This is a genomic window from Desulfovibrio intestinalis (genome assembly GCF_014202345.1).
GTDB classification, from domain to species: Bacteria; Desulfobacterota; Desulfovibrionia; order Desulfovibrionales; family Desulfovibrionaceae; genus Desulfovibrio; species Desulfovibrio intestinalis.
Genome location: NZ_JACHGO010000001.1, coordinates 1 through 57,671, shown reverse-complemented (window position 1 = coordinate 57,671; position 57,671 = coordinate 1). Strand labels below are relative to the sequence as shown.

Sequence of the window (57,671 nt, the reverse complement as noted above, 5' to 3'; positions counted from 1 at the left end):
CGTCGCTTGCTGAAGCTTTTTGGTACGATGGCAAATGGGCCCACGAGCATTCGGACCTTTCTGCCGATCCTGCCATTACCTTTGGCCGTCTGCCCAATGGCTTTCGATATGCCGTGATTCCCAACGCCAACCCCAAGGGCCGGGTGTCGCTATATCTTGATGTGCAGGCCGGTTCCCTCATGGAAAAAGAAGACGAGCTGGGGTACGCCCACTATGTGGAGCATATGGCCTTCAATGGTACGCGCAACTTTCCTCCTGGCTCTCTTATTCCCTTTTTTCAGAAGCACGGCATGAGCTTTGGGGGAGACACCAATGCCCATACCGCATGGACGGAAACCGTCTATAAGTTGAATCTGGCCGGAACGGATAAGGAAACCCTGACCATGGGCCTGACCATTCTGCGAGATTTCGCTGACGGCATGCAATTCGACCCCAAGGAAGTAGAAGAAGAGCTGGGCGTCATACTTGCGGAAAAAAACCATCGTGACAATGAAGCCATGCAGAGCCGCCGCCAGCGCTCAGCCGAGCTGTATGCGGGTACGGCTTTTGTCAACGAACCCATTGGCACTGAAGCATGCCTTAATGCCGTCACATCAGAACGGTTGTCCGCCTTTTACCGCAAATGGTATCATCCTGAACGCATGATTCTGGTGGCCGTTGGCTCTGTTACCGCCCCGGAAGTGGAACGCCTGGTGGCAGAAGCTTTTGGCGACATGAAAAATACAGGCCCGGCCCCAGCACCCCAGGCGTGGGGCAATCCCAGACTGGAGGGAATCAGGGCCATCAGCGAACAACGGGCCATCAGCGGAGAAGACGTTTCCGTCATTCTGCATTTTCCCCGCGTACATCAGCGCGATTCTCAAAAAAACCAGCTCGAACAGCTTGTCGACTCTGTAGTGGAATATTGCATGCAACGCCGCCTGCAAGAGCGCGACCAGCGTGACGCCCTGTGGAACAATGGCCGTTTTATGAACCGCTGGCGGCAAGGGCTCATCCCGTCCGCAGTTATGGGCGTGAACACGCACGCTTCCGGCTGGCGCGATTCACTTGAGGCCCTGGCCGAGGAAACCCGCCTTGCAGCCACGCACGGTTTTACAGATCAGGAAATTGCCCAGGCTCTGGACGCTCTTAAAAAGACGTTCGCACGCCGTGTCGGGCAGCGTTCCGGCATGAGCAATACCGACGTGGCCGACGAATTCGTGCGCACGGCCAACGCGGATTTTGTACAAACATCGCCTGCCGCCGACCTGAATCTTTTTGAACAGTTACGCAAAGACGTTAAGGCCAAAACCGTCAATGCCGTTGCTCGCAAGGTACTGGGCGGCAATAACCTCACGCTTGTTGTCGGGGCCGCTGTTCCCCCAGATCAGCAGGAAATTCTTCAGACCTGGAAGAGTGGCGCAGCGCGGGAGCTTGCCCCCGTTGCCCGCCGTGAAAGCCCGGCATTTCCTTACCTGCCTGTGCCCAGAGAAACGCCAGCCAAGGCTCTACCCGCAATGGAAAGCCGTGTGCTTTCACTGCCGGGCGAGCAAGAAGTGCGTTTGTATCAGGCGCAGCTGCGTGATGGAACGGAAGTTTATGTGCTGCCCCTGCCTTTTGAGTCTGGCAAAGCTGCAGTGCAGGTTCTGTACGGAGCAGGCTACGCGGCTCAACCTGATGCCGAAATTGCCCTGGCGCAGACAGCTGCGGCAGTGCTGGCTGAAGGGGGAATCGGCAAAATTTCACGCCTGGATGCGCAAAAGATCGTGGAAACCATCGGCGGCACGGTGAAGGAGAGCTTTGGCGCGCAAGGCGCGTCCATAAACGTTGATGGCGATTCGCGCCGCCTGGAATTGCTTGTTCAGGCGGCCTGGACACAGTTTGCCGATCCCCAGATGGACGCGGCAGCATTGCAGAAGGCGCGGCGCAAGCTTGAGGCGCAGGTGCGCAAAAAGCGTGAAACCGTAGCCGAAGTAGCCAAAACTGATGGCCAGACATTTTTTTACGGCGGCGCGCGGCGCTATCGTTCGCTTGAGCCTGAGGAAGCTGCGGGGTTCAACCTTGCAGATGTGCGCGACTTTGTGGCCAATGCCCGTAAGGAAGGTCCCCTCCGCGTTGTCATCAGCGGCGATGTGAACCCGCCACAGGCTCTTGCCCTGGCAGCACGCTATTTTGGCGGACTGAATTCCGTGCAGCCGCCCCGAACCAACGCTCCGGCTGCCCTGGCCTTCCCTGCTAACGACAAGGCGCTGGTCAAGGTGCCGGACACTGTGGATCAGGTGGTACTGCGCAAGGCATGGCGCCTGGACTTTCCTGCCGATGGCGACCGAGCCGTGCTGGCCGCCCGCCAACTGGCCGCTGCTACCCTGCGCGACAAGCTGCGCCGCGACCTGCGGGAGCGCATGGGAGCCAGCTACAGCCCCTCGGCTTTCTACCGCAACATGCCTGCTGAAAACGGTTATGCGCTGCTGCAAGTAGAGGTGGGCACCGACAACGCGCAGTCAGGAGACGTGGCCGCGTACCTTGAAAAACTCACCCCCTGGGATATTGGCGCAACCGAGCTGGACCGCTTGAGGGCCCCGCTTCTCACAAGTTTGAAAAGCGGCCGGGCAAGTTCCCAGTACTGGCAGCGTTTGCTGACCGCCGAACTGAATATGGGGCTGCCCTTTCTTCAGTGGGCCAACACCAACGGTGAAGAACTGGCCAAGGTAACGCCGGAGGAAGCCACCGCCGCTCTGCAGGAGCTGCTTCAGGCTCCTGCCGCTTCATGGACCGTGATATCCACCCAGCCGGGTGGCGGGGAAGCCGCGGCTCCCGGGGAGAGCCTTTGATGGAAGAAATGGTTTGCTGCCGTGCCCTGCGACACAGCTACCACGGCACAGAAGTGCTGCACGGCATTGATTTCAGTGTACGGCGCGGCGAGGTTGTGGGCCTGCTGGGTAAAAATGGTGCGGGAAAAAGCACCAGCATCAACATATTGATGGGCTTCATGCAGCCGGATTCCGGCCTGTGTTCCGTCATGGGGCATCCGAGCCACTCCATTCCCCCGCAGGCACGCGCGCGGATTGGCCTGCTGCATGAAGGCTTTACACAATACAACTTCATGACCATTGCCGAAATAGAAAGGTTTTACGCCGCTTTCTACCCGCAATGGGACAGCACGGTTTACTATGACCTGGTAAACCGTATGGGCGTGCCCGCCAACAGGCGCATCACACGTCTTTCCTGCGGGCAGCGCTCACAGGTTACTTTGGGGCTCATCTTTGCCCAGCAGGCAGAGCTTATGATCCTCGACGACTATTCTCTGGGACTGGACGTGGGTTACCGGCGGCTGTTCCTGGAATTTTTGCAAGATCATGTGCGCCGCCGCGGAACAACCGTACTGCTGACATCGCATGTTGTGCAGGAGCTGGAAAACCTGCTGGATTCTCTTGTTGTCATCCACAAAGGCGCAGTGCTGGCCAACGAACGCTATGACGATTTCATGCATTCGTTTTTCTGCTACCGTGTGCCTCTTTCACAGGCTGGCGAAGCCCTGCGGGACAATGAGGGCCCCCTGCTGCGCGTGGAACGGGGCGTGGATCATCTCATGTTATACAGCCGCGCCATGCCCGAAGAAATGCGCTTTTTTCTTGAAAGCCGCGGCGTGAACAACCTGGATGGCCCGCCCGCCCCAGTGCCTATGTCCTTTGAAGACGCCTTTGTAGGCCTGACCGGCAGATATTGAACGAGGAAGCGGAAGCATTATGATAAAGGCACTGTTTTTTAAGGAGTGGCTCAAGCTCCGCTATTTTCTGTGGGTTCCCTTCATGTTTGCGGGAGCTGCCCTGGCCGATTATTGCCTCACGCTCAAGGGCGTGCTGGCGATGCACGGGGCCATAGATACGTGGAACGGCATTATCGCCAAGGACACTATATATTTCACCTCGCTTCAGTGGGCATTTGTTTTGGGCGGTGTATGGCTTGCTTCGGTGCAGCTGATACCGGAGAGCACAAACAAGCGCCTGCGCCTGCTGTTTCATTTGCCCGTGTCGTCCTGTCTTTCGCTGGGCGTGCAGATCGTCACCGGGCTGGGAGCCATGCTGGCCCTGTTTTGTGTCGCCTCGCTGGCTTTCATTCTGGCGGGCAGGTATTTTGGTTTTCCTCCTGAGATGCTCATGCCGATGTTCCGCACCATCCTGCCCTGGGGTTTGGCTGGCGCGGTGAGCTGGTGCGCCACGGCGGCGGCCATTGCCGATCCGTCTTTCAAGCGCAAGATCGTCATTGCCCTGATTGGGTTTGGCTATATTACCATGCTCATCAATGGCCGGGGCTTTGCCTCAATGGATTCCAGCCTCTGGCTCTACATACTGGCATGCCTGCCCTGGCCCCTGGCTCTCGGAGCCGCGGCCCTGCGCGTTAAGGAGGGCGAATGATGCGTATCTACTGGTTACGTCTTGCGCCTGTGTTTATGGGAATATTTGTGCTGGCCTGGTTTGTGCCGCAAACCTATCTGCGTTCGACGCGCGCCGAGTATTATCAGGTCAGCGGCATGTACAGCCCGGTATTTAAAGAGTTTGTTCTCTGGGAAACCGGATCGTCTCTTTTCATCTTCAAGCGTGAAGACGGAACACGCCTGAGCCTGCGCGAGGGCCGCATGGCCACACCTTTTTCCTTTCCCAAGGATATTGAAAAATGGGGCGGCTTTCCCCTGGAAATAGATGGTCAGACCATCACCTATACGGACGCGCAGGAAAACGCCTGGGCCCGGGTGAACCCTCGCGCCGTGATGTTGCCCATGTCGCGTGTACAGGTTCTGATGGAGTCTGCTCCTGAAACCTCCTCCTACAAGCTGCCGCCGGACATCATGCTGGTGGACGACAACGCCCTGCGCTTTGTTGATTGCGCCACAGGCAAAGAAAACCCGGCAAAGGGCAAGGTTTTCACTGCCGCCCTGAATGATGCAGGCGTGCACTTTCCTCTACAGGCCGCGGCAAGCAATCCCGACCCCTATAAAGGGCATGATGAAGGCATGTTTTTTGTGGATGCCAGCGGAGCGCTGTTTCAGTTGCGTATGGTCAAGGGGCAGCCTCTCTGCCGCAATACGGGCCATAAAATTTCCGGCAAGCCCTTGTTTATTGACGTCAAAGAAAAAAGAAACAGCGATTTTCTCGGTGTTATAGCCACAGACAACGGGCTGTTCCTTAACCTGCGAAACACTGAACCCTTGCGCCTGCCAGTCAGCTATGAACCGGGCACACAATCGGTATCCCTGTGGATAACCCCGCTGGATGCCACCATAACCGTCAAGGGACTGGGGCCGGAAAACCAGCGGCAGGCGTTTATGGTGGCCACTGACAACAAGTTTCGCGTCTTGCGCAACCTTGATCTCAACACGCCTCCTGCCGTTCTTGACAGGCAGCAGAACCTGCAACGCGGGCTTTCCCTGCTGACGCCTTTTTCCATCGTACAGTTTGAGCCGCATATTCCAGGCACGGTTTTGCATGTCCGGCCTGCGCAGTATCCACTGTTGGCTCTGGCAGGTTGCGTGTTGAGCAGCATTGTACTTCTGGTTGTGAGGCGGCGGGCACGTGCAACACACGGTGTTGGTTCGTTGCTGCGCTGGACCTGGCCAGAATTGGTCCTCACGCTGACGCTTGGCCTGCCTGCCCTGCTGATGCTTCTTCTTATGGGGCCGCTGACGCGGCCATCACCTCCATGCTGTTCAGTTGAATAAAAAATCAAGGCGACGCGGGCCACGCGTACGGATGGATCACCGCGCAGCTCTGCCGCGCAGGCGATTGGGGGCATCCGTTTAATTAATGTCAAAGGAAGAAAGGGGTTTGTCTGGATGAAAAAGAAATTGCATTTTCTTTCTATAAAAAGGGGGCTTTTCTTTTGCCTTTCCCTGAGTTTGTCACTGACGGCAATGCCCTATGGCGGCATGGCGCTGGCGGCAGAAATGGACGCAGCCACCAAAGCTGCCATTGAAGAGGCCCTGGGCGCCGGAAACGCAGATACTGAAGTAGCCACTGAAAAGGAAAAAGCAGAGCACAAAAAAACGTCGGGCACTGACTCGGCCAACAAGGTGCATTTGGTTGAAGGCGTTGAGGTGCGTGGAATAACGGAACAGCCCGGTGAAATCGTCATCAACCAGAACACCATTGAAATGACGCCTACGGGCACCAATACAGTCACTGACCTGCTGCGTGGTCAATCAAGCGTGCAATTTGATGCAACTTCCCGCAGCGGCATGCTTGGCGGCGAAATCACGCCTCCAAAAATTTCCATACGCGGTGCCAAGCACAACGAAAACAATTTCATGATCAATGGCATGAGCAACAACAGCCGCATCAATCCCGGTGGGTATGACAATGTCGACAACGGCGGCATCCCCAGCGGCGACTCGCAAGCCCTTATTATTGATCCGGATATCCTTAAAGAAGTTAAAGTATACACAGAAAACGTGCCTGCCAAGTATGGCAGCTTTCTTGGCGGCGTTATTGACGCCAAGCTTCGTGATGCCGCCACTGACGCGTGGCACGGCATGGCTTCTTTTCGCTATACCAGCAGCGACTGGACCAATTTTCACTATACCGACGCGGATAAAAAGCTGACAGAAGGCCCAGCCCGCGCTGGCGGCAACTATCAGCCAGAGTTTTACAAGTACAACAGTTCATTCCGCCTTGAAGGGCCTCTGTGGGAAGACGGGCTGGGGCTTATGCTGACCTACACCAACATGACCTCCATCATTCCCCTGACGCTTATTCCCAATGACGCTTCTGTTACAGAACGCCGGGTAAACCAGAACTTTATGGCCAAGATAAACACACCCAAAAGCAGCCCGTTGTTTCTCAGTCTGGCTGCCATCTATGCGCCATACAAATCCACCAGATACAGCGAAAAATACTTTGACGGTGGAAAGTTCAGCGTGGATGGCGGCGGCATCAATCTGATAATCAACAGCTACTACGACACGCCCATCGGTCGCTGGGGCAATGATATTTCCTACAGCAAATCAGATCTTTCCCGCCTCAACGATAAAGACAAGCTCTATAACTGGGGAAGCTTCGGGTCCATGATCGACAAGACCTTTAATGGCAAGATGGCCACTGAAGGCGGCATGGGCAACTACAAGCAACGCCAGACGGAATTGAGCTGGAAAAGCGATCTGGACTTGAAAGCCTATGGGCCTGAACTGTTCTCCAACCAGGTTTCGCTGGGCTTTGAACTGAAAAGAAGCATGTTTGAGGCAAGCAGGGGCGGTTATACGTCATTCCTTACTGGCACAAAGAATACAAATGCTGTTGGTTCGCGTGAAGACGGCATCATTGCTGGAGAGCAGTTTGCCAAAACCAAGATGGAATATGATGCCCGTGACCGCTATGTAAACATATTTTCCCCATCATTTTATTTGCAGGATTCCATTGAAATAGAACGGCTCACCCTTCGTCCAGGCGTTCGAGTTTCTAGCGATTCACTGACCAACAATACTGATATTGCCCCCCGCTTTTTTGCCAACCTGGATATCCTTGACGACGACCGCTTCAATATCTTCGGCGGGTACAACCGCTATTATGGAACGCAGGTTGTACAGAAAGCCTTGATGGCCCCAACAAGCAACACCTCATACAGCCGAACTTCTTACAACACACCCTGGATTGCCTTAAAAACGACCACTCCCAACTATTCAAATCTTGGCGATCTCAAAACCCCCCATACAGACGAATACTCTGTGGGTGCCTCCGCTGAAGTATGGAACACTCTGTTTAAAGCGGTCATTGTCAAACGCGATTACCGGGATCAGATAAAAGTCGTGCCCATAGGGACTACAGGCAGCTCCGAATACTCCAACCGGGGAAAGACCGATTATAAGGGCATTACCCTTTCCGCAGAACGCACCTTTGATTTCGGCGATTGGGGCAGACATGTGGGCGAATTTTCCGCCACTTGGTCTAAAACCAAGGGCAATTTCACAGATTGGACCAACAAGACCTATGACGAGGTCGACAACATCATAAAATACGATCCTGACTACGTTCTTTATAACGGCACCGTCACCAGCGCCTCAAGCTTGCCGGCCAATAACTTCAATTCCCCTTGTGTAATAACCTACACGCAGAATTCGTATTTCTGGGAAGACCGCATCCGCTTTATGGGAGTATTGCGATGGGAACAGGGCGGCAAGCGCATCTTTAGCGATGTGGGCAATAAGAATACACAGCTTGGCCCTTCCGGCATGTATCTCAATGCTTACAAAGAAGGGTATCAGGAAGATATGCTCAATGTTGACGCCAAGTTGAGCTTCGACGCCATAAAGTACAATAACCACACCCTTACCCTTGAACTGGAAGCCCTGAACCTGATGGACAGAAAAAATCTTTCCAACATCGGCACTACAGAAACAACGCAGGGCTCCTACTCATTGGGCCGCCAGTTCTACGCTGGCATAAAGTACACATTCTAGTTTTTTTGTGGGGGAACAAGCGGCATGCTCAGGCAAATAACATCATGCGATTCTGGTTCGCGCCTATCTCTTGGGGGCCATCCGCTAAAGATAAGGCTGACTGCAATGCTCGCCTGGCTATTGGTAAGCCTGCTTGCTGCCGCTCTTCCCCCACACGTCCAGGCTGCCCCAAAGCCCGTGCTGGGTCTTTGGGATGAGGCTCCAGAAAATGGAACTGACGGCCCCTTCGCTCATGTGAATCAAGACGCGCCCAAGGGCGGCAAGCTCCGCCTTAGCGCCATTGGCAGCTTTGACAGTTTTAATCCTTTCAGCCCACGAGGGGTAAGCGCTTCCCAGATAGCCAATACCTATGAAACTCTGGGAACAGAGCAGCGCGGTACACAGGAATTCATCATGCGCGGGCTGCTGGCAGAAAGCTTTGACCTTGCGCCCGACCGCACGTCCCTGCGTGTAAAGTTGCGCCCACAGGCCCGCTTTGCCGACGGCATGCCCGTGACTGCCAAAGACGTGCTGTTCACCTTTAACGCGCTCATCAAGGATGCTTCCCCCATATACCGCGCATATTACGATCAGGTAGAAAGCGTTGAAGCACTTGGTGAACACGAGGTGCTGTTCCGCTTTGCCTCCGGCACCAGCAGGGAACTGCCCCTTATCGTCTGTCAGATGGCCGTGCTGCCCTCCCACTGGTGGCAAGGCCGCAATCTGGGTGATCCGCAAACTGAGGCCATGCCCGGCAGCGGCCCCTACCGCCTTGCCAGCAGCACGATGGGATCACGCCTTGTCTATGAGCGCCGCAAGGACTGGTGGGGAGCAGATCTGGACGTCAACTGTGGCCGCTATAACTTTGACTCCATTCAGGTGGACTATTACCGCGATGCCGCCATCGCACGCGAGGCATTCTTTGCCGGAGAAGTGGATTATTACAGCGAAAACAACATCAAGGACTGGACCAACGCCTACAATGTGCCCGCAGTGCGCGACGGGCGGATCACGCGGCTGACTCAGGAATATATACGCCCTATGGGTATGGGCGGCATTTTCATGAACGTGCGCCGTCCCGCTTTGGCTGACCTGCGCGTTCGCCGTGCCCTGAGCCTGTTGTTTGACTTCGACTGGATGAACAGCGCCTTTTTTTACAATTCGCATACGCGCTTCAACAGCTTCTTTACCAACTCCCCCTTTGCCGCCGAATCACTGCCCTCGGCAGAAGAACTGAAGCTGATGGAACGCTGGCGCGACAAGCTTGACCCCGCAGTCTTCGGGCCGCTGCCCGAACAACCCGCAGGCGGTAAGGCTACCGTGCGCGACAGGCTGCGCACGGCGCTGGATCTTTTTGAGCAGGCCGGATGGCGTGTGCAGGACGGGACAATGGTAAACGAACAGGGGCAGCCTATGGTCCTGACCATTCTGACCAATTCCCCTTCATTACAGCGCGTTTATATTCCTTTTCGCAACAGTCTTAAAAGGCTGGGTATTACACTGAACGTGCGCCTTGTGGACCAAACCCAGTATGTGAGCCGTATGCGCGCTTTCGACTTTGACCTGATCCACAGCACGGTGCGCCAATCCTCCAACCCCGGCAATGAGCAACGTAACTACTGGTCTTCAACTGCGGCTAAAACCCGGGGTTCACGCAATTATGCGGGCATTCAGGATCCTGTTCTGGACGAACTGGTGGAAGAACTGGTGGCGGCTCCCGCAAAGCAGGATCTCTATGCGCGCGCAGCCCTGCTGGACAGGCTGCTGCAACATGGCTGTTACGTCATCCCAGCATGGTACAGCCGTGACATGCGGATATCGTGGTGGAAAGACCGCATCACACCTCCTCCCGGCATGGCCTCGGTAGGAGTGGATATTATGTCCTGGCATACAACGCCTCCGGCTTTGCCCTCAGGGCCTGACGACGCACCTGCGGCCAGGGGGGAACGCTGATGCTGCGCTATACCCTGCGACGCCTTTTGCTTGTGTTGCCCACCCTGCTGGGCATCTTGACCATCAATTTTTTTATGGTGCAAACCGCGCCCGGCGGCCCAGTGGAACAGTTCATCGCCACGCTGGAGGGCAGCGGCAGCGCATTTATGGAACGCGTTGGCACCGCCGGGCCTGATGTGGCGGCATCAGCCATGCAGTTCGAGGGGGAGGGACTGTACTCCGGCGCGCGCGGGCTCAATCCCAAAACCCTTGAGGCCGTGCGCAAGCTCTATGGTTTCGACAAACCCATTCTTACCCGCTATGTGGACATGTTGCGCGATTTTCTCTGCTTTGATTTCGGCAAAAGCCTGTTCAAGGCCGACCGGGTTTCTGACCTGCTCATCAACTCATTGCCAGTATCCATCAGTATCGGCGTGTGGAGCACCCTGCTGATCTATATGGTGTCCATTCCGCTGGGCATTGCGCGCGCCGTGCGCAGGGGTAGCACCTTTGACTTTGCCACCGGGGCTGTGCTGGTGACGGCCAGTGCCATTCCGGGATTTCTTTTCGCGGTGCTGCTTATCGTGCTGTTCGCTGGCGGATCCTACTGGCAGATATTCCCTCTGCGGGGACTGCACTCGCTGGGGTACGAAAGCATGCCCTTCTGGCAGCAGGCGCTCGACTACATGCACCATATGGTGCTGCCTGTAATATCTATGACCATTGGCGGGTTCGCCGCGCTGACCATGCTTACCCGCAACTCCTTTCTGGACGAACTGAGCAAGCAGTATGTGGAAACGGCCCGCTCCAAGGGGTTGAGCGAACGCTCCGTGCTGTACGGGCATGTGTTCCGCAATGCCATGCTCATTGTCATTGCCGGATTGCCGGGAACCTTTGTGCGCATGTTCTTTGCCGGGTCCCTGCTCATCGAAACCATATTTTCTCTCAACGGTCTGGGGTTGCTCGGTTTTGAAGCCGCCATGCAGAGGGATTATCCCGTCATGTTCGCCACGCTGTACATCTTCACCCTTATTGGCCTGGTCACATCCATCATCGGAGACCTGACCATGACAAAGGTTGATCCCCGCATTGATTTTGCCGGAAGGAGCAAGGCATGAATCCCGTTACGCGCCGCCGATGGCAGACCTTCAAGGGCAACCGCCGCGCCTTCTGCTTTTTCTGCTTTTTCAGCCTGTGCTTTTCACTCAGCCTGTGCGCGGAATTTCTGGCCAACGACAAGCCGCTGGTGGTGAGTTATCAGCACAAGCTGTATTTTCCCATTTTTCAGAATCTGGACGAACGCACTCTCGGGGGCGATCTGCCCATCCCTGCCGACTATAGCGACCCTGTTATTGCCACGGCCATAGCAAAACACGGTTGGGCTGTCTGGCCGCCCATCCGCTATTCCTTCGGCACCATCTCGCAACGTGAAGGAGTTACCTTTCCCGCACCGCCCAGCGCCGAAAACTGGCTGGGCACTGATGACCAGGGGCGCGACATACTGGCGCGGCTTTTGTACGGATTTCGACTTTCTGTGTTGTTTGGCCTGTGCCTTTCTTTTTTCGGCTGTGTCGTGGGCATGCTCGCCGGGGTTGTGCAGGGCTACTATGGCGGGCTGGCCGACCTGCTGTTTCAGCGCTTTATGGAGATATGGTCCGGCATTCCGGTGCTCTATCTCATCATCATCATTTCCAGCGTCATAACTATGGGATTTTGGGCGCTGCTGGCCCTGATGCTGGCCTTCAGCTGGATGCGCGTTGTGGGCGTAGTGCGTGCGGAAAGCCTGCGCGCCCGGAATATGGAATACGTGCGGGCCGCCCGCGCACTGGGCGTGCCTGACAGGGGCATCATGCTGCGTCATGTGCTGCCCAACGCCGTGGTTGCGCTCATTTCCATACTGCCTTTCTTGGTGAACTCTTCCATTGTAACCCTGACCTCACTGGATTTTCTGGGGTTCGGTCTGCCGCCGGAGTATCCCTCGCTTGGTGAACTGGTGGTGCAGGGCAAAAACAATCTCTTCGCGCCCTGGATAGGCTTTTCAGCCTTTTTCACTCTGGCGGGTATGCTGACCAGTCTGGTCTTCATCGGCGAAGGACTGCGCGACGCCTTTGATCCAAGAGTTTTCCTCAGCAACAGCGGCCAGTGGGAGGAACGGACATGAAACTTCTGGATGTTCAGAATCTGCATGTGGCCTTTGCCTGCGCGGACAAGCGTGCGGAGGCTTCCGGCACCCCCGAAAACCAATGCGTGGTGCGCGATGTTTCGTTCAGCGTCGACAAAGGGCAGTGCGTGGCCCTGGTGGGAGAAAGCGGCGCGGGCAAAACGCTTACTTCGCGTTCCATAGTGCGCCTGCTGCCACGCGGGGCATTTATACAGAGCGGCCAGATACTCTTTAACGGCACTGACATCGCCACCCTGCCGGAAAAGGCCATTGTCGCCTTGCGTGGTCAGAAAATAGGCATGGTTTTTCAGGATCCGCTGGCCGCCCTGAATCCCCTGCACCGGGTGGGCGACCAGGTTGCCGAATGCCTGCGTGTTCACAAGGGATTGACGGAAGCGCAGCTGCAATCCCGTGTGATGGATCTGTTTGATCTGGTGCGCCTGGACCGCCCCAAGGAACGTTATAAAGCTTACCCCCACGAATTGTCCGGGGGGCAGCGCCAGCGCATCATGCTGGCGCTGGCTGCCGCCAACGATCCCGATCTTCTCATTGCCGACGAACCCACTACTGCGCTGGACGCCACGGTACAGCAGGCCATTTTGCGGCTGCTTGAAGACCTGCGCAAAGAACTCGGCATGAGCCTGCTGCTTATCAGCCACGACCTCGGCATGGTGCGGCGCTTTGCCGATACCGTGCATGTTATGCGGCACGGCAGGATTATTGAATCCTCGTCCCCCCTGTTCACCAATCCGCAGCATGAGTACACGCGCTCCCTGCTCCGTGCCGGAAACAACGACTGGGCGCGCCCTGTGTTGTCTGATCAGGCAGAACCTGTAATGACGGTCAAAGACCTGCGCGTAAGCTTTCCGCGGGCCAAGACACGTCTTTTTCAGCGTGCGCCGGAACCCTTCACGGCCCTTGATGGCATAGATTTCACCCTGTGGCCGGGCGAATGCCTGGGGGTGGTGGGCGAAAGCGGATCGGGCAAATCCACTCTGGCTCTGGCTGTGTTGCGGCTTATAGCCAGCAGTGGCCATATCAACTTTATGGGGCATGACATCCAGAGCCTGAACCATGCGGAAATGGCTCCCCTGCGCAGCAACATCCAAATCGTGCTGCAAAATCCTTTTCTCTCGCTCAATCCTCGTATGTGCGTTCAAGACCTTGTGGAAGAAGGCTTGCGGGTGCATGCCCTTCCGGCAGAACAACGCGAAGGGCGCGTGCGCGAAGCTCTGGTGGATGTGGGCCTTTCGCCCGCCTATGCTGGACGTTTTCCGCACGAACTTTCTGGCGGTGAGCGGCAGCGGGTAGCCATTGCACGTGCTCTGGCCCTGCGCCCCGAAGTGCTGCTGCTTGATGAACCCACTTCATCTCTGGACAGAGCGCTGCAATTTCAGATCATTGAACTGCTGCGAGACCTTCAGACCCGCTACGGCATGGCTTTCATATACATCAGCCACGACCTGGCTCTGGTGAAAGGGTTCTGCCAACGCGTATTAGTGCTGGATAAGGGAAAATGCGTGGAACAGGGGGCGGTACGCGAAGTCTTTGCCACGCCGCGCTCCAAGCAGTTGTGCGACCTGCTTGATGCGGCCATGCCGGGAGAGTTTGAACGGCAGCATGCGGCAAAAGAACAAGATGAAAACACCGCCGGAAAACATGCGGCCTCCCCACGGCGCAGGCGGGTAACCGCGCATGCCCGGCATATTTTATCAAAACGCCCCAAAGCCCATAAAAAGAACCTGTTGTTTTCCGTGGGCATGCACGCCTGTTTGCTGGGAGCTCTTTGGGGCATCCCAATGCAGGCATCAGGTGGCGGAGAATCATCCATGCAGGTTTCGCTGGTGGGTATGGACATGGGTACTGCTATGGCAGGCAAATGCAGGATGTCCAACACCAACGGCACTGACCCCGACGCCACTGCAACCAAAGAAAACAAAGCGCCCCTGCAGGAACAGAAGAAGCCAGAAAAAGAAGAAACCCAGATAAAGGAAAAGGTCGAAAAACCTGACTTGGTGCTTAAAGAAAAAAACAAGCCCAAAAAACAGAAAGAAGAACAAACACAGAAAGAAAGACAGAAAAAAAACAAACCCGCCGAGGATCAACCCTCACGGGCAGCGCCGCAATCTCAAGGCAGTGAATCGCAGCAAAGCAATGAGGCGGAATCGGCGGGAACGGCGGCCCAAGCTCAGGGCAGCGGCAGAAACGACGGAGGGCAAGGCGGCGGCAGCGGCGGCGGCCTGGGTATGGAGCGGGGCCGAGGCCAGGGAAAGGGATCGGTGTATGGCATCAACGATTGGGACGTACCCCCGGCTGTCATACAACGCGTGAAACCCAATTATCCCGACAGCGCCAAACAGGCCCGCAAAGAGGCTGTAGTCACGGTGCGGGCTGTTATTGACCCGTCGGGACGCGTACTGCGCGCCATTGTTCTTTCCAAAGGTGAAAGCCAGCTCTTTGCAGAGGAAACCCTGGCCGCTGTTAAACGCTGGCGTTTCGCCCCCGGCAAGGCAGGCGGCAAACCCGTCATGTGCGTTGTGGAGATTCCCGTTGTGTTCAAGCTGGACCGCTAACCTGATGGTAGAATGCTGCTTGTTTGCAGTCGTCTAACCTGACGGCGCTCGACAATGCAACGCAACAACAATGCGCTAATTTTTCTGGGATGTTGCGGCGGCGTTGATATGTAAAGTGTTTCAGCTTTCCACAGCCAGATTTTACCAGTTTTTGTCAATCAGGAAGGGGCTTTATAAGTGAAATGCCCCTTCCGGGGCATTTCATCACAGTCCTGCGCCTGAATCGCGCTGTTGCTCTTTATCTTTAAAATGTGCTGCTTCTTCTGGTGTCGCAAGGCGTATATATTTTAGCTCTGGCTTAATCTTATCAAACACTGGTTTTGTTACCTCTATGAGTTGAGGGCGCCCTGCCCAAAAACCCATACCAATACCACCTTCAACATAATAAATTTGCCCTGATTGAACGTCGAGAGTTACGGACGACCTGGCCTCTGTTTCTGCCGAATATGTATGCTTTCCAGGCAATGCCTTGTAAATAAAATAAGAACCAGCTTTGAGAAGCCCTATATTTTTTGTATCTTCAGTAACGAAGTAGGTTATGCCGCCGCCAGTGAAGGCCCATTCACGAAAGAAAACGATGGTGGCTGTATGCTCTTCAACCGATATTTGCGGGGGAGCTTTTTCCTCAATGTAGTCACCACGCACAGGCATTTTTGCACAACCAAATGACAAAATAAAAAGAAGCACCAAAGTGGTAGAGAGTAGAATTCGTCGCACTCTATTCCCCTTCATTTATAGCTTCATGCCGCTTTACAGCCTCAATCAGCTTCTCACCCAATGGGTGGATGTCATCTACAAAATGCAGGTCAAAGCGCTCACCTTCGCTATTGCTCTTAGTCATGATAATGATGTGAGCATTACGGCCTATATTTTCCATTCCTGGCTCAAAGTGACCAAAGTTGAACAGACGGCAGATCGGCTTTCGATTGTTGTCATCAAGCAGTATGCCGCAATATGTTTTTTGGTCGCGCATCACAACACGGGCCGGGTCAACCACACCACGAAGCAACGTGCGCACGATTATAAGCGCCCATTCTTCTGTATTGTGAGTGACAATAACTTCTTCATTTTCGCATTCGCATGAAATTTCTTCTGGTTGCGGCACAGATTGTGCGGGAACTTCTGCAGCAATACGAACGGACTCAAGACGTTTCGTGATCTGGTCAGAAACGTGTTCGGCAAAGGCTCGCTTGACGATGGGCCGGAACATTTCGATCACACGGGCCATCAACTTGCCATCATAGCACTGCGCAGCATAGTGACGCACAATTTCGTCTGACGGTTCGGCAACATCCTCAGCGACAAGAAGCTTAACAGCGCGGGTATATTTCAGAGCTTCGGCAGCAGAAAGTGCTGAATCCAAATCCCACGTGCTTTTGGTGAGCTTTTGAAGTTCAGGCAGTACACGTTCATTAAAGTTCAGCAGATCCAGCTCCATGAACGGTTTGCCGTCCATGACATTTTCTTTTTCAAGATCACTAAAAAAAAGATAACGCTGCCCGTTGGTCAGGATGCCAATACGCGCGGGCTGCGTTGAAAAATAACGAAAAAGTTGTGAACACCTACCCGTATCTAATGGATCGCCCATAGGTTTGCATTCAATTAAAATTGAAGGCTTACCATCACGCAAGATAGCAATGTCTACCTTTTCGCCCTTTTTTGTGCCCCATTCTGCCGTGTATTCTTGAGCCACTTCGTTATGGTCAAAAACATCATAGCCCATTGACTGCAAAAAAGGCAGAACAAGAGAAGTTTTAGTGTTAGCCTCATTAAGACATTCGGGGATTGCGGATTTGACGCGGTCTGCCAAAGCAAGAATTTGCGAGAGTTCCATAGTTAATCCTCCTCTCTCGCAAACTATCAGAGAGCCTATAATGGAGCAAGGCACAAAGGATGATTCCCCCTGTCTTTACACACTTCATCTGCTTTCACTCAATGCCTTTACAGATATGTTTTCCAACATTTACCCCCTGTAGCAAAAAATAAAACTATTTCTTATTGCTCACTAAAAAGCGTACGTTGCAGTGCTGCTTCCTGTATAATAGGCAAACATCACGGCAAAGCTATCACCGCATGGGAGTAAGCTGGTGCTCAGGAAATCGATGCTCCCAAGGATTTCTTTTTTCTACAGTAACTTAGTTCAGTGCCGCCTGCCAAAACTGGCAGGCGGCACTGTTATACATGCGGGCATGGTATAGCTGGTCTATTTTGGTCTCAAAATTTACGCGCTCACGCGAGCTCTTCTGCCAACCAGCGCCGCATGAACTTCTGCCCTGCCATTCGCGCGGCGTCGCCAAGGCGAACCGCGTCTGCCCGTATGGCGCGAGGATCATTCTTCGTCACGGCCAGTTCACAGCAATGCCCTATAAGCCATGTTTCCATAAGGCTGGCGTCCATTTCCGCATGAAACTGCAGTGCAAGCTGCCCGCGCCCGCGGGAAAAAGCCTGATGTGGCGTCAGCCGCGTTGATGCCAGCAGCTCGCATCCGGTTGGTATATCAAAGGTATCCCCGTGCCAGTGAAGAACGGGCGCGCCTGCAAGTTCCGCCAGAGGGCCATTCAACCCCGCAGGGCTCACATCCACCCGTCCCCATCCTATTTCCTTGCTTGACCCGGCGTACACGCGTGCTCCAAGGGCGGCGGCCATAAGCTGTGCCCCGAGGCAAATACCCAGCAAGGGTCTGCCAGAAGCCAGCCGCTCCGCCACCATTGCCCTTTCTTCGAGCAAAAAGGGGTATATGTCTTCTTCGCCCACACCTATAGGGCCACCCAAAACCACAGCCAGATCAGCATTATCCCACAGGTCGACTGTCAAAGGCGCAACCCCCGCCTGCACGTAGGTTACGTCATACCCGGCTTCTTTCAGAGGTTGCTCAAAAACGCCCAGGTGTTCAAAAGCCACATGCCGCACGGCGACGCAGTGTTTCATATTTCCCTCGCAGGCTGTAATTTACATCCTCCTTATCCACAAGAACAGCCCCCCGCGTCAAACCATTTTTGCCCAGTGAGCGTGGCGTGATCACGCCCTTCCGGATGGTTTATTGTAAGCAGGGTGAGGCCAGACTCCAGAATTTCCTTTCTGGCCTCAAGCCCTGTCAGCAGCGCAAAGCTATCCAGCCAGCGTGGCGGATGATCGCACCGTACCTGTAACTGGATAAATGGCTTTTTTTCAAAGAATACCAGGATAGCTTCCCGTGAGGTGAACAAGGGGTCAGCCTCTTTGGCCTCCACCATATCGAGGAAAAACCGACCTGGCGCTATCTCGCGTGGCGTGCTGGCAGCAGGGCGCGACGAAGGAGCGGCAGGACTGCGCAAGGCATTCAGAACGCTGCCGCGCACAGCCTCAAGAGCCAGGGCGTCAAATCGGTCCATAATGCAGATATTGAAGCCCATAGCGTCCAGCATGCCATACAAAGCTCCATTGTCGTCCGTGCCTAGCAGTATGCGGCAAGCTCCCAGAGTTTGGACCAGATTGTCGATCTTTTCGCGCAAAACACCAAGGCTTTCCAGACCGGACAGGACAAAAGCTATTTCGCTCTCTGGCTGCCACCCCTCCTCGCTCCTGGCGTAAACTGACACAACACTGGCAGTGGGAGGAGCTGCAAGTTCTCCGGCTCCGTTCATGAACACCGCAATCCTGCCTCCATCGAGCAACGTTGTCATAACGCCTCCTGCTTTTTGCCTGTAGATTCATGAGGCAAAGCGATTTTTCCGCCCTTGGCGGATACTGCCCCGGCCATACTACATTGTTTGACAGACAGGTTTGCAAAAAGCGTGCGCTTTCAAACCAGCACCGGAAAAAATCGCTTTTGGCCTGACATTCTTGCCATAAAACAGTTTTTTTATCCTCCGCCTTCTCTGTTTACCAATCAATCACGCGAAATGTGTACCTTGGGTGCACAAATACTCAGGGGCACTTGTTGGACCCTACAGATGATCCATAAAAAATATATTTGTATTTTAGCATATTATAAAAACTATCTAATTACGAAATGACGCTTTTATGTAAAATAGTGATATTCTAACATACTAGAATTTATAAATTTTCATGAAAAATGTACACCTATGTACAAACTTTTAGGATATGTACGCATCAGTGCAGCCAGTTACAGATATTTTCACAAAAAAATATTTAAATTCAATTAGTTAAATAAAACAACATATCTGGCACACCCGATGCAACTACGGTCCTGAACAACGGCAGGGCCGAATCTGGCCCCTGCCCCAAACAGCCGGAATCCGGCAGGAGAAAGCTTATGCCTCGCAAGATCGCTATCTACGGTAAGGGCGGCATCGGCAAGTCCACCACCACCCAGAACACCGCAGCCGCTATGGCCCATTTTCACGACAAAAAAATCTTCATCCACGGCTGCGATCCCAAGGCCGACTCCACCCGACTCATTCTTGGCGGCAAGCCGCAGGAAACGCTTATGGACACCCTGCGAGCCCTGGGCGCCGAAAAGGTCACCCTGGACAAGGTTGTGAAGAAGGGCTTCAAGGACATCCTTTGCGTGGAATCCGGCGGCCCCGAACCCGGCGTTGGCTGTGCGGGACGCGGCGTTATCACGGCAATTGACCTTATGGAAAACCAGGGGGCCTACACGGACGATCTGGATTTCGTGTTCTTCGACGTTCTGGGTGACGTTGTCTGCGGTGGCTTCGCCATGCCCATCCGCGACGGCAAGGCTCAGGAGGTCTATATCGTGGCTTCAGGCGAAATGATGGCCATCTACGCCGCCAACAACATCTGCAAGGGGCTTCTCAAGTATGCCAAGCAGAGCGGCGTGCGCCTTGGCGGCATCATCTGCAACAGCAGAAACGTGGACAAGGAACAGGAGTTTCTTGAAGAGTTCACCGCATCTATCGGCACGCAGATGATCCATTTCGTCCCCCGCGACAACATTGTACAGAAGGCGGAATTCAACAAGAAAACCGTCACGGAATTCGACGACACTACTAACCAGGCTCAAGAATACAGCATGCTGGGCGAAAAAATCATCAACAATAAAAACTTTGTCATCCCGCAGCCCCTGACTATGGACCAGCTTGAAGCAATGGTCGTGAAGTACGGCATCACCGACTAGCTCCAGAGCAATTTTCGAATGAAATGAGTCAATTGTTCTGTAAGGATTTACGTACAAATCCTTACCGCGAAACAGGCGCAGGCGAGCGTTGCCCGCCGTAAAGCGACTATTTCAAGTGCAAATTCTATAAAGGAGCGCCACATGAAAATGGTACGAGCTGTCCTTCGACCTGAAAATACGGAACTTGTGGTGGATGCCCTTGCCGCTGCGGGCTTTGTGGCCCTGACCAAGGTTCAGGCATTCGGGCGCGGCAAACAGAAAGGCATCGACAGCGGCAATGTGCACTACGATGAGTTGCCCAAGAATCTGCTCATGCTCGTTGTAGAGGACGAACACGTCCCACAGGTGCTTGAGATCGTGCAGCAGCACGCCAAAACAGGCAACTTTGGTGACGGCAAGGTTTTTGTCTCCCCTGTTGAAACGGTCTTCACCATCCGCACCGGCCAGGAAGGCGTTTAGGAGGCGACATGAAAGAGATAATCGCCATCATACGGCCTAACAAGGTCACTGCCACAAAGCGGGCTCTGGACCGCCTGGGCTTTCCAAGCATGAGCGTCGTAGCCGTTTTCGGGCGCGGCAAGCAAAAGGGAATCGCCAACGAGGTCGCAGTGGAAATCAGCCCCATAGTGCGCGGGCTGGGCAGCTTCAAAGGCATGCCCTATGTGCCGAAAAGACTGCTCTCCATTGTGGTTCCCGTGGAAATGCTCAGCAAGGTCGTAAACACCATTATCAAGATAAACCAGACTGGGGACATCGGCGACGGCAAGGTCATCGTCTGCCCTGTGGAAGACGCCCTGCGGGTTCGCACAGGCGAAACGGGACAAGCCGCCATCCTGTAAAGCTCACAGCAAGGAACATCCCATGCCATACCATCTATTCAAATGCAGTGAATGCATCCCTGAGCGCAAGATGCACGCAGTGGTCAAGGGCGAGAACGACGACCTTTCTACCTGCCTGCCCCTGGGCTACCTGAACACCATACCCGGCACCATTTCCGAACGCGGATGCGCCTTCTGCGGGGCCAAGCACGTCATTGGCACGCCAATGAAGGACGTCATCCACCTCTGCCACGGCCCCGTGGGCTGCACCTACGACACATGGCAGACCAAACGGTACATCAGCGACGACGGCAACTTTCAGCTCAAATATACGTTCGCCTCGGACATGAAGGAAAAGCACGTGGTCTTCGGCGCTGAAGATCAGTTGCGCAACAGTATTGTCGAGGCATTCAAGGCATTTCCGCACATCAAGCGCATGACCATCTATCAGACCTGCGCCTCGGCTCTTATCGGCGACGATATCAACGCCCTTGCCCAGGAAATTATGGAAGAAATGCCCGATGTGGACATCTTTGTGTGCAACTCTCCCGGCTTCGCTGGCCCCAGCCAGTCCGGCGGGCACCACAAGATCAACATCGCCTGGATCAACCAGAAAGTCGGTACCTATGAGCCGGAAATCACCAGCCGCTACGTCATCAACTATGTGGGCGACTACAACATCCAGGGCGACGTGGAAGTTATGTGCGACTACTTCCGCCGCATGGGTATTCAGGTACTTTCGGTCTTCACGGGCAACGGCCGTTACGACGACCTGCGCGGCATGCACAAGGCCCAGCTCAACGTGCTGGAGTGTGCCCGCTCGGCTGAATACATCTGTAACGAACTGCGGACCCGCTATGGTATCCCCCGATTGGATATCGACGGTTTCGGGTTCGAGATGCTCAGCGAATCGCTGCTCAAGATCGGCCTTTTCTTCGGGATTGAAAAAGAAGCCCAGGCCATCATTGACGAAGAAACAGCCCGCTGGAAACCCGAGCTGGATTGGTACGCCAAGCGCCTCAAGGGCATCAAGGTTTGCCTGTGGCCCGGCGGTTCCAAACTGTGGCACTGGGCGCACGTCATAGAAAAAGAAATGGGCCTGGACGTTGTTTCCATCTACTCCAAGTTCGGCCACCAGGGCGACTTCGAAAAGGGCATTGCCCGCGCCAAGCCGGGAACCCTCGCCATTGACGACCCCAATGAACTGGAAGGGCTGGAGGCAATGGAACAGTGGAAGCCGGACATCATTTTCACCGGCGTCCGTCCTGGCGAGGTCGCCAAGAAAATCCGCGTGCCTTACCTGAACGCCCACGCCTACCACAACGGCCCGTGGAAGGGATTTGAAGGATGGGTGCGCTTTGCCCGCGACATATACAATGCCGTGTATTCGCCCATTCACCAGCTGTCCGGCATTGATATCAGCAAGGACGACTTTCCTCTGGACCGCGGATTCATGACCCAGCGCCTCATCTCCGGCCCGGATATCAAGGACGAAAACGGCGAACGCCAGTATACGGGCAAGTACGACTGTGTGACCCAGTTGCGCAGCAAGGAATACCCGCCCTACCCCGAACCTCTTTCACAGGCTGTGTAGAGCAGGAGCAGAGACATGGGAGCCGAAAAAAAAGATCATTACGTGGAAAAAGTCGTCGACTACATCATGCGCAAGTGCCTGTGGCAGTTCCACTCACGAGCCTGGGACAGGGAACGGCAAAACGAGGGCATCATGACCCAGACCACGCAGATACTCTGCGGCGAGCAGCCCGACGTGCAAACAGCCGAGAACCGCTGCTACTGGGTTGACGCCGTCATGATGGCACGGGGCCTGACCGTGGAAAACCCCGAACTGGCAGACATGAACAGGGACGATATCCGCCTGTTCATGGCTGATGCCAAAAAACGACTGGATTTTCTGACCATTCACGGGTCGCTGAACCAGGAACTGACCGACCCCAAGTACTGAGCACCAGTCCAAGCAGAAGAGGTGAGCCATGTCTTGCGAAATAATGGAAAAAGAACGATCCGGGGTCATCAACCCCATTTTCACCTGTCAGCCCTGTGGCGCGCAGTATGTCAGCATCGGCGTCAAGGATTGCATCGGTATCGTCCACGGCGGGCAGGGTTGCGTCATGTTTGTACGCCTGCTGTTTGCCCAGCATTTCAAGGACAATTTTGAAGTTGCGTCCTCTTCCGTGCATGAAGACGGCGCGGTCTTCGGCGCCACCAACCGGGTGGAAGAAGCCGTGGACGTGCTGCTCATGCGCTACCCGGACGTCAAGGTCGTACCCATCATCTCCACCTGTTCCACAGAAATCATTGGTGACGACATCGATGGTGTGGTGACCAAGCTTAACAACGGCCTGCTCAAAGAAAAATATGCAGACCGTGAAGTGCATCTCATCGCAATACATACGCCAAGCTTCGTGGGCAGCATGATCAGCGGCTATGACATCGCACTGAAGGATTTTGTGGTCCACTTTGCCGAAAAAGGCGAACCCAACGGCAAACTCAACCTCCTTACCGGCTGGGTAAACCCCGGCGACGTCAAGGAGCTCAAGCACCTGCTCAGTCTGATGGATGTGGACGCCACAGTGCTTCTGGAAATCGAAAGTTTCGATTCGCCCCTGTTGCCAGACGGCACAGGCAAATCCCACGGCAGCACCACCATTGATGATCTCAAGGGAACCGCCAATGCCGTGGGAACCATTGCCCTTGCCCCGTATGAAACAGGCAGGGCGGCAAAATATCTTGAAAAAGAATTCGACCTGCCCACCATTATCGGGCCGACGCCCATCGGCATCCGCAATACGGACGTTTTTTTGAAAAACGTGCAGAAACTCACGGGCAAACCCATCACGCAGGCGCTGGTACACGAACGCGGCATTGCTATGGACGCCCTTGCAGACCTTACCCATATGTTTCTGGCTGACAAAAAGGTCGCCATCTATGGCAACCCTGATCTGGTCATAGGTCTGGCCCAGTTCTGCCTTGATCTGGAAATGAAGCCCGTGCTGCTCTTGCTTGGCGACGACAACTCCCGTTATGCCGAAGACCCGCGCCTGAAAGAAATGACAGACAATGTGGACTTCGACATGCAGATCGTCACCAACGCCGACCTCTGGGATCTGGACGGCCGCCTGAAGCGCGGCGAAGTGGAACTGGATCTCATACTGGGCCACTCCAAGGGACGCTGGGCAGCCATTGACAACAACGTGCCCATGCTGCGCGTGGGCTTTCCCACCTATGACCGCGCGGGCCTCTACCGCTACCCGGTTATGGGTTACGCCGGAGCCACCTGGCTTGCAGAAAATATGGCCAACACCCTGTTTACCGATATGGAGTACAAAAAGAACAAGGAATGGATACTGAACGTCTGGTAGACGGTTCGCACCATCGCGCATTCAAAGCAATCACCTTCAGTACGGACATACAGTTATGGATATCACCGCCAGCTTTGACCGCTACGGGCGCAAGGACAAGCAGTACTACTTCGCCTACGGCTCCAATATGCATCCCGCCCAGGTCGGCACACGCTGCACCGCGCCCCACGCGGTCTGCACCGCCTGCCTGGCAGATCACAAGCTGGCTTTTTATGGGCGCAACAGGGTTTGGGACGGCGGTATGGAAACCGTCGTTCCGGCCCCGGGGCGCGAAGTTTGGGGCGTACTGTACGAGCTGAGCTTCGGCGACAGCCTGAGCCTGGACATGTGGGGGCATGCGCGGCTGGACGGCGGCGGAGTTTATTTTCATTACCCCGTGCTTTTGCTCGACGGCGCAGGCAATGAGCATGCGGCAGTGCTGTACAAAAAGGATGTGCTCGGCAAGCCTGTGCCACCCAGCAGCGAATATATGGCGTTCATTATGGAGGCGGCCCGCCAACGAGCCCTGCCGCCCCGGTATCTGCAAATTCTGGAAACTATGGAAAGCACGCCCGCGCGCTATGAAGTTCCCCGCGCGGAAAAACAGCTGCGCGGCGTTCTGGTGGAAGCTACCTGCCGTGAGTGTGCCGGGTAAGGTCAGGTGGTCTGACCCTCTGCCCGGCACGCCCCCTTCAGGCAAGGGCAAACGTTCAGAAATTCAAAGGAGAGCCCATGCAGGCGCGCATGAAGGAACACCAGCTCACGGCAGATCAGATCGTAGCCCTTCTGGACAAGGCCCATGTGGGGCATCTTGGCACTGTGGACGAAAAGGGCTTTCCCTATGTAACGCCCGTACACTTCGTCCATCTTGACGACAGCATATACTTTCACGGTTTGGCAAAGGGCCGCAAGCTCGCCAATCTTGTCGCCTATCCCAAAGTCTGCTTTGAAATTGAAGGCGGGTACAGCTACATCCAGGCCGAAACTCCGTGCGATACCAACACAGAGTATCAAAGCGTCATCATCACGGGCAGAGCCGCAACCGTGGATTCTTTGGACCAGAAAATCCGCGCCCTTGAAGCCATCGTAGCCAAGTATACACCGCAGCACAGCGGCAAAAGTTTTCCGGCCAGCATGCTGCAAATGACGGCCGTGGTTGAGATCACCATTATTGAAATTACCGGGAAGTACTATGCCTAGCTTCGGGGCAGGGATACACGGATATAAAGAGGTTCCGTAAGGAACTGTGCTTGTGGGCGGCGCGGGCGCGAACAAAGCCATGTAAGGCCAAAGCCGCGCAGACCGCTACTTACCCTGAAAGATGGTTCGGTTTCTCATGTGTGTCGAACAATATGACGCAGAGCTTCAGTGCGAGGCTGACGGGTGCAGGGGAAAAATCATCACCCTGCTCCTGCGGGTAGGTAAACTGCTTTCCGAGCAGAATGACATTGTGGCGGCCCTGGACAGTCTGTTGTCCTACATGCGGCGGCATATGGGCATGCAGCGCGCCACCATAAACCTGCTGCACAGGGAATCAGGGCACGTTTTTGCCTACCGCAGCATGGGCATGACCCCCTCAGAGCAAGACAGGGGGGTATATCACGTCGGCGAAGGCATCACCGGCAAGGTAGTGGAAAATGCCACGCCCATTGTCCTGCGGCGCATCGGCAGCGAACCGGACTTTCTGAACCGCACCGGAACCATCATGCTGGACAGCGATAAGGACATGTCCTTTATCTGCGTGCCCATCCACCTGGGCCGCAAGGTTCTGGGCGCCATCAGCGCAAGCCGCCTGTACCAGAGTGATGAGGCACTACGCAAGCATGTGAACATTTTAAGCGTTATGGCCCAGATGCTGGCTCATGCCGTTGAGCTGTACCTTGTGGAAAACATAGACCGTGTGGAATGGGAAAAACGCACGCGCCTGTTGCTCAGTGACCTGAAGGAGCGGTTTCATCCCGATAATATGATCGGTATCTCCCGCCCCATGCAGGAAGTTTATGAGCTTATCCACAAGGCTTCACCCACCAGGGTGACTGTACTCTTGCTGGGTGAAAGTGGCGTGGGCAAGGAAATGGTAGCCAATGCCCTGCATTATGGCGGCCTGCGGCCCGGCGGCCCCTTCATCAAATGTAACTGTGCCGCCCTGCCCGAAAGCATCGTGGAAAGCGAGCTTTTTGGTCATGAAAAAGGCTCATTCACAGGGGCCAGTTTTCGCAAGGGACGCTTTGAAGAGGCTGACGGCGGCACTATTTTTCTGGACGAAGTGGGCGAACTCTCGCTGCCCGTGCAGGCCAAACTGCTGCGCCTGCTGCAAGAGCGCCAGTTTGAGCGTGTGGGCGGCAACCGCAGCATCTCCGTCGATATCCGCATCATTGCCGCAACCAACCGCGATCTTTCCGAAATGGTGGCTCAAGGCGCTTTTCGCGAAGATCTATACTACCGCCTGAACGTCTTTCCCGTCATGATTCCCCCGCTTCGCCAGCGCGGAGACGACGTGATCGCCCTGGCCGAATACTTCATGAACTACTATGCCAAAGAGGCGGAGAAAAACATTACGGGCATCGCCACATCAGCAATGAACTTGCTGGTGCGGCACAACTGGCCCGGCAATGTGCGTGAGCTTGAAAACGTCATTCACCGCGCGGTGATTCTGGCTGAAGACGAAATTTTGCATGCCCACGACCTGCCACTATCTTTGCAGCCGCAAACATCCTCCGGTAAAGGGCAGCCCCCCAATCTGGAAAACAGGCTGGCGTCCATTGAATACGATATGCTGGTGGAAACCCTGCGCAGATGCCAGGGCAACATGAGCAAGGCCGCCGAAGCTCTGGGGCTTACGCGGCGCACAATGGGGCTGCGCATGAAGCGCTTCAACCTAAATTACAAACAGTTTCGCGTGAGCGCGTAAAAGACGGCGAAATCCTTTACAGCGCAAAAAACACGCTACAGTCTGCCGATTTGACCCCATGCAATTTTTTCAATTTTGCGTATCCGTCAAAACTACGAAGCCGTTTTTTCATCCTTTCCCCGGCGCGGGCGCAGGCTGCTTATAAGAACGCCCGCCACCACAAGCGCGCCGCCCACAAGCCCAAGAAAAGGCAATCGTTCTCCGGCCATGCGGCCAAAAACCGCCGCCCACACAGGTTCACCTGCGTAAATAAGGGTGGCGCGGGTGGGCGAAATACTTTTCTGCGCCCAGTTCATAACCAGTTGGATCAGCGCTGTGGCAAGGCCAAGACCGCAGGCGCTGCATACAAGCAGCCAGGAAAATTCCGGCACGGATTCTCCCGCAACCGGCATCAGGCTGAAACTCAAAATAGAGGTTACGGCCACTTGCACAACAGTCACCCTGCGTACATTCACGGATCCCGCAAAGTAGCCAATAAACAAAATTTCAAGCGCGCAGGCCACGGCACCCAGCAACGTAAGAAATTCGCCCATACTGAACCCAGGTGAGACGTCGTCAGGCCCGGCCAGCAATATCAGCCCCACCAGTGCGCAACCTATGCCAAGCCATGCCATCAGGCCGGGCCGTCGCTTCATAAATACCCACTGCAGGATGGGCACCGCTGGCACATAAAAGGCCGTTATAAAAGCTGACTTGCTGGCGGCAATGGAAATAAGCCCGAATGTCTGCAACCCGTAGCTGCCAAGAAGTGCGACGCCGATAATGAATCCGGCAAAAAGTTCGTGCAGGGTAAGCCCGCGCAGGATAGGTAAGGAAATGAGAATAAGGGCCAGCGCCGCTGATCCAAAGCGCAAGCCCACAAAAAACAGCGGCCCTGTAACGTCCAGGGCATTGCGAATGATAAGAAACGTCGTGCCCCAAATCATGGTCACGCCAACCAGAGCCCATTCCCCCTGGCTGAGTTGAAAAATCTTTCTGTCCTGCATGGTACTGAATCCCTACTCCCCTTTTCAAATACGTCTGCAATAAATGCTTCAACCCATCTGCAACCGTTGTTGCGTTACAGTAATGAGCCGAGTTGATAAAATATCGAAGTCACGTCTTCAACAATATTGGCGATACGTATTCTTCATCGTAAATCCAGCACAACTGCCAATATTGTCTGGTAATCAATGCAGTTTGGAAGACCTTGCCCCCAACTGTGGTATTCTAGCCCGCGCCAGCATAAAAGGGAACCGGTAAAAACCGATCCCCTTTCAGCAGCCAGGCTTGGCCAGGCTTTTACAGTGCGGGGCGCGTTACGGCCCCGGCACAGGTCGTATTACAGATTGTATTTTTTCTTCGCCTTGTATCCAGCCCATACCAAAAGCAGCCACACAGGAACTGCTTTGACTGAACTTTCCATGCCGATCTGTGTCAGCACCACAAGCACGACGACCATAAAAAGCAGGCAGAGATAGTTGGACAGCGGATACCAGAACGCCTTGAAAACGATCTTTTCACCAGCCTTAACTTTGGCGGCCCGAAATTTCATATGCGTCAGGCTTATCATTGCCCAGTTGATAACAAGCGCCGCCACCACCAGAGCCATGAGCATGCCAAGGGCCTGGGCTGGCATAAAATAGTTCAACACCACGCACAACAGCGTTGCGCCCGAGGAAATCATCAGGGCGTAAACCGGCACCCCCCTGGCGCTCACCTTGGCCAGAGCCTTGGGCGCGTTGCCCTGAAGCGCCAGACCGTAAAGCATGCGGCTGTTGCAGTACACACAGCTGTTGTACACTGAAAGCGCCGCAGTCAGCACCACAAAGTTAAGCACATGCGCTGCTGAAGGAATTCCGATAAGATCAAAAATCTGCACAAAGGGACTGGCAACCATAGCCTCTGCCCAATGGCTTTTGTCCACAGACCCGCCAAGCTTGTTCCAGGGGTACAGGGTCAGCAATACGGTGAGTGCGCCAATGTAAAAGATAAGAATGCGGTAGATAAGCTGGTTAACAGCCTTGGGAATGGTTTTCTGCGGATTGGACGTTTCCGCCGCCGCAATGCCCACCAGCTCAAGACCGCCAAAGGAAAAACTCACCACAGCCAAAGACGTGAAGACACCGCCCCACCCTCTGGCAAAAAAGCCGCCATATTCCCACAAGTTGCTGACGGCCGCCTCTGGCCCGGCATTGCCGGACACTAACAAAAAAGTGCCCAGAGCAATCATGGCAACAATGGCCGCCACCTTGATGGAGGCGAACCAAAATTCCATTTCACCAAAAATGCTCACCTGCGCCAGGTTAATGCCATTGATGAGAAGGAAGAAAAAAGCTGTGGTTTGCCACGGTTCAATACTAGGAAACCAGTACTGCACATACACTGCCACAGCCGTGAGCTCGGACATGCCCACCAGAACATACAGTATCCAGTAGTTCCAGCCAGAAAGCAGACCGGGAAATTCACCCCAGTATTTGTAGGCAAGGTTGCTGAAAGATCCTGCAACGGGCTCTTGAGCCATCATTTCACCGAGCTGCCGCATTATCAAAAACGCGATAAATCCACCGATAGCATAACTCAAAATTACGGCAGGGCCGGCCATTTGAATTGTGCCCGCAGACCCGAGAAAGAGGCCCGTGCCAATGGCTCCGCCCAGGGCAATCAGTTGGATGTGCCTGTTTTTCAAGGCACGATGCAGCTCTTGTGTGTCTTTTTTCATACCTGGCCCTTAGGTTATTTATAATGATTCGGGAAGCCATAGCAGCATTCCGAAATTTTGAAAAGATTGTATGGGCTACGCAAGCCACCCTGATACCGCTGGAGTGGCGATTGTCCTACTGAAATTTTTTTGACAGCATACAAAAAGTCCGCCATCCCACTAGACAGATGCGCGTCAGTATCGTAAAAATTATTTGAAAAAGAAATTTTTTAAGCCACAGGGTAACACTGCGGCCAATCTAGAAAGAAGGCCGTACAACCAGTCGAAACGGATATCTGTCGTCAACCACAGGAGATTGCCATGAGTACAGTTTTGGGAACGCTTGACCATGTTCTGCTGATGGCCCCCGGCCCCAGTCCTGTTGCCCCCAATGTTCTTCAGGCCATGAGCCTGCCCACGCTCGGCCACCTTGATCCAGATTGCATCAAAGTTATGGATGCCCTTCAAGACCAGCTGCGCGCCGTGTGCAAAACCGAAAACGCAGTGACCTTTCCCATCTCGGGTACGGGTTCTGCCGGTATGGAGACAAGCTTTGTCAATCTGATAGAGCCCGGCGACGCCGTGCTTGTGGTCAACAACGGCGTATTCAGCTCCCGCATGGTGGAAGTGGCTTCGCGCCTTGGCGCCGAAGTGGACGTTGTGGAAAGTCCCTGGGGCACTCCGGTAAAGATTGAAGACGTCAAGGCGCAACTGGCGAAGAAACATTACAAGATTTTGGCCGTGGTACACGCCGAAACATCTACAGGTGTGAACAACCCCGTTGCCGAAATAGGCGAACTGGTCAAGGGCAGCGACACGCTTTACCTGGTGGACAGCGTTGCCGGTCTGGGCGGCGTGGATGTGCAGGTGGACAACTGGGGGATTGATGCCTTTTACAGCGGCTCGCAAAAATGCCTTTCAGTTCCTCCCGGTCTTGCGCCCGCCTCATTTTCTGAGGCCGCAATGGACGCCATGAGCAAACGCAAGAACAAGGTGCCCAACTGGTATCTGGATGTATCCCTGATCCGCAAGTACTGGGAAGGCTCGCCGCGCGTATACCACCACACCGCCCCCATCAATATGTACTATGGTCTGCATCAGGCTTTGGACAATCTGCTGACTGAAGGGCTGGACGCTGCATTTGCGCGGCATAAGGCCATGCATCAGCGCCTGGTGGACGGCTTGTCAGATATGGGTTTCAGCCTTTATGTCAAGGAAGGCGCGGCTCCGCAGGTGAACCTTTTTGTGCCCCCGGCTGGCGTGGATGCCAATGCTCTCAGGGGCTGCCTGCGTGAAAAGCACAAGATTGAAGTTGCTGGCGGGCTGGGTGCCCTTGCGGGCAAGGTGCTCCGCGTGGGCGTTATGGGCGAAGGCGCGCGGCCCGAAGCAATTGACAAACTGCTCACGGCCATTCGCACCTGCATCAGCAAATAGCGTAATACAAACATCCCTTGCGGGCGGCGGTCATTGGCTGCCGCCCGCTTCTTCTGGGCTCAAACTTTTTCTTCATCGCTCTGAGCCTTGGCTGACATAGCCTTGTTGATGGAAGCGACACGCCGCTCACTGTTCTTCCTCTTCTCTATCTCCTCCGATACCCGCCTGAAAAAATCTTCCGGCTGCACCCGCAAGGCTTCGCAAATGGAATAGATGGCATTGACTGTCGGCTTTTTCAGTTCCCGTTCAATGTCACGCAAATAGCGCCTCTCAAGACAAGCAAAGTCAGCTAGCGACGACTTGGTCATGCCGCGCTCTGCCCGCAAGGCCTCAATCACCCTGGCTATGGCGCTCGAAAGGTATGGATATACTTTCATGAGTATTAATTACACCAATTTTGGCCGATGAACATGCGCTATAGTACTCATAAATTGAGTACTATAGTACACTTTCTTTTTTTCAAGCGTCTTGTGTGAGCAGCTATTGCCGCATAATCCAGTTTTTATCATATTCATACTCCCAACATTCCTGTCATTTTCTTTCAAAAAACATTTACATGCCTTGCCAATAATAAATTTATAAATAAATAGATATCAAAACTACATATGATACAACAACAATACACTCCATATACTACCAATATTATAATATATATATCAATAGGCAAAAAAACAGATATGAGTATCATAAGATTATTAAACAATTTGTAGTTGAACACAAAGAGAGTAAAAATACTATATAAATACACCTCCGCAACTTTGGTATTTCATATATATATCAAAATGATTAATTACATATTCTCACATCAGTATATAAAAAAACATGCTTAGTTCTTTCCAAGACCTATTGATAACCAAAAATGCGAACTGTCAGTATTATCGTTCCACTATTGAATCCCGCGCATTTAAACAATTTTTTCATTTAATATCAGTATATTATATAGAAAAATGACCGTGCCACATCCAGATTCACCTGCCAATCTGTGCATAATGGTGAATTGATACTTGCATCAATAATCCAATACATGTAGAGTGATTCATCATTCAATATTTGCTGGCCAATCCTACGTCTTCTTTGTCTATCAAATGACAAATAGCTGGCGTATATGACCTGGTTTGCGCGATTGTTGCCCCTGAGCCCTAGCGGTTTAGATAGCAATAGGATAAGCTATAAAAAGACGGCCGCGCTGCCTCTACCAAAATCCACTGTGCGAAGTGGTATGCTTCTGTAGCATCGGACAAACGCTTCCCTAATGATCTGCGAAACCTGAGGAAAGCGCACATGAAGATGTTTCAGTTCAGAGCCCATTTACTGATCATTGCGGCTCTGCTTTGTTTATTTTACTGTCCCCGTGCCCACGCTCAGGATAATCCTGTGCGTGTCGGTTTTTTTGAATTTGGCGACTACATGTATCGAGCCCGTAGCGGGCAGTACCAGGGACTTATTTTTGAGTTCCTGCAGGAAATTTCCAGAACAACAGGAATGCGCTATAAGGTCGTGGATTGCGGCAACTGGACCCGCAGTCTTCAAATGCTTGAACGCGACCAGATAGACCTTTTGCCTTGCGTCTTTTTCACGCCAGAACGTGCCGAAAAGATGCTCTTTCCCAACCTGCCTCTCGCCAACTCATTCATGACGATCAGCGTCAGGGATGACGACTCGCGCTACAGCTTTGAAAACCATGCCGCCCTTGATGGCATGCGTGTGGGCGTGGTGGCCAACACCAAAAATGTGCCCGCCCTAGAAGCGTTCATTCGTGAGCACGGCTTGCGCATGATTCTGACCCCCTACATTGACATGCAGTCCATGCTGCAAGCCCTTCACGATAAAGAATTGGACGGTGTGGGCGTTAGCAATCTAGGCAAACACAGCCCCTTTCGGGTGGTTGCCCAGTTTTCGCCGGAGCCTTTTTATATTGCCGTAAACCGCAGCAAACCTGAAATTCTCGCTCGCCTGAATGATGGCCTTGAGAAAATCATGCTGCGCAATCCATCCTACGGACAAGATCTTTACGGCAAATACCTGTCAACCAATATAGCAAAGCTCCCTGTTTTTACTCCTGAAGAGCAGGCATACCTGCGAGAGGCTGGCACCATCACCGTGGCCTACGATCCCACGTGGGCCCCTCTCACCTATAAACACCCAGAAACGCATGAGTTTTATGGAATAATTGCAGATGTCTTCCATAGAATCCAGCAAATGACAGGCCTCAAGTTTCAATTTGTCCCCATGCATCAGGACAGGGCCCTGAGTATGGTCACGGGCGGCGAAATTGATGCCGTAGCAGCTCTGCCCGGAAGCTTCCTGTGGGACAAGAAACTGCAGGTTCGCACAACAAGGCCCTACCTGCGAACGGCAATTGCCCAGATCAGCCGCGACAAACCCGGCCAGACACAGCGCATAGCCCTGCAACGTGGCTACCTGCTTTCAGCTCATATTGCGGAAAACAACCCTGACAAAACAATACGCTACTACGCCACGCTAAGTGATTGCCTGGACGCCATTCTCAGTAATGAGGCGGATGTTGCCTATTCCAACATCTATACAGCCAACTATCTGGTCAAAAATTCCCATTATGCTGGCTTGGTCATAAGCCCGGTTGACAGTTATGGCAGCGACCTCAGAGTAGGCATTTCACGTCAGGCCGACCCAAGGCTGTTTGCTGTGCTAGACAAAAGTCTGCAATTTTTGCCCGTAGAGCAGATTGACGACCTCGTGCTGAAACACAGCGTACCCAGCCGAGAAACCACTCTTACGGAATTCATTGCCCAATACCCCCTTGCCTCTTTCAGTGCACTGATGCTGTTTTTTTCGGTCATTACCATGCTTCTGGGAATCAACCTTGCCATAAAATCGAGCAGCAACAGGCGCATTCAGATGCTGCTTCACCGCGACACGCTCACAGGCCTTTCCAACCTCTACAAGTTTCGGCTCGACTGCGCCTCGCTTCTCGCAAGCGCCGGCGGCAAGGGCTATGCGATGCTGTTTGGCGACATCAGCCAGTTCAAAACAATCAACGACCAATTCGGTTTTTCCACCGGCGACCAACTGCTGTGCACCTATGCGGATATTTTGCAGCGCAATGTTGGCGACAATGAACTTTGCGCGCGCATTTCTGCAGATATGTATGTGCTGCTTTTACGTGATGAGGGGTGGGAGAACCTGGCGGCGCGTTTGCGCCAGATGGATGATGCACTGGACATCTGGCGCCAGAAGCAGGAAATGCCGTACAAAATCAGCACGGTCTACGGCGCATATGCCGTTAGCCGCGCCGAGGGCCGTGATGTACAGCTTATGCTGGATCTTGCCAACTATGCCCGCCGTGAAGCCAAACGTAACGGAAACATGCCCTTATTGTTTTATGACGAGCACATGCGCCAGGAAGCCCTGCTGCATCAGGAATTGAACGGCAGGCTCGAAACAGCGCTTAAAGACGGTGAGCTGGTGCCCTGGTATCAGGCCAAGGTGGATATGCGCACAGGAGCCATCATTGGCAGCGAAGCGCTGGCACGCTGGAATCATCCTGTTCACGGCTTGCTCATGCCCGGCAGCTTTATCCCCTTGTTTGAGCGAAACGGACTTGTAATGGACATCGACCTGCACATCTTTGAGCAGGTCTGCAAAACCATGCAAAGCTGGCGGCTGCGTAATTTGCCCCTGCACACGGTTTCATGCAATTTTTCCCGCCTGCACTTTGACCGGCCAGAATTCCCCCGGCAATTGGCCGAAATTGCCGAGCGGTACTCTATTCCTCACGAAATGCTTGAAGTGGAAATAACTGAAAGCGCTATCATGAAAAATCCCGAAGCCACATGGCTGCGCCTGATTCAGTTAAAACAGTACGGCTTTAAAACGGCCATTGACGACTTTGGCTCGGGCTATTCTTCACTGGGCCTTGTGCAAATGCTCAACGCCGATGTTATCAAAATCGACCGCAGCTTTGTGCAACGCGATCTTCCCGGGCAAAGAGCGCAAATTGTGCTTAGCAGCATCATCAGGCTTGCCCTTGAACTGGAGATGGCCGTTATTTGCGAAGGGGTGGAAACAGCGGATCAGGCCGCCATTCTTATGCGGCTTGGCTGCTTCAAGGCACAAGGTTTCTACTATGCCGTGCCAGAACCAGAGCACGAATTTGAGGCCCGCCTGGCCATGCTGATAGCCTAGAATCTCTGACCAGGCACAGAATTGTGGACCCATTTTGAGAATATGCATTCTCAAAATCACGGTACTGTTGTTTCCGCGTTCACCTGCGCAAACAAATAGCCGCCCTGCGCGCACGGCACGATGCACGAAGGGCTAACGCAGCATGCAGCGTCTGCCCACGCAGCCGCCAAAGCATACCAAAGCGAAGAGGCTTCAAAACCGCATAGTTTATGCCCACAACCGCAACCGCAACCGTGAACGCAAAAGCAGAACCCCCCGACGCCCGCTATAGAACAGGTAAAAACCGGGGAGCATCGTCACCGCCCAAAATGCGGCTATACTTTGCTTGCTCCGTCTTGTTCGTCAGAAACATCTTTCTTGCTGGCTTCGGGCTTACCGTCAGATTTCTCTTGATCCATACTGTGCAGTATGAGGCTCATGAGCCGCCGTGTCTGCACTTCCCCGTCGTATTCCCGCAGAATGGTCTGCTGGGCATTGGAGCGCACATGATCCAGGGTCGAAGCATTTTCCAGCGTTGCAACCACCTTGGCCGACATGGCTTCTGCATCCCAAAAATCGCATAAAAAACCATTGACCCCGTCGCGTATGATCTCGCGCACAGGCGGCGTATCAGAACCAACGATCAGCGCGCCACAAGCCATGCCCTCAAGAAGCCCTGTCGTCAGTGCATGCGGGGCCGCAAGATAAACGTGCACGGTAGAGGCCCGTAAAAGCTCGCGGTATTCCTTCAGCGGCCTGGGACCAAGCACATGCACGCGAACCCTTTGCTCTGGCGGCAGATTCAGGCTGTCCACGCTGCGCGTGGCCTCTTCTTCAGCCCTTCCTGATGGAAGGGCGCGCGCTTCACCCTGCGAATTCTCCAGCCAGGACAAAAGCACGAGGCAATTGGGCCTTTGCTCAAGCAAACGGGGCAAGCAGTCTTTGAACTGCTGAAAGCCGCGCGCAGCGTCGTGTGGCGGGCCAAAAAAGCTGACAAGCTCCCCACTGCGCTCTTCCTGATCTTCCAGGGGTGAAAAGAACCGGGTATTGATGCCGCTGTGCACCACATGGAGCTTTTTGGCCAGGAAATCGGGATACTGCGAACGCTGCCAAAGGGACGATGTCACAGCCAGATCGCACTCGCCGAGGGCGTTGTATTCCCACAGGTTGGCCACTCGGGCAGGAGCAAAATCAGCTGCGGGCCGGGGCTTGCCGCGTGTGAAAAAACAGTGGCTCTCACCCTGTGTATAAAACCAGTCTGCCTGTCCCACATAGAAGGTTTTAGGAAAAATGTCGCGCACATAGAAGCTACCGCCCATACTGGCCGAAGCGCAGATGATGTCGGGCGAAAAGCCTTCCTTGCGCAGGGCAAGCAGGGCATTGCCTGCCCTTGCGCCACGCCGGAGCCGTGTAACAATTTCCCTTTCCGCAGGGTCATCGCTTTCATAAGAGGCAGGTGGAGCGAGGCGCAGGCGACGCACGCCAGGTATGGTCGTTTTTTGGCCCGATTCTGCCAAAAAAAGGACGGTATTGTCGCGTATGGCCCCAAATGCTTGTGCGAGCGAGCGGAACCGACCGGGGAAGACTGAATTCAAAAACAATAATCTCATGTAGATTACCCTTCTTGATCAGGCTCGCCGGAGCGGTCGCTCTCCAGCAGGGCGAGGAAGGCTTTACCCTGCTCCGTCAGCAGAAACTGCCTGAGCGCCTCCACTACCCGCATATCATACTTGGGCGGCTGCTCGTCAAGAATCTCCATAGCTTGCTCGACGCTGTGAGCCAACCTGTAGGAACGCGAACGCACCAGCGCGCAAAAAGTATTTGCAACGGCCAGAATTCGGGCATTCTCGCAGATTGCGTCGCCGCTAAGTTTTTCAGGATAGCCAGACCCGTCCATTCTTTCATACATTTGCGAAATGGCTTCCATAACGGGCAAACCAAAATCAATGCCAGCCAGGGCGCTCTTGGCGTATTCCACATGGTTTTGCAAAAGCGCTCTTTCTTCTGGCGTGAGCAAGCCCGATTTGGTGAACAGCTCCTTGGGCAACTGTATCATGCCGATCTGCGAAAGATTGGCCGCTGTGCGCAAGGTGGACAGAGTCACCTGGTCTGTTCTGCCCAGGCAATAGGCCAGAGTCACGGCCAGTTGAGCCATCAGGGCGGAATGTCCACGCAAGTAGCTGTCCACGGTTTCAATGGCGCGAACAAAGGCGTTGACCGTCTGATTGACCATCTGCTGCGCTTTTTGCTGCGCCATGGCAAGGTCGGTAACATCGCTGTAAACAGACACAACGCCTGTCATGCGCCCTGCTTCGTCGCGGAAGGGCGTGCAGGACGTGAAGAAATACCGCTGGTGACCTTCGACGGGCAAAGCTTCGGTAAAGCTGGAAAGGCCGCCCGACTGGTGTACTGCCAGCGTATGCGTTACAAGACTGCGCGCCAGATCCGGCCCAAGTTCAGTATGGGGGCGGCCGCGCAAAACGTTTACATCAATGTCTGCCATTCTGGCGAAACTCTGGTTGGCGTAATAGATAACGCCATTAAGGTCATTGAGCACTATGCCAGCAGACAGGGCGGAATTGACTCCGTCCATGATCTGCTTCTGCTGATTGACCACAGTGTACAGCTGCCGCAACTGGTCAGCTATGGCACGCTCTCTGCGGCCCACAAGCCACCACCACAAGGCGGCCAGCATGATGCCTACCAGGGCAATGACCAACCCCGCGCCCAACATTACATTTCCGCGCAATGAGCCATAATCTGCATCAATGCGCACGGCTTCTACGCCCTGCTCTACCAGCCAGGGCAAGCGCGGCACAGGTTGAGCCAAAGTATAATTAACCTCTTCATCTGCACCGCCAGGCCCGGGTTCCTGACGCATGTCCAGAGGCAGGCGTCCGTCCTGCAATTTCCAGCCGGGCAGTTTCACGAATCCCTCGCGTACGCTGGGGTCAATCCGCTGAAGCTCTCCGTTAAAATGCTGCAAAATGGCCGCGCTGTATTCCTTGCCGCCGCTATGCCGCGTAATGGCCTTCACAACCGGCAGCACGTTGTAGGAAGTCAGCAAAACGGAAACGACCTTGTCGCCTGTTGCGTCCACATAAAGAGGAGCCTTGATGGGAAACGCCATGTCCATAACCAGTTCGCCATTTTGGCGGCGTACAGGCATAAAGACAGGGTGCCCTGTTTTAAAGGCCTCCTCCAGAAAGACGCGTTGCTCGGCGCTCAGTACGGGCGGCGTGCCCGGCGACATGTAAATTTCCAGATCCGCATTGACCAAAAATGCAGCCCAGAATGCATTTTTCTCAATAAAATCTTTTAATTGGCGCACCATCATTGGCAAACGGGGGCCAAGGGCGCTTATGGGGTCCCGATGTGACTGCGTGCCACCATCCCATTCTGCCTCTGGAAAGATTTCGGGAGCCGCCGGGGAGGAGTCTTCCTTTTGAGCCTCATGCAGAAGAACTGAGGCAGACAGACCGGAGTTGTCCACTTCTGCGGCGAAAAGCCGCAGCAAGTCCTGCTCTCCAAACGCTTCAATCTGTTCGACAAGCGATCCAGACCACACCGTGAGCAGCGCCACCTTGTTATTGGTCTGCACATACAGATTCTGCCCCATCTCGCGCATCATGCGCTCGCGGGAATTTTGCAGATACCAGTTCGCGCCCATCACAATGAACACCGACATGACCGCAAAGAGCGCCAGCATAATGAATGCCGCAGTGCGGTTACGTGATTTTTTGTTCGAGGAATCCTGTAATGCCATATGTCGTTCCTTTCGCGGCGGATCAACGTTCACGCAGGGCGTTCTGTTTGGCCTTGAGAATGGGCTTGAGCAAGTAATCCAGAACGGTCTTTTTGCCGATGAGAATGTCCGTCGTCACGATCATACCGGGTATGATTGGCAGAAGTTCCTTGTGATAGGCGATGGCGTTCTTCTGGGTACGCACCTTGACCAGATAGAAATGCTCACTCTTCTTGTCCTCAATGGTGTCGGCACTGATGGACTCAAGCTTGCCGTCGAGCCCCCCGTAGATGGAAAAATCGTAGGCAGACACCTTGACCATTACATCCTGACCGGGGCGCAGAAAAGCCACGTCCTGCGGCTTGACCTTGGCTTCCACCAGCAGCGTGTCGTCCAGCGGCACGATATCCATGATAGGTTCGCCGGGCTTGACCACGCCGCCTACCGTAGAAATATAGATCTGCTTTACTGTGCCGCGCACCGGTGTGCGGAGTTCCGTACGTGTAACACGGTCCCGTCCTGCCGAAAGACTTTCGCGCAACGAGTTCAGCTCCTGCCGCCTTTTGTTCACCTCATCAGTGATGGCCGCTATCTGCTCTGCCCGGCGCGAGGCTATACGCTGCCGCGATTCTTCGGCGGCGGCCTGCGCTTTGGGAATGGTGGCCGCAAGGGCGCTGATCTGCCCCTGCAATTCCACTACCCGTTGCTGCAGGCCAAGGTATTCCATCTTGGAAAAGTTGTTGCGCTGTACAAGGGCGTACGCCGTGTCACGCTGTTCGATAGACAGGGCAAGGCTGCGGTCCAGCTGCACCTTGCGCGCCGTTTGTTCTTCCACATCGTGCATGCGCTGGGTGTATTGCGATTCCAGCACTTCAATCTCGGCATTGAGCTGCACGCGCCGGGCCTGATACGCATTTTCCTGATCCTGAATGATCTGCCGGGCGCGAACCAGCGTGCTTTCGTCCAATTTGCGCCCGATAAGCTTACTGGCCCATGCTTCAAGATGTTCTGGAAATACGGGAGTTTCTCCCTTGATTTCAGCTTCCAGCCTAATGATGGCCATGCTGTTTTCCATAGCCTTGTTCACTGCGTCTCTATAGGCGCTTTCGGCCATTTCATTGTCCAGCTGGGCCAGAATCGCCCCTTTGTCCACAATCTGCCCTTCGTGAACAAGAACCGCGCGCAAGATGCCGCCTTCAAGATTCTGAATGGTCTGTGTGCGCTGCGAGCCAACAACCGTGCCTTCCGCGTGGGTTACTTCGTCCACGCTGGCAAAGGCCGCCCAGATAAGCAGACACAAAAACATTACGGCAACACTGATGGAAAGCGCGCGCACTCCAAAGCGCGGGCGTCGCGCCAAGGCCGCATCCACCTCGCTGGCGAACTGGATGTCATCGGGCGTCAGGCCGTTGAGAGGGGCATCCATAGCGGCAAAAAGACCAGGATTGCTCTGCGGTTGGCCGGGAGCTTTTGGCTCGCCCCCACCTCGCAGGCGCTCCATTGTTTCTGCAACAGACTGACGCAGGCTCTTGTCGGGCTTCTGTTCATGATCGCCACCCAGCAAAAGCTCCCTCAAAAAAGCCTTGGGGCCGCTTTCTTCCGCTTTTTCAGTCCGTTGTCCTTCTGGCCCCAATGGCTGAAAATCCTTTTCTCCGGGCTCTTGCCCCGGCAGCAAGGGGGCGAAATCTGCACTGCCTCCAATCGCATTCGTTTGGGTGGCGTCAGAGCCGGGAGACGTCAACTGGCCCATTTGGGCGTCGCCTTCTGACCCTACGCCAGGCATCGCAGGCATAAAACTGCCCTGCGAGGGCGCGCCCACGCCACCGAAAGGCGGAGCCTGGCCAGGAAGGTGCGGCAGAAAATCGCTGCCAACCCCTCCGTTGAAGAAAGCGCTGAAATCCGGCTGCTGCAACGTCTGACCAGAAGCAGGGGGTGGAGAAGCCGGTATCCGGGTTTCAGCCTGAGCTCCACCGGAGACAGTTTCCACTGCTTGCGGCTGCTCCGCAGAAGAGGAAGTGTTTTCCACAGTGTCTTTATTTTGTGGTGTCAGCTGCATATCACGCATTCCCCGCTAACCGATGCGCCTCAGCGCCTTGTTCAGACCTTGCCGCTGCAACGCTTTGTTTTGAACGGTCACGCAAGCTTTGCAGTACGGCGTCACGCGGGCCGTCCATCTTGATCTGGCCGTTTTCCATAACAATCAGGCGCTCAACAATACGGAGCATGGACAGACGGTGCGTTACAAGCACCACAGTGCGGCCCTGCATGACCGAGAACAGACGTTTTTGCAGCATCAGCTCCGAGTCGGTGTCCATATTGCTTGTGGGTTCGTCCAAAAGCAGAACCTCAGGATCGCGCACCAACGCTCGTGCCAGCGCAACAGCCTGTCGCTGCCCACCGGAAAGGGCCTTTCCCTGTTCGCCCACCTGAGCGGCGAATCCGGCAGGATTGTTGCGTAAAAAGTCTGTTACGCCAGCCAGGGCCGCTGCCCGCAAAATCAGGTGGTCGTTGATGGTAGGATCGCCCAGGGCGATATTGTCGCGAATACTGCCATAGAACAGCACCACATCCTGCGGCAAAACGCCCACCCTGCCCCGCAAGTCAGTACTGGGGATCTGGCGGATGTCCACATCACCAAACTTCACAGCGCCTTCCTTGGGTTGGTAAAGGCCGATAAGCAACTTGGACAGCGTGCTTTTTCCCGACCCCATGGGGCCAATGATGCCTACGCGCTCGCCGGGCTCAATGCGCAGCGACACGCGGTCAAGGGCCAGTCTTTCCTGGTGTGGATACGCAAAAGAAACGCTTTCCATCGTGAAGGAAGGCCGAAGCATGCCAAAATCCATGCAGGTCTTTTCCACCTGATTTTCAGAAGGCAGCATCATAAGCATATCCAGAGCCTTGAGCGTCACATGAGAATTCTGCAAGCGCGTGAGCAACGAGGCCATCTGCAACAGCGGAGCCATTGTGCGGCCCACCAGAATATTGCAGCCGATAAGCGCGCCCATCGTCATAAGCCCTTCAGATATACGGTATACGCCCCACACGATCATGGCCACGGTCACCAATTGTGTGATGAGCATGGATGCTGTGACTGCCAGGTTGTTATACTTGCGGGCTTCACTGTTGGATTGGGCAGAAAGCCCCACAACTGATTCCCAGAGCTTCTGCATGCGGCTTTCGGCCATGCAGGACTTGAGGGTTTCAAGACCGCCCACAATTTCCACCAGCAGAGCATTTTTCTGCATATTCTGCTTGTAGCTGGCCTCGGCGCTGCGGCGCGAACGGTGCTGTAGCAGAAAGCCCAAGCCCAGCATGAGCGGCATGGCCGCCAGTGGTAAAAAGACTATCGGTCCGCCGATAAAGCCGATAAGCAGCAGAAAAATGACAAGGAAGGGCAGGTCGATACAAGCCAGCAAGCTTGAGGAGCTGAAAAATTCACGCAGCTGTTCAAATTCGCGCAGATTGTTTACCAGAGCGCCCGTAGATTCCGGCTTGGCATCCATACGCATCGAAAGAACTTTTTCTACCAGCGAGCTTGAAAGCACAATATCCGCGTTACGTCCGGCCACGTCCACAAAGTGCGTGCGCAGCGACGAAAGCAGAAAGTTGAACAGGTAGATAATAAGAATGCCTATGGCCAAAACCCACAGAGTTTCAATGGCGTTGTTGGGTACCACGCGGTCATAGACGTTCATGACAAAAAGCGGGCTGCCCACGGCGATCAGGTTGATGACCACACTAGCCAGAGCAACATGGCGGTAAATGGGCGCATAATACCGCAGCACATCCCAGAACCAGCGTTTGCCGTGGGCGATGCTCAGTCTTTCTGCCCGGTCGTCGGGCGCGGCCTCTACGGCAGCAAAAATGGTATAGCCCGAGTACTCCGGCTTGAGGTCGTCAAGCAGCACTGTTTGGGCTGTTTCACTGGTTTCAGGAAAAATGACTTCAGCTTTTCCGTCACGAATGGATGTCACCACGCAGGAGCGGTCGCGCGTCAACAGAAGGATGCAGGGCAACACCAGGGCAGGAATTTCCTCAAGCTCGGGGCGAAAAACAATGCGCCCTGAAAGACCAGCCTTGCGCGCCGCCCTCAGGCAGGCCTGCGGCGTCACCTTGCTGCCCGTCAACCCTGCCATGAGAAACTGCGGGCTTACTACCTTGCCGCGAAGACGCAGCAACACGGCAAGACTGCGTAACAAACCCGGCATAAAATCCACGTCTGAAGGACGCAGTGGCCCCATGTTGCGTTCTTTTTCAGCCTGCCCCCCGTTTATGGCGGCCTCGTGCCGCGCAGCGTGGGCTATGGCATCCATAGCAGCTTGCCCAACCTGACTGGAAACGCCAGCCGCAGGCCCTGCGGGCCTGTTTTCGGGGGCAGAAGCCGGCGATTCGCTGCCGCCGTGGGCTGGAACAGAACCATCGGCAGACATCGGGCTGTTTACGCCATTTGATGCCGTCGGGGCAAACGGCATCTCCTGAGGATGCACCTGTTGGGGTGCGGAAGCTGACTGCGGCGCTTGCGGCGGCAATGGCCCTTGCGAAGAAGTTTGCGAGGGCATCTGCTGCGGCGTCTGCGAGGGCACCTGCTGCGCCGTATGGGGGGACGTATGGGGAGCAGGCACAGGTGCTTGCCCAGCTTCGGCAGCATGCTGGACAACCGCTTCGCCTGCATCTCTGACATCGCCAGCATTGGCGGCATTTTGTCCACCGTTGCCGAGCACAATTCTGCCCCCCGGCTTAAGCGGCATGGCTCCGTGCAATGGTGTGCCCCCGCCTGCGAAACCCGCTGGCTGCTTTTGTTGCAGATCAGACTGCTGCACTGGAGGCTGCAATACCGTTGCCCGGCTGACGTTCTGGCTTTCGCCAGGATTCGCAGCATCGTCGAGGACAGAAGAGACAGGAGTTTGCCCCTGGGCAGAATCGCCCAGTTGGTCTTTATGAGGAGCGTTTTCGGACGCTCCTGAACCCCCTGCAGAAACGCCGCCACTGTTTGCAGCTGTTTCGTCAGAGGTATTTTCTATAAAATTTGTGTTCTTGGGTTGTTCCATGATATTCCCGTTGCTATAGCGCCGGGGCAGAAACCCCTTGCAGATGGGCGGGAGTGTGGATCGGAAAACAGAATCGTTTACCGGGCATATAGCCGAATCACCTGAAATTAGGCGATCTTCCGCCATATGAAAAATACAATACTGCGGCCCGGTTGCCAAGCCTTTTGGCTATCCGAATCAGCGGAAGGGACAGAAGAAATTCTGTATTGAAAGGCCAAATGTTATACCCCGGCGTGCAGACCACGCCGGGGTATAACAGCCTCTTAATCGAACCAGCCGGGAGCGAATTCTTCGCGGGGGTCTGCAGCGTCCTTGGGCGGATTCTGCGCAAGAGGTCCAGTATTGATGGACATCTGCGGCAGAAGGTTACCGGAAAGAGCGCTCAAACGATATGCTCCTACCAGAATGTTGCCTCGAGCGGTTTCAGCCTGGGTAGAAGAGTTGAAAAGTTCACTTTCAGTATCCAGCACGTCCAAAATACTGCGCTTGCCAATCTGGAACTGCTCAATATAGGCCGAACGGGTATACTTGCTGTATTCTACAGCCTTGCTGTAGTGTGAAAACTGTTCCTGGGCCGCCTGATAGTTGGTCCAGGTGCTTTCGATATCCAGCTTGAGTTCGTCAATGAAGTCGTACATCACCTGACGGCTTTGGCGAATGCGCGCCGAAGCCGCACGGCGCTCAGCCAGGTCGGCTCCGCTGTTGAAGATATTCCAGCGCACGACGCCAAGAACGTCAAAGCTGTATATCCAGCGGTCACTGGCGCCGCCACGGTCTGTGTAGTTGGGGCCAGCCTCAAGATTCAGGGTAGGATAAAAGGCCGAATCAGCCAATTCGCGTTCGCCGCGTGCGGCACGAATATCCTGCATGTAAGCGGCCAGCTTGGGATTGCTTTGCTCAGCCTGCGTCAGCACGGCATCGGGGCCCTGATACAGCTCAGGGGGCATGGTCACAGGAGCCAGCTTGCCCGTCGCGGGCAGGCCCGTAAGGCGGGTATACCGTTCTTCAGCTACCAGCAGGGCGGCCTTGGCTTCAGAAAGGCTCGACAGCGCGCGTTGCAGGCGCGAACGGGCCTGCGTAACGTCTGCCGCTGTATCTGCACCAAGGTTGGCCCTTTCCTGCGCCTGATTAACCAGCGCCTTGTGCTGCGTAACGTTCATTTCAGCTAAAGAAAGGATTTTTCTGCGCCGCAGTACGTCGATGTGCGAGATAATTCCCTCAAGCGACATAGAAGTAGCGGTATCAAAAACGCGGTGCTTCACAGACTCAAGAGTTGATTTCGCAGTACGAACACGCGATCTGGTGGCAAAGCCGTCCCAGATGGGCTGCACAAGCTGGGCACTTACGCCAGCGAGGCCCCACATCTGTGTGTCCAGGTCTCTGCCGCGTGTGCTTGAATCGCTCAACACACTGCCACCGGCGCGACCGGTAACGTCAACACGCGGGCCAAAACCAGCCTTGGCGCGGTCAACTTCATGCTCAAGCACGTTACGGTTTTCCTGCATACCGCGCAAAGCCCTGTTAGTGCGCAGCACTCCATAAACGGAATCTTCCACAGTAATGGCCTGCCCTGCCGGGGGAAGAGGATACGTCTGTTCCGCTGCGGTCGCAGCAGCAGGCACCAGCAGGACCAAAGTCAGAAGGTATGATAGATATTGTTTCACGGTTCACTCCCTAAACTGGAAATCCACACCGTCGAGCAGATCTCCGCTCTGTCAGCATACCGGCCAGAATGGCCCACATTATGAACTCTATCGCCCTGAAGCTCATTTTCATAACGGCATGCCTTAAGACGATCAGTCAGATACCCGGATTAGGGGTATCCTGCAAGCTCTTTGGCATTACGTTATTCGAGCTATCTCTTTTTTGCACATTTTACTGCAATGTCACAGCGGACGGTTACGTCTGTTTTGGAAATACTCAACCATAATACCTGAAGCATAAAGACTGTAAACAGTTAGCAATAGCTGGAACATAAAAGCAAGAGGCTTCAACCCCTTAACAACAAGCAATCTATCACAACAAGCTAGAATCATTGATAATATAATTAAATAATTTTTTTATATGAATACACATATTGCATAAAAAAACGTTCTCTTAGAGCAATTTCACGCTGAAACAGCTCGGCGGCTGGACGAGCAGACGCCTCTGTGGAGCAGTAAACGCAGCTTCAACCGCAGCCCGCAGGGTTTGCCCGAACTGTTTATGGGGGGGGACAGCATCTCTACACATACTCCAAGCGTTGTGACACAGGGAATTACGTTTGACTAAAGCACGCGTACCGACTCCGCATACTCCATGCAATCGCTGTCGTCATCCATACGCCCTTCGGGCCCGTCAGCTGTTGCCGTGTCTGCGGCTTACAGTTAATGACAGCGATTCTTTGGAGCAATATTTCCGCGAACTCGTTGCCATTTTTATTCGTAATTTCTGCGTCGCAACGGCTGAAGCAGCCACTGCCACGAAAACAGCACGACTCTTTATTGGCGCGGCTAAAAGGTGCAACGGGTATGTCTCAAACGTTGAGGGCATGTCTCCGCAAAGGATATCTGCTTTTTAGAGATGCAGACGGCTCTTTTTATCACCTGACCATGCTCTGCTCAGTAACTATGCAATTCCCTTGCCAGAATGCAAAAATAAAAAACTTATAATTACAGCGCCCTGCGTTAATAACATACCGCTGGGCGCTGTAATTTTTCTGACAAAGGCTCATTTGCCAGCGTCAAAGCTCAAGCGCAATGCCAAAGTTACGCTCCTGATGCTGCGAACCGTTCCGCAAAAAACAATCTGAAGCAAACTGGCCTTGAAAAAGTTAAATGCTTTAGAAGCTGTAGTTCAGCTCTTCAAAGAAAGCCTTGGGATGCGCACATGCGGGGCACATGTCGGGAGCATGATCGCCGTCCACAAGACAGCCGCAGTTGAGACAGCGCCACACCGTGGGCTTGGAACGCATGAACATGCGGCCTTCCTTGATGTCGCTGGCAAGCTTCAAAAAGCGCTTTTCGTGGTAAGCTTCGGCCACGGCGATATGGCGCATAACAAAGGCCACTTCCGAAAAGCCTTCTTTTTCAGCGGTAGCAGCCATAGAGGGATACATTTCCGTATGCTCGTAGTTTTCGCCCTGGGCTGACGCCAGCAGGTTGGCTTCACTGCCTGCAAGCACGCCAGCGGGATACGCGGCCTGAATTTCGACCTCGCCACCTTCAAGAAACTTGAACAGGCGTTTCGCGTGTTCCTTTTCCTGAGCGGCAGTTTCAAGAAAGATTTCCTGCACCAGCACGAAACCGTCTTTTTTGGCTATGGCGGAGAAAAAGTCATAACGGTTGCGGGCCTGAGATTCACCGGCAAAAGCTGTAAGAATATTTTTTTCGGTCTGGCTACCCTTCAGCGTTTTCATCACGTTCTCTCCTTAAACATGCGGACATGTTTTTCAAGTTTGTAAATCGACGAGAAATAAAAGAGGACAGCCATTGCCATCCCCTTTTTTAAGCATATAAATGATATCGGTTACTGTCAAGAAATTAGGCTGACTGCTCCGCTGCGGCGAGTTGCGCTTCCAGAGCCGATATCTGGGCCTGAAGGGCATTCATTTTGCTGTTAACTCCAGCATCCGTCGCGCCGCCGCTCACCTGGCTGGCAAGGCTGGTCAGCTGGCTTTTGAGAGATTCAATCTGCTTCTTGATGCTCTCAACTGTATTGGAACCGCCGGATCCGCCACCGGCTCCGGATACGCCCCCAGCGGCACTTGTTGTGTCAGAAGACTCACCAGACTCTCCGCCGGAAAGCCCTTCTACAGAAGCCTGAGAAGAGGTACTGGTTTCAGATTCGTCAGAAGTTGAAGTGGTGTACTTGCCCAGCTTTTCCGCAAAAAGCGCCTTGGCTTTTTCGGAAATACTCACAGTATCACCGGAATCTCCCTTGGAAGAGGAGTCGCCTGTTTTGGTGCTGCCGCTATTGATGCTCCAAATTTCATCAATGCTCGAAAGGCCGCTGACGCCGTTTGTGCTGGACACGCTCATAATTACTCCTTCAGTGCCGGACACCGGGAAATTATTGCTCCCTACTCCGTTCGGAAAAACAGCAAAAAATATGCCAGCTGAAAACAGGAAAAACTTGCCTGCCACGGTCATTTTCAGGCCGTCTTTACAGGCGTGATCTCCTGTGGCAGCGTTGATGCATGTCTGAAAAAAAAGCGGTTTCGCTACGCTCTCACCTCAAGGCCCAAACCCTTCCAGTCAGGGTTTTCATGCAACTGTCTGACGGCACAAAGCTTACGGCTACGGTTCGGTGCTCTTCGCGTGCCAAACACACACGCATATCCCTCGACGCTCACGGGCGTCTGACACTCACTGCGCCAGAAGGCATGTCCTCTGCGTTGCTGGAGCAAAGTCTGCCCCAGTTTTTACCCTGGCTCGAACGCGCATGGAAAAAATACAAGGCCCTGGCCCCAAGCGAACAGCTGCCCCACTCCATTGAACTGCCCCTGGCCGGATTGACGTTAGCGGTACAACCCGGAGGAGACCTCACTACAGGCAAACTGGCTGCGGCCCGCCACCACGAAAACAGATTTTCCCTGCTCATGCGGCAGGGCACACAACGGCTGCTGTTGGTACAAGATTCTGGCTATCTGCGTCTGTTCGGCCCGGTGGACAACACCAGTCTGTGCGCCCAGGCCTTACGGCAATGGTGCCGCCACATGGCAGAAGCCATGCTGCCAGCCTATCTGGAGGATCTGGCACGGCAAGGGGGCTTTGGGCTTGAAAAAGTCAGCGTGCGAGATCAGCGTTCACGCTGGGGCAGTTGTGCCCGTTCGCGGCGAACCGGCAATAGCAAAGGAAAGGGGAAAAGCAGAGCCTCGGCTGAGAGCGGCGCAGTACACCACGCCTCCTCCCAGACAGGTAGCAGAGCCGGGCGATGGGCAGGAAATATTATGCGTCTGTTCTCCGGCAAGGCTGAAGCCAGCGCTGGCGAACGTAGCTCGTATGAGACGATGCAACAGAACAGCAATCTTGCCGGGCAAATGACTAATCAGCCCGTTGGGCGAATCAGCCTCAACTGGCGGGCGGTACTGCTTCCCCTGCCGCTTCTGGAGCACTTGTGCTGGCACGAGCTGTGCCACCTGCGCCACATGGATCACTCCGCAGCGTACAGGGCGGAACTTGCCCGCTACTCGCCACATTGGCCTGAACAGGAGAAAGCTCTCAACAACGCATGGCGTACCTTGCCCTGGTGGGCATTGCCCGGCCAGAACGCGCCAACCGATGACGAGCAGGACAATAGCTGATTCCCCGGCCTGAAAATCCAAGGGCATAGCACGGTATGCGACTGCTCTACGGCGCGGCACCCTTGCCGCCCGTTTTCACCACCATGCGGATATTGTGCGGCTTCATGACTTCGCTGCTTCGAGGCTGTTTCTAAACAACGGTACTGGCTAGGGACTGTTCCTAAATAAATGATTTTGCGCCAAGGGCAAGAAAAAAGGCCTTTTTTACGGGGGAAGTGCACTCTCACGGTACACGACTAGAGTAAAAGCGGCCTTTTAGCGCAGCAAGTTGGACAAAAGAATTATTTAGAGAAGCCCCTAGGGCTTGAGGTCGCCCATTGAGTTGGCTCGCCCTGCCAGCACGATGGTATCGCCCTTTTGCAGCACCGTCATGGCCGGGGGCACGAAGTTGAAGGAATGCTCTCCCACGGGGCGTATGCCCAACACCATAACATTGAAGCGCTGCATCAGATTGAGATCAATAAGGGTTCGCCCGTGCCACTCGTCCACCTTCAACTCCTGAATGGCTATGCCGCCATATTTGGGAATAAGGTCCAGCATGCCAGGGTAGGTAAGCTGGTGAGCGGCCATAACAGCGGCCTCCATTTCTGGCACGAGAGCGCGGTTTACGCGCAGACGTTGCAGAATCTTGCGGTGTTCTTCGTTGGAAGCCTTGACCCATATCTTGGGGCCGCCCAGTTCCTGCACATTCAGGGTGATGCTGAGGGATTGCTCAACACTCTGCCCCACACTGATGACCACCCAGTCCAAATCCTGCACATGCAGTGACCGCAGCACAGCAATATTGGTGGCATCGGCCTTGTATACGGAGTTCAACGCCTCTTCGGCCCGCTGAACCCGCGCGTCAGACATGTCTATGCCTACCACCGTATGCCCCAGCGAAACCAGGGTGGTGGCCATGCGCAGCCCGAACTTGCCCAGGCCGATAACGCCGATCTCTTGTTTTTTCTCCGCCATATATTTCTCACAATGACGCATCCGCCACTGCCGGAAACGCCTTTATGCCGGGCAGGGTCTCAAAAGCCGTGTCCAGCCGTCTTTTGTACAAAATCCGCCGCAGAACGGCAGTAATATCCTGTCTTCAATCAACAATAAAAAGAAGCGCCCAGGCGGCCCGCTACAGTAAAATATTTGCTTTGCCCCAAGCGGATCATAAATACGCACATCCGAAGCAGGCAGGGGCACGCCGGGATTAACCGATAGGCAGCTGGGCTTCCGCCACGGTGTATGCCTTGCGCGGTTGAAGGCTTTGCACAGCCATAAGCAAGCTCAACAGGCCGACGCGCCCCGCAAACATGTTGATGATGATAATCCCCTTGCCTTCAGAGCTGAGTTCTGAAGTAAGGTTCAGCGTAAGACCAACAGTGCCAAGGGCAGAGACTTCTTCAAACAAAATGCGCAAAAACGAGGGTTCGCCCGATATTGTTCCGTGCAGTATGCCATATTCCGTAATGCTGAGCAAAAATGTGGAGAACCCTACAAGCATGGAATAAAGAAAGAACAGGGTCAGCGCGCGGGTCACGTTCTCTCGTGGCACCCCCCGGCCTTCCAGCACAATCTGCCTGTCGCCTCTGAACTGTGCCGCAATATAGCCAACCAACACCCGAAACGTCACCACCTTGATGCCGCCAGCGCAGGAGCCGGGGCTGCCCCCCACAAACATGAGCGCCATAAGTATCAGCAAGGTGGCTTCGCTGAGGCTGTTCATATTTACTGTATTGAAGCCTGCCGTGCGCGCCACCGCTGCCTGAAAGAACGCGGTCAGGGCCAGATCAAATCCTTCGCCAAGCTCATGCTCGTTGCCAATGCGCCAGAACTCGATGGCAAAGCCCATAGCTGCGCCCACAATTATCAAAAAAGCGCTGGTCTTCAATACCAGACGGCTGAAACGGCTGAACTTCCGCACCGGCACACCCATACGGCCTCCGGTGACGATGCCGAGCGCTTCGCGCAGCACACCAAAACCAATGCTGCCCAGAAAAACGCTGACCGTAATAATGCAGTTCAGCACCACATCGTCGCGAAAATTCATGAGGCTGTTGGGGCTAAGAGAAAATCCCGCGTTGCAGAAGGCAGAAACCGCATGAAAAACCGCGCTGAACGGATAAAAAAATACAGGATCATGCCAGTACAGCAAAGCTGCGGTAACGGCCTCAATGCTGAACACAAGGGCCAGCACCTGTAAGAGGAAAGACTTGAGGTTGAAGTTGTCGCCCAGCAGTTCCTGGCTTACGGCCTCGCGGCTGGTAAAGGGCACATGATTACGCCAGAGCAAAAAGATTATGCTCGTATAGGTCATGATCCCAAGACCGCCCAACTGCACAAGCAGAAGCACCACCGTTGTGCCAAAAGGACTGAGCACAACGCTTATATCAACAGGGGTAAGCCCCGTAACACATACGGCAGACGTTGATAGAAAGGCAGCGTCAATCAAACTGAGGCTCTGCCCTTCCTGCCAGCTTGCGGGGGCGTACAGCAAGGCTGCGCCAACGATAATAACCGCCAGGAATGACAATACGGGCCAGGTGAGGGGACTGAAGAAACGGTTCCTCTGCATTCCACCCATGTAAGCCAGGAGTGGCGGGATTGCAAGACTGATAATGCCCGAAAGACATTGGATGCTCCCATCGTTGAAGATAACGCCCGGCAGACCACGCTCAATGGACAGAACGGTGGATACTGCCAGAGAGACAATGCCAAACGAGACTGTCAGACGGTACTGCCAAACGATAATGCCAGACAAATATCGCGGGCGGATAATATATGAAAGGCAAGCGTGCGCGGCAAAACACCTTGCCATACCACAATCAGCCCTTAATCATGCGCAACAGAGCATTCCATACTTAAACGGCAGCAGCGCCTTGGATGCTTATTCATAGGCGGCAAGACACTATTTACAGACGCATGCGTCAGGCGTACACTCATTGCCGAGCTAGGGGATCCGTGCGGGCAACCGCTGCACGGCTGAGAGTGGGAAAACCCAGACCCTATGAACCTGACGCAGTTCGCACTGCCGGAGGGAAGCCGCAGCCACAAGCTCTTCTGCCGCTTGTGGTTTTTTTTGCGCCCTGCGTCGCAACCCGCGAGGCACACATGTCTACCACGCTTTGTTCACAAAACGCCGCTCTGCGCGGCCTGCTGGACACGCATCTTGCCGCTTTGGCTGCCGAAGAAGGTCTTACGCCCGAGACCATCATCGCCGGCCTTGAAGCAGGCACAATGGTGCTGCTTGGCAATCCTGCGCATGCCGGTCTGAAGCCCATTCTTGTGGGGCAGCCAGCCAAGGTCAAGGTCAACGCCAACATTGGCACATCTCCCTTGAACAACTGCCCCAGCACAGAAGAGCGCAAAATTCACGCCGCTCTGGATGCCGGGGCAGACACGGTGATGGATCTTTCCATCGCCGGAGATCTCGACGCCCTGCGTCTGGGCATGCTGGCAGCCTGCCCCCGCCCTCTGGGCACTGTGCCGCTCTATGCCGTGGGCCAGCAGATACTTGATGCAGACCGCGAAATCGCCAGCATGAATCCTGATGACCTTTTTGACGAAATAGCCAAACAGGCCGCACAGGGCGTGGACTTTGTCACCGTGCATTGTGGTCTTTCGCGGCGTGGGGCCGAAATGGCCGTTAAAAACAACCGCGTTCTTGGCATTGTTTCACGCGGAGGCTCCATGCTGGCCCGCTGGATGCTGGAAAACAACCGCGAAAACCCCCTGCTGGAGTATTTTGACCGCCTGCTGGACATCTGCCGTCCCTACAACGTCACGCTGTCCCTTGGCGACGGCCTGCGCCCCGGCGCAGGTGTCGACGCGGGCGACGCCGCCCAGTGGGAAGAAGTCATCAATCTGGGCCGTCTTGCCAAATACGCCCTTGAACGCGGCGTACAGTGCATGATTGAAGGGCCGGGGCATGTGCCGCTCAATCAGGTGCGTACCCAGATTCAGGGCATCAAGCGCCTGACCAACAACGCGCCGCTGTATGTGCTTGGCCCCCTGTGCTGCGACAGCGCGCCCGGCTATGACCACATTGCAGGCGCCATTGGCGGTGCTTTGGGCGTTGAGGCTGGCGTGGACTTTCTCTGCTACCTCACCCCCGCCGAACACCTTACGCTGCCTGACGAAGCCGACGTGCGGGCGGGCGTTATGGCCTCGCGCGTAGCGGCCCAGGTGGGCGAAACAGCCCTGGGACGCCCCCACGCCGTTGCCCGCGAAGCAGCTATGAACGCTGCCCGCAAGGCTCTGGACTGGGAGGGCATGTCCAAGGCTGCCCTTGATCCTCAAATGCTTGAAAAACGCCGCGAAGATCACAAGACTGAAGAAGTATGCGCCATGTGCGGCAAATTCTGCTCGGTCAAGATGCTTCGGGATCATTAAACCGATTTCATTTTGAGATCCTTTGTGGGGAGGAGCCTTTTTAAAAGGGCTCTTCCCCACATCCAATTGTAGCGTTGCTTCAGTCCAGTGACAAAGCCACCTGGTCTGAAACTGTGTTTCCGGGGCAGTGCCCGCCGGGCTCTGCGCCACCAACATAAAACGCCTCTGCGGGCCTATGTTTTACAGGCCAGCACCAAACAACATCAAGCCGGGCCGACAAGATGCTGAATAAATGCTGCAACACCGGGCAGATATCTGCTTTCATTTTTCCACAGCTCTGCAGCGCAGTCTTGATCCCAGTATTTCTTGACTCCGTATGTCCCTGCATATATGCCTCAGCCTTGCCTGCATCCGTGGCAGGCGTGCCATTCCTTTTGCCCGGCGCAACCCGGCATGCGGACGCAATATGAACGTACCTGTTCCTGTGGCCACCGTGGGCCTTTTGTTCTTTTCCAATGTTTTCATGACCTTTGCGTGGTACGGCCACCTGCGCTACAAAGGTGCGGCCCTGCCCATAGTCATTCTGGTCAGCTGGGGGCTGGCTTTTTTTGAATACGTACTGCAAGTGCCTGCCAACCGCATTGGTTACGGACATTTTTCAGCAGCGGAATTGAAAACCATTCAAGAGGTCATTTCCCTGACCGTGTTCATGTTTTTCTCTGCTTTTTGGCTGCACGAACCCTTGCGCTGGAATCATGCGGTGGGCTTTGGCCTTATAGTACTGGCCGCGTGGATTATCTTTAAGGAGTGGTAGATATGGAATTCGGCCTCATCGCCCTGGTGGCAGGCATTGCTGCCGCATTTGCCGGGGGCTTTATTGATGCCATTGCCGGAGGAGGCGGCCTTGTGACCATGCCCGCCCTGCTGCTCACGGGCGTGCCGCCGCATATGGCTCTGGGAGCCAACAAATTCAGCGCCTGCCTGGGCACCTGCGTAGCCCTGGGCAACTTCGCGCGCAGCCGCCTTGTGCTTTGGCGTGTGGCCCTGATCGGGCTGGCGTTTTCTCTTTTAGGCTCCTGGGCAGGAGCGCGTCTGGCGCTGCATGTGGAGCCAGCCCTGCTGGGCAAAATTCTTGTTGGCCTTCTGCCCGTGGGCATGTGCGCAACGCTCATGCCGCGCAAGGAAAGAGCTGGCACAGCTGAAGACATGACCCTGTATGGCCCGCGCCTCTGGCTGCTGACACCAATGGTCTGCCTTCTTATCGGCGCGTATGACGGATTTTTCGGCCCTGGCACTGGCAGTTTTCTGATTCTCGCTTTCCACTGGATTTTACGCATGGGCCTGATGGAGGCATCGGCAACGTCCAAGGTGCTCAATCTGGCGTCCAATTTTGCAGGACTGATGGTCTTTATGATCAACGGCGTGGTTGTCTGGAGCCTGGCCCTGCCTATGGCCGTGGCCTGCTGCATGGGCAACTGGCTTGGCAGCCGTTTGGCCATTCGTGTCGGCCCCGCCGCAGTGCGCCGCTTCCTGATGGTTTCGCTCAGCCTGTTGCTGCTTACCCTTGTGTGGCAATATTTTCTGATGCCTCTCATACGGTAGCAGAACAGCTTTACTGCGCGAGTGTGCAGCGCGGCGCAACGCGCGTGGATTCAGCCGGAAAATGTAATTTCGGCTGAATGACAACTTTGAAATGTAAAGAATTTCGAAGTTAATCTGCTCTAAAAGGTGCCCCAAACATTCGGCAAGGGCAGCATACGCAAGGCAGACAACCAGAAAACCGTAGTGCACCCCTCCGGCAACAGAAAATAAACTTCCCTGTCTGAAAAGCAGGCAGCCCCAAATGACAAGGTCCACGCCTAGGCGTGGGCCTTGTCATTCAATCATGATACGCCATTATGGAGTTTGCTTCAGGGCGTCACGGGCCTTTTCAGCTTCACGCAGTTCGCCCTGCGCTTCTGTCAGCTTCTGCTTGCGCTTCTCTATCTTTTTCTGCCCGTCACCCTTGGCAACGGCCTTGTCCAGTTCATCCTGACGTTCTGCTACCTTTTCCTGCTTTTCAAACACCTTCACTTCAGCTTCGGACAGTTCGTTTTCATCCGTGCACCAGGTGCGTACCTTTTCCAACGCACGCTCAAGCCCTGCCGCCTTGCCTGTGTTGTTGTGCTGTTTGGCAATTGCCAGCTGTTTTTCCAATTGAGCAATTTTATTGCCGCAAATGCTCTCTGCCTGTGCAGCCTGCGCGAATGTGCTCATCATTATTGCGCAAACAAACATGCACGCAATTTTTATCATATTTTTGATCATGTAGCACCTCTCTTATTATAAAACATCTTTTGAATATGTGCTTTATGAAGACCTGTTTTGCATATCATATTTTACCACAAGTCTGCATTACAGGATAAAAACACTTTATCCCTTGCCCGCTTATTAGCACCACTGTATGTTTGTTGTAAATTGGCCGCTGAGCGGCCATAACCTTGCAGATCGGGAGCCATTATGCGCGCGCTTATTCTTTCACTCACACTGGTTCTGATTCTGGGCCTGGGCACGGCCCATTCCGCGCCTGTCAAAACCCACCTTCCCGGCGATCTGACGCTGGAAGAGGCTCAAACCATCCTCACCGCAGCTTTGCACAAGGCAAAAAACATTGGAATTCCAATGAACATTGCCCTTGTGGACGCAGGGGGAAACCTCAAAATCTTTGCACGCGAGGACGGGGCTTTTCTTGGCAGCATAGACATTGCGAAAAAGAAGGCCATAACTGCACGCTTTTTCAACATGCCCACATCTGAATTTGGGGCAGCCGCTCAGCCGGGTAAAGAACTGTTCGGCATTGAGGCAACCAATGACGGACTTGTGATTTTCGGCGGCGGCGAGTTGCTGGTGCGCGATGGCGTCATAATCGGGGCCATTGGCGTGAGCGGCGGAAGCGTTATGGAAGATACTGCGGTGGCCAAGGCAGGAGCGACGGCACTGCAAGCATCATCAACATCATTCAAAAAATCCTTTTAGAAGTCATATGTTAGCATAACTGTAAATGCCAAGCGATGCGAACTTGCAATGGCCTTACGGCTGTTGAGAATAGCCTGCGGCCAACAGCACAGCGGTTAAAAACCAGGCAACATAGCCAGCCAAAACTAATCCGCGCTTTCCGTACAACAAAACGGAAAGCGCGTTTTGACAGGTGCGGCTAGTTTATAAGCTCAATATAATAACTTTGGTTGGCCTTGACTGGCAGCTCAAACTCAACAGCGTATTTGACCTGAGGTTCACCGTCTGTGCGGGCTTTACCCATAACAACGGTTGCCACGCATTTGCAGGAATCCTTGTTGGCGCTGGTGGTTTTAAACCCTTCGATGTCAATGCCCATATCCTTTATGCCAATTTCTTGAGAATAGGCCTGCATGACTTTTTTGACATAGTCCTTGCCTTCTCTGGAATCGCACTCGGGACCAGAATTGCATGCCGATACGAACAAGGCCAGAATGACCGCCGCCAGGATTTTCACTTTACGCATAGGAAGCTCCTTTATTACTGCATTGCATGGCGTGGAACCTATTTTCGCTAACGGTTACTGGTTCCGAACAATAAATCTATGACAAATATCCTGTAGCAGGTCAAACCCCATTGTCCCCACAGGCATTTGCGTCACAAAGTAGCCCTGCACACTAGCAATTTAGAGCATATATGGCCCCGCCCTATGGTCAAGGGAAAATAGACTTTGGAAATTCGTTCGGATGCTCGCATATATACGGCGTCAGCCTAGTATGGCAGCG

The 57,671-nt window shown here is 54.3% G+C and carries 43 protein-coding genes (1 of these 43 running past the window's edge); 25 read left to right on the top strand and 18 right to left on the bottom strand.

Annotated elements, in window-relative coordinates; all coding sequences use genetic code 11:
* The 9 genes from HNQ38_RS00215 to HNQ38_RS00175 all read left to right on the top strand — a co-directional run.
* Nucleotides 1–2,810 carry the 3' portion of a M16 family metallopeptidase gene (locus HNQ38_RS00215; RefSeq protein WP_183717119.1) on the top strand. It extends 91 nt beyond the left edge of the window, so only the last 2,810 of its 2,901 coding nucleotides appear in the window; its start codon lies off the left edge, out of view; it ends in the stop codon at nt 2,808–2,810.
* Nucleotides 2,810–3,706, top strand: coding sequence for an ABC transporter ATP-binding protein (locus HNQ38_RS00210; RefSeq protein WP_183717117.1), 897 nt, complete (start codon nt 2,810–2,812; stop codon nt 3,704–3,706). Before HNQ38_RS00215 ends, HNQ38_RS00210 begins: the two co-directional genes overlap by 1 nt.
* Nucleotides 3,707–3,725: 19 nt before the next feature.
* On the top strand, nt 3,726–4,394 hold the full coding sequence (locus HNQ38_RS00205) for a hypothetical protein (protein ID WP_183717115.1): 669 nt from the start codon (nt 3,726–3,728) through the stop codon (nt 4,392–4,394).
* Nucleotides 4,391–5,695, top strand: a complete 1,305-nt coding sequence (locus HNQ38_RS00200; protein ID WP_183717113.1) for a DUF4857 domain-containing protein — start codon at nt 4,391–4,393, stop codon at nt 5,693–5,695. Before HNQ38_RS00205 ends, HNQ38_RS00200 begins: the two co-directional genes overlap by 4 nt.
* 114 nt (nt 5,696–5,809) lie before the next feature.
* A complete protein-coding gene (locus tag HNQ38_RS00195; protein ID WP_183717111.1) occupies nt 5,810–8,425 on the top strand; it encodes a TonB-dependent receptor plug domain-containing protein in 2,616 nt (871 codons plus the stop codon).
* 105 nt (nt 8,426–8,530) lie between these two features.
* Nucleotides 8,531–10,357, top strand: a complete 1,827-nt coding sequence (locus tag HNQ38_RS00190; protein WP_183717109.1) for an extracellular solute-binding protein — start codon at nt 8,531–8,533, stop codon at nt 10,355–10,357.
* A complete protein-coding gene (locus HNQ38_RS00185; protein ID WP_183717107.1) occupies nt 10,357–11,454 on the top strand; it encodes a microcin C ABC transporter permease YejB in 1,098 nt (365 codons plus the stop codon). The genes HNQ38_RS00190 and HNQ38_RS00185 overlap by 1 nt, the downstream gene beginning before the upstream one ends.
* Nucleotides 11,451–12,497, top strand: coding sequence for an ABC transporter permease (locus HNQ38_RS00180; protein WP_183717105.1), 1,047 nt, complete (start codon nt 11,451–11,453; stop codon nt 12,495–12,497). Before HNQ38_RS00185 ends, HNQ38_RS00180 begins: the two co-directional genes overlap by 4 nt.
* On the top strand, nt 12,494–15,070 hold the full coding sequence (locus HNQ38_RS00175; RefSeq protein ID WP_183717104.1) for a dipeptide ABC transporter ATP-binding protein: 2,577 nt from the start codon (nt 12,494–12,496) through the stop codon (nt 15,068–15,070). Before HNQ38_RS00180 ends, HNQ38_RS00175 begins: the two co-directional genes overlap by 4 nt.
* Before the next feature lie 204 nt (nt 15,071–15,274).
* On the opposite strand, the gene HNQ38_RS00170 is transcribed toward HNQ38_RS00175, so the two are convergent.
* From HNQ38_RS00170 to HNQ38_RS00155, 4 genes are all read right to left on the bottom strand, one after another.
* Nucleotides 15,275–15,787: a DUF2846 domain-containing protein gene (locus HNQ38_RS00170; RefSeq protein ID WP_183717102.1), complete on the bottom strand. Its 513-nt coding sequence runs from the start codon at nt 15,785–15,787 to the stop codon at nt 15,275–15,277.
* 1 nt (nt 15,788) lies between these two features.
* Nucleotides 15,789–16,904 carry a type I restriction endonuclease gene (locus HNQ38_RS00165; protein ID WP_183717100.1) on the bottom strand — a complete coding sequence of 372 codons (1,116 nt, stop codon included), beginning with the start codon at nt 16,902–16,904 and terminating at the stop codon, nt 15,789–15,791.
* Nucleotides 16,905–17,299: 395 nt separating this feature from the next.
* Complete coding sequence (locus HNQ38_RS00160; RefSeq protein WP_183717098.1) at nt 17,300–17,998, bottom strand: glutamine amidotransferase; 699 nt, start codon at nt 17,996–17,998, stop codon at nt 17,300–17,302.
* Nucleotides 17,999–18,030: 32 nt separating this feature from the next.
* Nucleotides 18,031–18,732, bottom strand: coding sequence for a Fe-only nitrogenase accessory AnfO family protein (locus HNQ38_RS00155; RefSeq protein WP_183717096.1), 702 nt, complete (start codon nt 18,730–18,732; stop codon nt 18,031–18,033).
* A 593-nt stretch (nt 18,733–19,325) separates the two neighbouring features.
* Between HNQ38_RS00155 and nifH the strand changes: the two genes are divergently transcribed.
* The 9 genes from nifH (at nt 19,326) to HNQ38_RS00110 (ending at nt 27,241) form a co-directional block, all read left to right on the top strand.
* The gene (gene nifH, locus HNQ38_RS00150) at nt 19,326–20,153 is read left to right on the top strand and encodes a nitrogenase iron protein (RefSeq protein WP_183717094.1); all 828 of its coding nucleotides are present in this window, start codon (nt 19,326–19,328) and stop codon (nt 20,151–20,153) included.
* A 141-nt stretch (nt 20,154–20,294) separates the two neighbouring features.
* The gene (locus tag HNQ38_RS00145; RefSeq protein ID WP_183717092.1) at nt 20,295–20,612 is read left to right on the top strand and encodes a P-II family nitrogen regulator; all 318 of its coding nucleotides are present in this window, start codon (nt 20,295–20,297) and stop codon (nt 20,610–20,612) included.
* Nucleotides 20,613–20,620: 8 nt separating this feature from the next.
* Nucleotides 20,621–20,992: a P-II family nitrogen regulator gene (locus HNQ38_RS00140; protein ID WP_183717090.1), complete on the top strand. Its 372-nt coding sequence runs from the start codon at nt 20,621–20,623 to the stop codon at nt 20,990–20,992.
* A gap of 22 nt (nt 20,993–21,014) precedes the next feature.
* Nucleotides 21,015–22,565, top strand: coding sequence for a nitrogenase iron-iron protein, alpha chain (anfD, locus tag HNQ38_RS00135; RefSeq protein WP_183717088.1), 1,551 nt, complete (start codon nt 21,015–21,017; stop codon nt 22,563–22,565).
* 15 nt (nt 22,566–22,580) lie between these two features.
* Nucleotides 22,581–22,934, top strand: a complete 354-nt coding sequence (anfG, locus tag HNQ38_RS00130; protein WP_183717086.1) for a Fe-only nitrogenase subunit delta — start codon at nt 22,581–22,583, stop codon at nt 22,932–22,934.
* A 28-nt stretch (nt 22,935–22,962) separates the two neighbouring features.
* On the top strand, nt 22,963–24,351 hold the full coding sequence (gene anfK, locus HNQ38_RS00125) for a Fe-only nitrogenase subunit beta (RefSeq protein WP_183717084.1): 1,389 nt from the start codon (nt 22,963–22,965) through the stop codon (nt 24,349–24,351).
* A gap of 55 nt (nt 24,352–24,406) precedes the next feature.
* Nucleotides 24,407–24,985: a gamma-glutamylcyclotransferase family protein gene (locus HNQ38_RS00120; protein WP_183717082.1), complete on the top strand. Its 579-nt coding sequence runs from the start codon at nt 24,407–24,409 to the stop codon at nt 24,983–24,985.
* Nucleotides 24,986–25,062: 77 nt separating this feature from the next.
* Entirely contained in the window at nt 25,063–25,530 is a 468-nt protein-coding gene (locus HNQ38_RS00115) for a pyridoxamine 5'-phosphate oxidase family protein (RefSeq protein WP_183717080.1), read from the top strand.
* Between the two features lie 136 nt (nt 25,531–25,666).
* Nucleotides 25,667–27,241: a sigma-54-dependent Fis family transcriptional regulator gene (locus tag HNQ38_RS00110; RefSeq protein WP_246387912.1), complete on the top strand. Its 1,575-nt coding sequence runs from the start codon at nt 25,667–25,669 to the stop codon at nt 27,239–27,241.
* A gap of 92 nt (nt 27,242–27,333) precedes the next feature.
* Here HNQ38_RS00110 and HNQ38_RS00105 read toward each other — a convergent pair whose 3' ends face one another.
* Together HNQ38_RS00105 and HNQ38_RS00100 are read right to left on the bottom strand one after the other, a co-directional pair.
* Nucleotides 27,334–28,227, bottom strand: a complete 894-nt coding sequence (locus HNQ38_RS00105; RefSeq protein WP_183717076.1) for a DMT family transporter — start codon at nt 28,225–28,227, stop codon at nt 27,334–27,336.
* A gap of 335 nt (nt 28,228–28,562) precedes the next feature.
* Complete coding sequence (locus tag HNQ38_RS00100) at nt 28,563–29,942, bottom strand: amino acid permease (RefSeq protein WP_183717074.1); 1,380 nt, start codon at nt 29,940–29,942, stop codon at nt 28,563–28,565.
* Nucleotides 29,943–30,242: 300 nt separating this feature from the next.
* On the opposite strand from HNQ38_RS00100, the gene HNQ38_RS00095 reads away from it, so the two are divergent.
* Nucleotides 30,243–31,355, top strand: coding sequence for a pyridoxal-phosphate-dependent aminotransferase family protein (locus tag HNQ38_RS00095; protein WP_183717072.1), 1,113 nt, complete (start codon nt 30,243–30,245; stop codon nt 31,353–31,355).
* A 59-nt stretch (nt 31,356–31,414) separates the two neighbouring features.
* On the opposite strand, the gene HNQ38_RS00090 is transcribed toward HNQ38_RS00095, so the two are convergent.
* Nucleotides 31,415–31,732 carry a helix-turn-helix domain-containing protein gene (locus HNQ38_RS00090; protein ID WP_183717070.1) on the bottom strand — a complete coding sequence of 106 codons (318 nt, stop codon included), beginning with the start codon at nt 31,730–31,732 and terminating at the stop codon, nt 31,415–31,417.
* A gap of 997 nt (nt 31,733–32,729) precedes the next feature.
* On the opposite strand from HNQ38_RS00090, the gene HNQ38_RS00085 reads away from it, so the two are divergent.
* Nucleotides 32,730–35,519, top strand: a complete 2,790-nt coding sequence (locus HNQ38_RS00085; RefSeq protein ID WP_183717068.1) for an EAL domain-containing protein — start codon at nt 32,730–32,732, stop codon at nt 35,517–35,519.
* 314 nt (nt 35,520–35,833) lie between these two features.
* Here HNQ38_RS00085 and HNQ38_RS00080 read toward each other — a convergent pair whose 3' ends face one another.
* The 7 genes from HNQ38_RS00080 to HNQ38_RS00050 all read right to left on the bottom strand — a co-directional run bounded on the left by HNQ38_RS00080 (nt 35,834) and on the right by HNQ38_RS00050 (nt 48,313).
* Entirely contained in the window at nt 35,834–37,093 is a 1,260-nt protein-coding gene (locus tag HNQ38_RS00080; protein ID WP_246387911.1) for a glycosyltransferase, read from the bottom strand.
* A gap of 20 nt (nt 37,094–37,113) precedes the next feature.
* Nucleotides 37,114–39,264: an HD domain-containing phosphohydrolase gene (locus tag HNQ38_RS00075; RefSeq protein ID WP_183717064.1), complete on the bottom strand. Its 2,151-nt coding sequence runs from the start codon at nt 39,262–39,264 to the stop codon at nt 37,114–37,116.
* 22 nt (nt 39,265–39,286) lie between these two features.
* Entirely contained in the window at nt 39,287–41,299 is a 2,013-nt protein-coding gene (locus HNQ38_RS00070) for an HlyD family type I secretion periplasmic adaptor subunit (protein WP_246387910.1), read from the bottom strand.
* 1 nt (nt 41,300) lies between these two features.
* Entirely contained in the window at nt 41,301–44,294 is a 2,994-nt protein-coding gene (locus HNQ38_RS00065) for a type I secretion system permease/ATPase (RefSeq protein ID WP_246387909.1), read from the bottom strand.
* Between the two features lie 263 nt (nt 44,295–44,557).
* The gene (locus tag HNQ38_RS00060; RefSeq protein ID WP_183717063.1) at nt 44,558–45,958 is read right to left on the bottom strand and encodes a TolC family outer membrane protein; all 1,401 of its coding nucleotides are present in this window, start codon (nt 45,956–45,958) and stop codon (nt 44,558–44,560) included.
* A 1,157-nt stretch (nt 45,959–47,115) separates the two neighbouring features.
* Complete coding sequence (gene rbr / locus HNQ38_RS00055) at nt 47,116–47,691, bottom strand: rubrerythrin (RefSeq protein ID WP_183717869.1); 576 nt, start codon at nt 47,689–47,691, stop codon at nt 47,116–47,118.
* A 124-nt stretch (nt 47,692–47,815) separates the two neighbouring features.
* The gene (locus HNQ38_RS00050) at nt 47,816–48,313 is read right to left on the bottom strand and encodes a FlxA-like family protein (protein ID WP_183717061.1); all 498 of its coding nucleotides are present in this window, start codon (nt 48,311–48,313) and stop codon (nt 47,816–47,818) included.
* A gap of 158 nt (nt 48,314–48,471) precedes the next feature.
* On the opposite strand from HNQ38_RS00050, the gene HNQ38_RS00045 reads away from it, so the two are divergent.
* Nucleotides 48,472–49,578: a M48 family metallopeptidase gene (locus HNQ38_RS00045; RefSeq protein ID WP_246387908.1), complete on the top strand. Its 1,107-nt coding sequence runs from the start codon at nt 48,472–48,474 to the stop codon at nt 49,576–49,578.
* Nucleotides 49,579–49,875: 297 nt separating this feature from the next.
* On the opposite strand, the gene HNQ38_RS00040 is transcribed toward HNQ38_RS00045, so the two are convergent.
* Nucleotides 49,876–50,535 (bottom strand): potassium channel family protein, encoded by a 660-nt coding sequence (locus HNQ38_RS00040; protein WP_183717059.1) that lies wholly within the window; start codon nt 50,533–50,535, stop codon nt 49,876–49,878.
* A gap of 235 nt (nt 50,536–50,770) precedes the next feature.
* On the bottom strand, nt 50,771–52,378 hold the full coding sequence (locus tag HNQ38_RS00035; protein ID WP_246387907.1) for a TrkH family potassium uptake protein: 1,608 nt from the start codon (nt 52,376–52,378) through the stop codon (nt 50,771–50,773).
* A 293-nt stretch (nt 52,379–52,671) separates the two neighbouring features.
* Here HNQ38_RS00035 and thiC point away from each other — a divergent pair, with 293 nt between their 5' ends.
* The 3 genes from thiC to HNQ38_RS00020 all read left to right on the top strand — a co-directional run bounded on the left by thiC (nt 52,672) and on the right by HNQ38_RS00020 (nt 55,494).
* Nucleotides 52,672–53,952, top strand: coding sequence for a phosphomethylpyrimidine synthase ThiC (gene thiC, locus HNQ38_RS00030; protein ID WP_183717057.1), 1,281 nt, complete (start codon nt 52,672–52,674; stop codon nt 53,950–53,952).
* Nucleotides 53,953–54,358: 406 nt separating this feature from the next.
* Nucleotides 54,359–54,706: a DMT family protein gene (locus HNQ38_RS00025; RefSeq protein ID WP_183717055.1), complete on the top strand. Its 348-nt coding sequence runs from the start codon at nt 54,359–54,361 to the stop codon at nt 54,704–54,706.
* A 2-nt stretch (nt 54,707–54,708) separates the two neighbouring features.
* On the top strand, nt 54,709–55,494 hold the full coding sequence (locus HNQ38_RS00020; protein ID WP_183717052.1) for a sulfite exporter TauE/SafE family protein: 786 nt from the start codon (nt 54,709–54,711) through the stop codon (nt 55,492–55,494).
* Between the two features lie 294 nt (nt 55,495–55,788).
* On the opposite strand, the gene HNQ38_RS00015 is transcribed toward HNQ38_RS00020, so the two are convergent.
* Nucleotides 55,789–56,148 carry a DUF1090 domain-containing protein gene (locus HNQ38_RS00015; protein ID WP_183717050.1) on the bottom strand — a complete coding sequence of 120 codons (360 nt, stop codon included), beginning with the start codon at nt 56,146–56,148 and terminating at the stop codon, nt 55,789–55,791.
* Between the two features lie 243 nt (nt 56,149–56,391).
* Between HNQ38_RS00015 and HNQ38_RS00010 the strand changes: the two genes are divergently transcribed.
* The gene (locus HNQ38_RS00010) at nt 56,392–56,907 is read left to right on the top strand and encodes a GlcG/HbpS family heme-binding protein (RefSeq protein WP_183717047.1); all 516 of its coding nucleotides are present in this window, start codon (nt 56,392–56,394) and stop codon (nt 56,905–56,907) included.
* 178 nt (nt 56,908–57,085) lie between these two features.
* Here the strand turns inward: HNQ38_RS00010 and HNQ38_RS00005 are convergent, their stop codons facing one another.
* Nucleotides 57,086–57,412: a hypothetical protein gene (locus HNQ38_RS00005; protein ID WP_183717045.1), complete on the bottom strand. Its 327-nt coding sequence runs from the start codon at nt 57,410–57,412 to the stop codon at nt 57,086–57,088.
* Between the last annotated feature and the right edge of the window lie 259 nt (nt 57,413–57,671).

Excerpts from the sequence above, each read along its gene's own strand:
- HNQ38_RS00070 (WP_246387910.1), bottom strand. The coding sequence starts at position 41,299 with ATGCAGCTGACACCACAAAATAAAGACACTGTGGAAAACACTTCCTCT.
- HNQ38_RS00200 (WP_183717113.1), top strand. The coding sequence starts at position 4,391 with ATGATGCGTATCTACTGGTTACGTCTTGCGCCTGTGTTTATGGGAATA.
- HNQ38_RS00165 (WP_183717100.1), bottom strand. The coding sequence starts at position 16,904 with ATGGAACTCTCGCAAATTCTTGCTTTGGCAGACCGCGTCAAATCCGCA.
- HNQ38_RS00050 (WP_183717061.1), bottom strand. The coding sequence starts at position 48,313 with ATGAGCGTGTCCAGCACAAACGGCGTCAGCGGCCTTTCGAGCATTGAT.
- HNQ38_RS00190 (WP_183717109.1), top strand. The coding sequence starts at position 8,531 with ATGCTCGCCTGGCTATTGGTAAGCCTGCTTGCTGCCGCTCTTCCCCCA.
- HNQ38_RS00045 (WP_246387908.1), top strand. The coding sequence starts at position 48,472 with ATGTCTGAAAAAAAAGCGGTTTCGCTACGCTCTCACCTCAAGGCCCAA.
- HNQ38_RS00025 (WP_183717055.1), top strand. The coding sequence starts at position 54,359 with ATGAACGTACCTGTTCCTGTGGCCACCGTGGGCCTTTTGTTCTTTTCC.
- HNQ38_RS00140 (WP_183717090.1), top strand. The coding sequence starts at position 20,621 with ATGAAAGAGATAATCGCCATCATACGGCCTAACAAGGTCACTGCCACA.
- HNQ38_RS00205 (WP_183717115.1), top strand. The coding sequence starts at position 3,726 with ATGATAAAGGCACTGTTTTTTAAGGAGTGGCTCAAGCTCCGCTATTTT.
- rbr (WP_183717869.1), bottom strand. The coding sequence starts at position 47,691 with ATGAAAACGCTGAAGGGTAGCCAGACCGAAAAAAATATTCTTACAGCT.
- HNQ38_RS00155 (WP_183717096.1), bottom strand. The coding sequence starts at position 18,732 with ATGACAACGTTGCTCGATGGAGGCAGGATTGCGGTGTTCATGAACGGA.
- HNQ38_RS00095 (WP_183717072.1), top strand. The coding sequence starts at position 30,243 with ATGAGTACAGTTTTGGGAACGCTTGACCATGTTCTGCTGATGGCCCCC.
- HNQ38_RS00180 (WP_183717105.1), top strand. The coding sequence starts at position 11,451 with ATGAATCCCGTTACGCGCCGCCGATGGCAGACCTTCAAGGGCAACCGC.
- HNQ38_RS00110 (WP_246387912.1), top strand. The coding sequence starts at position 25,667 with ATGTGTGTCGAACAATATGACGCAGAGCTTCAGTGCGAGGCTGACGGG.
- HNQ38_RS00115 (WP_183717080.1), top strand. The coding sequence starts at position 25,063 with ATGCAGGCGCGCATGAAGGAACACCAGCTCACGGCAGATCAGATCGTA.
- HNQ38_RS00210 (WP_183717117.1), top strand. The coding sequence starts at position 2,810 with ATGGAAGAAATGGTTTGCTGCCGTGCCCTGCGACACAGCTACCACGGC.
- HNQ38_RS00005 (WP_183717045.1), bottom strand. The coding sequence starts at position 57,412 with ATGCGTAAAGTGAAAATCCTGGCGGCGGTCATTCTGGCCTTGTTCGTA.
- HNQ38_RS00075 (WP_183717064.1), bottom strand. The coding sequence starts at position 39,264 with ATGGCATTACAGGATTCCTCGAACAAAAAATCACGTAACCGCACTGCG.
- HNQ38_RS00010 (WP_183717047.1), top strand. The coding sequence starts at position 56,392 with ATGCGCGCGCTTATTCTTTCACTCACACTGGTTCTGATTCTGGGCCTG.
- HNQ38_RS00015 (WP_183717050.1), bottom strand. The coding sequence starts at position 56,148 with ATGAGCACATTCGCGCAGGCTGCACAGGCAGAGAGCATTTGCGGCAAT.
- HNQ38_RS00185 (WP_183717107.1), top strand. The coding sequence starts at position 10,357 with ATGCTGCGCTATACCCTGCGACGCCTTTTGCTTGTGTTGCCCACCCTG.
- HNQ38_RS00120 (WP_183717082.1), top strand. The coding sequence starts at position 24,407 with ATGGATATCACCGCCAGCTTTGACCGCTACGGGCGCAAGGACAAGCAG.
- HNQ38_RS00020 (WP_183717052.1), top strand. The coding sequence starts at position 54,709 with ATGGAATTCGGCCTCATCGCCCTGGTGGCAGGCATTGCTGCCGCATTT.
- HNQ38_RS00040 (WP_183717059.1), bottom strand. The coding sequence starts at position 50,535 with ATGGCGGAGAAAAAACAAGAGATCGGCGTTATCGGCCTGGGCAAGTTC.
- nifH (WP_183717094.1), top strand. The coding sequence starts at position 19,326 with ATGCCTCGCAAGATCGCTATCTACGGTAAGGGCGGCATCGGCAAGTCC.
- HNQ38_RS00175 (WP_183717104.1), top strand. The coding sequence starts at position 12,494 with ATGAAACTTCTGGATGTTCAGAATCTGCATGTGGCCTTTGCCTGCGCG.
- anfK (WP_183717084.1), top strand. The coding sequence starts at position 22,963 with ATGTCTTGCGAAATAATGGAAAAAGAACGATCCGGGGTCATCAACCCC.
- anfG (WP_183717086.1), top strand. The coding sequence starts at position 22,581 with ATGGGAGCCGAAAAAAAAGATCATTACGTGGAAAAAGTCGTCGACTAC.
- HNQ38_RS00065 (WP_246387909.1), bottom strand. The coding sequence starts at position 44,294 with ATGGAACAACCCAAGAACACAAATTTTATAGAAAATACCTCTGACGAA.
- anfD (WP_183717088.1), top strand. The coding sequence starts at position 21,015 with ATGCCATACCATCTATTCAAATGCAGTGAATGCATCCCTGAGCGCAAG.
- HNQ38_RS00145 (WP_183717092.1), top strand. The coding sequence starts at position 20,295 with ATGAAAATGGTACGAGCTGTCCTTCGACCTGAAAATACGGAACTTGTG.
- HNQ38_RS00035 (WP_246387907.1), bottom strand. The coding sequence starts at position 52,378 with ATGGCAAGGTGTTTTGCCGCGCACGCTTGCCTTTCATATATTATCCGC.
- HNQ38_RS00195 (WP_183717111.1), top strand. The coding sequence starts at position 5,810 with ATGAAAAAGAAATTGCATTTTCTTTCTATAAAAAGGGGGCTTTTCTTT.
- thiC (WP_183717057.1), top strand. The coding sequence starts at position 52,672 with ATGTCTACCACGCTTTGTTCACAAAACGCCGCTCTGCGCGGCCTGCTG.
- HNQ38_RS00160 (WP_183717098.1), bottom strand. The coding sequence starts at position 17,998 with ATGAAACACTGCGTCGCCGTGCGGCATGTGGCTTTTGAACACCTGGGC.
- HNQ38_RS00100 (WP_183717074.1), bottom strand. The coding sequence starts at position 29,942 with ATGAAAAAAGACACACAAGAGCTGCATCGTGCCTTGAAAAACAGGCAC.
- HNQ38_RS00105 (WP_183717076.1), bottom strand. The coding sequence starts at position 28,227 with ATGCAGGACAGAAAGATTTTTCAACTCAGCCAGGGGGAATGGGCTCTG.
- HNQ38_RS00090 (WP_183717070.1), bottom strand. The coding sequence starts at position 31,732 with ATGAAAGTATATCCATACCTTTCGAGCGCCATAGCCAGGGTGATTGAG.